Source organism: Schleiferilactobacillus perolens DSM 12744 (assembly GCF_001435585.1).
Classification (GTDB): Bacteria; Bacillota; Bacilli; order Lactobacillales; family Lactobacillaceae; genus Schleiferilactobacillus; species Schleiferilactobacillus perolens.
Window position 1 is genome coordinate 57,672 of record NZ_AZEC01000009.1, and the last position, 55,239, is coordinate 112,910.

Sequence of the window (55,239 nt, forward strand, 5' to 3'; positions counted from 1 at the left end):
CATCATTCAAGATAAAGACCGCTCGCGCTTCGCCGACTTATTGCAGTTGTCAGCGCGGGTGAATGAAGTGTTGTTTGCCATGCGTCAAGACGCCGGGATTCAGTTCCCAGTCAATGTAGAGGCGGTGCCCATAGATGAATAGTGCAGTGACGACATTATGGGAAGAAGCGGGATTTCCCGAGCAAACGGTGATTCAGCGGGCTGTGAGCGATCCGTTACTGGCGGGGCAATCAGTGGTTGGTATTGCCCCCACAGGTTCGGGCAAGACCTTGGCCTACGGTATACCTGTATTGACTCGGCTGGTCCCTAATCTTGGCCCGCAATTATTGATTATTGTGCCTGCCCAAGAGTTAGCAATCCAAATTCGGGATGTGTTGACCCCCTTGGCGCACCGTTTGAATCTCGGTGTATTGGGTTTGATCGGCAGCGCCAACCGCCAACGCCAGATTGATCGGTTAAAAGGCAAACCCGCCGTGATTGTCGCGACATTAGGCCGCCTAGCGGATTTGATCGACGAACGCAAGCTACGGTTAGTTGATATTAAGACAGTGATCGTGGATGAGTTTGATTCCTTCGAAACAGAGGACATCACCACGATTCGCCATATGCGGCAAGATGGTTTGCTGGCGGGGGCTAATTTAGGCCTTTTTTCTGCTACCCGCAACGATGACGACATCGCTGCGTTCCGAGAATTTTGGCCGGACCTGCAAGTCTTCGACGAAATAAAGACGGATGATACCCGTGGTCCAGTGACCCATTACCTGCTAGATCGGCAGTTTGAAGGAAAAGTGCAATTCTTAGAACGCTTGGGTCGAGAAAAGCACCAGCGGGTATTTGTGTTTTTTAATCATAAACACATTATGCAGAAAGTGGCCGGCAGCTTGCGCTTTACCCATGTGCCCTATAGTTTACTGGCGACAGATGGCCGGCAGGTACAACGGGCCGAAGCGTTGGGAGACTTTCGACGCGGCCGGACAAATTTATTGCTGACTACCGATGTGGCTGCCCGGGGCCTGGATGTCGCCGATGTCACCGCCGTGGTAAATTTTGAATTGCCAAACAATATCACCACGTATATTCATCGTACTGGGCGCACAGGACGAATGGGTGAGTCTGGTACCGTCTACAATATGGGCAATGACCATGATCTACGGGATTTGCGACATTTGTTGGGTGATTCGGTCACACTGGTGGCGGAGAAGCCTCTGGTCAAGAAGCGCGAGCAGGATGATGAAACCAATGATGAAAACACCCCAAGCACTGATTCGCACGACCGGGCCCGTACGCGACCCGCAAGTGACAAAATGCCCGCCCGTAAGCCAACGGCCGCAAAAAGTCACAACAAACGGAAACAGCGTTGGCGAAACAAGAAAAATGTCGGAAAACATTGGTGATTGACTCTTGCTGACACCGTGAAACCTTTATGAAAACATCGGGTTTTCCCAAAAGGAACATGTTACATTTTTAGAAATGGCGCGGTGTCAGGCATCTGGTCTAGACCAAAGTTGTTATTTTCAGAAACCCTGAATTCGTTCCCAAAAGCAGGGTAAATGCTGGTATTATTATTGATGGGCGTTTTTCCACTGTGTTATGCTTGATGAGTGGGAAAGGTTCAAACAAAATGGAGGTGCACACAATGGCTGACGAAAACGATAACATGGAAGCTGTTATGGGTCTGATTATCAACGGTGGTAACGCCAAGAGCAGTTCAATGGAAGCAATCATGGCTGCCAAGAAAGGCGACTTCACGACTGCTGATGCCAAGCTCAAAGAAGCAGATAACTTTTTGACGGACGCTCATAACGCCCAAACCGGGATGTTGACAGAAGAAGCCAAGGGTAATCATGTGAAGGTCACATTACTGATGGTACATTCACAAGACCATATTATGAATGCCATCACATTCCGTGATTTGGCTGGCGAAATTGTTGATTTATACAAACAACTCGACAAAAAAGCCGACAAATAATTATTCTAGAACAACGAACGTCACTGTTCGTTGATCGCGTGTGATGAACACTGGTCATTGGCTGAGTACTCCGGGGAGAGCAGACAATGGGTGTCCCAGTGCTGATCCACCATCAATTCGTCTGATCGCCTATCTTTATTATTTGGTAGGTTCAGAAACAACAGAATAAGGGCCACTAATGGGGGAGTGGTCTAAGCGGTGCGGTTAAATGTCGCGCATGCTGGACATTTTTAGCGCACTGCTTAGCCATGAACACATTAGTGGTCTTTGTTTTGCCAAAAATTGCGGCAATCGGGCAAATTTAGTCCGGTTGTTGAGGAGAAACAAGGAGGAAAAATCATGAATGGACTTATCCGCTGGCTAGAGAAATATGTCGTGCCAGTCGCAACGAAGATTGGCTCAATTCGCTGGTTAGTTGCCTTGCGTGACGCATTTATCGCGACGATGCCAGCTACCATGGCTGGTTCTGTTGCCCTGATCTTAAACACATTTGTGCGGGACATTCCTAATCAAATGGGCTGGACAGGAATTCCAAAAGCAATGGAATGGCTCATTGGCATTAACGGCCAAGTATAGGCTGGGACGATTGCCGTCATTGGACTTATTTTTGCCGGTACTCTGGGCTATCATTTAGCTAAACAATATGGGGTTGAGCCTTTATCTGGGCTCATTGTGACATTGGGTTCCTTCCTAATGGCATTAACTCAAGCAGCCACTGTTACGACCGCATTACCGCGGGCAATTACCGGGGCTGCCGCCAAAACGTTGACTGAAGCGGGGGCGGTGTTATCCACTGTCAAAGATCCAGCCACCGGTAAGATGGTGCACAACATGGCCACGACTGGTTGGGGGTTCTTCAACTTCAATGGTCACTTTGGTTCCCAAGGGCTCTTCACGGCCATGATCGTCGGTGGTGTCGCCGGGGCAATCTTCATCTTCTTAATGAAGAAAGACCTGACGATCAAGATGCCTGACGGTGTGCCGCCTGCAGTGACCCAAGCATTCGCGGCGATTATTCCCGCTACTGCTGCATTCTACGTCGTTGGTATCTTTACTTGGGCATTCACTAAACTGACCAGCATGGCATTCGTTGACTGGGTGGCTAAAGCCATTCAGGAACCATTGCTGCACGCTTCTCAGGGTTACGGCATGGTATTGTTGCTAACTTTACTGGTACAAATTTTCTGGTTCTTTGGTATTCATGGGACCAACGTATTGGGACCGATTTTGGATGCTATTTGGTTAACTGCGCAGTACCAAAATATCAACACTGCAGCAGCTAATCCAGGTGCTAAGCTGCCATACTTGTGGACTCGGACATCTTTCGACCTGTATGCATGGATGGGTGGCGCAGGCAGTACTTTAATCCTGTTGATTTGTATCTTTATCTTCTCCAAGCGGCCGGATGAACGTGCAGTGGCGAAATTAGCCATTGCGCCAGGCGTATTCAACATCAACGAACCAGTGATGTTTGGTTTGCCGATTGTCTTGAATGCGATTTACTTCATTCCATTCGTATTGGCTCCCGCAGTCATGGTTTCCATTGCATACTTTGCAGTGACCCACGGCTTAGTGGCACCAATTAAGAACCAAGTCGTTTGGAATATTCCGCCGTTGTTCAACTCATTCTTGGCCACTGCCGACTGGCGGGCACCAGTATTGCAGTTGGTGAACTTTGCCGTTGGCTTCCTGATTTGGGCGCCGTTCGTTATTGCTTCTAATCGAATTAAGCCGGATCAAGTGGACTAAATCGCTAACACTGCAAATGTTTTGATATAATGAGGGTTGGGACAGATGTCCCGACCCTTATTCTACTTATTGACTATATAGAAAGCAGGTAATTAAATGATTTTCTTAAATGCACCGATTCAACAGGACCAAATTATTGCGTTATTGGATGACCAAACCGTCAACGGGATTCACTACAAGCTGAAGTCCAAGAATGGTATGAAGCTGGTCTTCGACACAGACGCTGAAGATTTGGCCGCTGCGGCAGCAAATGCCAAGAAGGCCATTAAGGCTGAAAAGTGGGGTTCCGTGCTCTTCTTCCAAGCTGGCGTTGAAAAGTAATGCGGAAACGCAGCTTGTTCGTCATGAGCTTGGGCTTTTTGATGATTGTCTTTAGCCCGCTTTATGGCTCGGATACCCACCTGAATTATTGGTGGCTGGGCGGCGGCGCGTTTGTCGTGGCCATCGGGGTCTATGATCTCGTGGCCAGTCGACGCGAGGCCAAACAGAAGGAAGCACACGGAAAGGAGCACCACGACGATGGAGATCACTAAAACGCTGGCGGTGCCCGCACCGTACTTGTGGCACAAGATCTTGGAATCGGTTTTGTTTGATGCACGCAAGGCCACGGGTAAACCGTTACGGGAAAATCAATTGGCCGGGTTAACCTACACGAAAACATTTGCCAATCACCAGAAGGCGACGTTGCAGATTATGGACCTGGTTCCCAACGAACGGTATGAATACCAGACCCGGACGGACAAAAACACGTACACGGTCACCTATGCGCTCACAGCGGTAGACAATGAGCATACGAGTTTGACCTATACGGAAGATATGGGTTCTAAGGGGGGGCTGCAAGCGGCCAATGACATGCTGACCAGTCTTTTACTTGGCTGGGGACGCAAGCGCAATTTCAAAAAGATGCTGGCCAAGATGGAAGAAGAGTACCATGCGGACGATCAATCCGCCGCGCAGTAAGTCTTTACAAATTAGTTTTGCTTCTTTATAGTGGAGAAGCATGTGCTTGTAGCTCAGCTGGATAGAGCAACGGTTTCCTAAACCGTCGGTCGAGAGTTCGAACCTCTTCAAGCACAGTTATAAGCGTTTGGCACAATCGCAATCAGTCCTGGTAACCAGGGCTGGTTTTTTATTTTGTCACAATAACCAACTGAATTGTTTCGATTATTGTTATCAAAACGATAAGAAAGGGTGTTGACCATTTCCTCTCCACTATGCGAATATAAGTTTAATCAGTTTGGAAGGAGAGACCCACAATGAAATCAATTAAAGTTGGCGACAATGTTCACTGCCCTGCCACCGGTAATATGGAATATCCATTCCACGCCCGGGTGTTAAAACGGTACGAGAACAGCTATCTGGTACAAATCGTCGCATTCGACCCCCGCGACCGCTGGAATGTCCAGGAATTAGTGGGCCGCACGGTGATTTCTAAGCGCGCTTGTCAGCGCTTAAAGTACGAAGCTGCTGCCCCCAAAACATACATGGCTTATGGGTATTGATTCGATCCGTAAAAGGTGATATAACTTCTATTTGTGATTAGTAAAGAAGTGGTAAAGATCGTGTCACGTTTTGGGGACGCGTGCTTTACATGGTTGTACATAGGCAGAGTGTCTGCCTGTCATTTCACCATCTAGACGAGATGGATATTAATTAGGTTGACGAAGAGTCAATCGACTAGGAGGTAGCGTCATGTTGTTTGGTGGTCGCGTTCAGGATTATCAGGTCACTGGATTTTTCCAGGACAGTACTGGGCGTCCCGTTTCTGAAGAACGGATTTGTCACAATATGTCAAAGAAGGAAGCCAAGATGGATATGCAGATGTACATTTTACGAGCATATTCAAACACCATTAATCTCGATCGACCGATTAAGATTAATTGCTCCCCAGTGACCAAGTCCCGCGTGGCAGACTACTAATAAGCAGAGGGCATCCTCGCAGCAGTCAGAGATAAATAACAAGCAAACGGCACTAATCTCTCGCGGATCAGTACCGTTTTTTTAGTCTTTTCAAAGTGTGCTCGCTTTCTCCATTGCGGTGCATGATGTAGAATGAAGACATGGAGAAGGGAGATTAAGCCATGGCAGCAGAAAAAATCGGTGTGGGCGATAAAGTAACAGTACGTAAAAGTGTTGACGTCCCCATGAGCTTCAAAGGAACGGTCATGAAGGTTTACACCAATTCGGCGTTGATCAGTATTGATTCCTACCAACAGGCGGATCAAAATATTGTGACTGACTTGAAGGATAAGACGATCATCAATTTCAAACACATTCGGGTGACTAAAAGTGCCCCGAAAAAACCTGTTGAGGATGAAGAATCTGGAGACGGGGACACAGCAAAGAAGGATTCGAAGAGCACTAAGTGAACAGTGCGGGATTGTAAACCAAGCGCATTGGTTCAAGTTGATTTTCGCTTTATCAGTGGAAACGTACGCTGATAAAGCTTTTTTTGTGGTGAAAAATAGGATAAACTAGCCAACATGGAGTGAAAAGACGAGGTGTTGCCGAGTCGTTCCAATTCCCAGGACTGAAAGGAAGTTTGTTATGGTCAAGTTGGTGTTATTGCGTCATGGTGAAAGTGCAGCTAACCAGCAAAATACATATACCGGGTGGACGGATGTGCCGCTGACGGCTAAGGGCCGGCAACAGGCCGCTCTCGCGGGAAAGCAGTTAGCCACTTTGAATTATCAATACACCGCTGTCCACACGTCTATTTTGCAACGGGCGATTGTGACAGCCAATATTGTGATGGACGAAATTAACCAACTTTACCTGCCGATTCATAAGTCTTGGCGGCTTAACGAACGGCACTATGGCGCTTTGCGCGGATTGAACAAGGATTATACGCGGAAGCTGTTTGGTAAGGCCCAGGTGGCTAAATGGCGGCGGGGATTCACGGATATTCCGCCGTTGCTTGCCCACACGGAGCACAAGCCGATGTATGCCCGTTACCCGGTTTCTATCCTAACCCGGGGCGAATCACTGTCGATGGCTTGGGAACGCGTGGCGCCCTACTATTGGGACGAGATCGTGCCGCATTTGCGAGCGGGGGAGAATCAGTTGATTGTGGCGCATGGGAGTACTTTGCGGGCGTTGATTAAATATTTGGATCAGATCAATGACGAGGATATTAACAATGTGGAAGTGGGGAATGGTGTGCCGATTATTTACACGCTGGATGAGCATCTAGCTGTTGTGGATAAGGAGATCATGGACGACTGATGTTGGTTGGTGCCTACCCGCCGTGCCAACGCTCCACAAGCTGCGGTGGCAGGGGGCTGGAACGTGGTGACGGCGCTTTGAGCCCGCTGAGGGGCGCGGTCTCAAAGTCGCCTAACTGCATATAAACCTGGCCAAGTGCAGGCCAGGTTTATTGCAGTTCCCACCACTGAGCCCCCTGCCACCTTCGCTTGCTCCGCATTGGCACTAGATACGGCGTTATACCGTTCAATTTGCTTTCAAGCATAGAAAAACGCACGCTGAATCTCTTTTGGAGATTGGCGTGCGTTTTTCGTACGGGTAATCAACTAATTCTCTGTTTCGTCGTCCTCAATTTCTTCGTCGGGATTTGGTTTGTGCCGGCGGCTGAGTTTGAGCATGGCATACGAGATCTTGCCTAGGATCAACGGCACGTGTTCGGTGATGACATCGGCGTATTCTAGACCGAACCAAGTGGCCGGGGTAACGGTGAAGCGTTGAATGGCTAAGCGGGTTTGGATAATCATCCGTTCCCAGGTCGGAATCTGCGTTTCTGGTGATAGTTCTTCTTGGATTAACACGAAGGAGAAGTCACCGACGTTACGATCGGGGATCGTGGTGTACCGTTGCGGCTGGCGGGGAAGTTCGCCCCGGGCCATCATTTCATTAATGATTTGGCGGAGGAAAACATTGACCCGTTGGGACATTCGGAAGCCCAAATAGAGTTGGACATTAACCATAAAGTCGGTTCCGTATGTTTCCGTGGTGTACTCAGTTGTGTAGGGTTCATCGGTGACGTTGACGGTAACAAACCAGTACACTTGCGCTCGTTTTGGTCGTTTATCCAAAATGGAATACAAGATGTCTTTGTTGACCCGATTACCATCCTGCACCTTGGTCATATACACCAAGTTGGTCGTGAAAGTGGGGTAGTCCCCATCATCCCGCAGACTGGCCAGTTGATTTTTATATGCCAGTAACGAAACGGTGTCGGATCTGAATGTGTCTTGGTTTTTGAGTTGGTCGCCATAGTACCAGACAAACATGATCGTCAGTAAAATTGCTGCAATCAGAGCAGTGACATAACCACCATGGGCAAATTTCACGGCGCTGGAGATGAAGAAGATCACTTCAATACTGCCAAAGAACAGCAACATTAAACCGGCTAGGCCAGAGTTGACTTTCTTGCTGCGCAGCCAAGTGAAGAGCAGGATTGTGGTCATCAGCATGGTGATCGTGATGGCCAAGCCATAAGCGGCTTCCATATGGGCAGAAGTTTGAAAATAGAAGACAATGGCAATACACACGGCCCACAATACCCAATTGACCACCGGAATATATAATTGGCCCTTTTGGTTTGTGGGATAAGAAATGTTCAATCGAGGCAAAATCTTCAGCTTGATTGCTTCGGAAACTAGCGTGTAGCTGCCGGAAATTAGCGCTTGAGACGCAATGATAGCGGCCATGGTGGCAATTAAAATACCAAACAGGCGCAGCCAGTCCGGCATCATTTCAAAGAAGGGATTGAAGTCGGCCATCTTTTGATAGACTTGCGACGTATTATTCTGATGAATCCACACTGCTTGACCCATGTAATTGAGGACTAAACAGAGGTTGACATACGGCCAAGAACCATAGACATTGCGCCGACCGACATGGCCCATATCTGAATACAACGCCTCTGCCCCAGTAGTGGCTAGGAAAATACTCCCTAGAATGAAGATCCCGTTCTTGTTTTCAGGGGACACCAGCAGATGAATGGCGTAGTACGGATTCAATGCGCGCAGAATGCTTAGATCCTGCAGTGTGGCTAGTAAGCCCAATACGCCAATGAACGTGAACCAAATAAACATAATCGGCCCGAAGGCTTTCCCAATCAATTGCGTACCAAAACGTTGAATCACGAACAGCACAGTAAGGATAATGATCGTGGTGAAAATTACCTGGTGCTGGGACGTGATCCAAACGCTGGGTCCGACGGCGATCCCTTTCAACCCTTCAATGGCTGTGGTGACAGTCACGGCAGGTGTTAACATACCGTCAGCCAACAGGGTGGCGCCGCCGATCATAGCGGGAATGATTAGCCACTTGGCTCGTTTGCGGACCAAGGTATAAAGTGCAAAGATACCGCCTTCGCCGTTGTTATCAGCGCGCAGGGCAATAAAGACGTATTTGACAGTGGTGATTAAGAAAAGAGTCCAAAAGACCAGCGACACACTGCCCACCACAAAGTCATCGGAGACGTGGGTAATACCGCCGTTGCCTTCGATGATAGACTTCATTACGTAGAGTGGCGAAGTCCCAATATCACCGTAGACCACACCCAGTGTGACGAGCAGGCCGCCAATGGATAGTCGGCTCAGGGCCTTTTCCTTGTCCTTGAGACCGGCCGCTTTGTTTTTCACGATTACACACCCCAATATCTAAGAGTTATTGACGCTAGTGTACCATAGGCTAAGGCCAAGCGACAGCAATCCTGGGCTTGCCACAGCATGGTTTCACAGCGAAAAAAAGAGGCTGGGAAAATATATCCCAGCCCCACTAGAATTAGTTGCTTACAGTGCTAATGCACCCATTGGATCCCAAGGTGCTAAGACTTTGGGTTGATCAAATTCTGCTTCGAAGGCTTGCTTTAAGTCTGCGGATAAGAATTTTTTGTTGATGACAACTTGGTAGACAAATTGATCGAACCACTTGTCACTCATGACGAAGTAGCCCTTTTCACCGACTTTGTCGCCCCAAGAGTTTTCAACTTTCCACTTGGTGGGTTTGCCATTGACCAGATCGACACCAGTTAATACCATGGCGTGGGTCATCAATGATTCGCCGTAATCCAAGCGTTGGGCCTTAGTCATGGACAGATCCACATCGAAGAGGTCGTCGACATGATAGAAATCAGTATCCATGATCCCCTTTTGCCGTTCGGAACTCTTGCCGACATCAGAACCAAACCAGACTGTTTCGCCAGCTTGTAATTGTTTAACGGCTAATTCCTTGAATGTATCAATATCCAAGTTGAAGTGCCGAACCTGACGACCGCCAACCACGTTACCTAAGAATTCAACGGTGTAATCATGCTTGTATGGCTTGTCATCTGTCGGGGAGTTGATGATGGAGATGTAATCCGGTGTATTCCAGCCCACATACTTCCGGAAGAAAGTTTGGGGAGTCAATTCCGTATCCCGGGTATATTCGCCATCGTCGTTCTTGTATTCCCAGTCGAACTTAGTCGGGGGATTGCCCAGGCTGTAAACCAAGATACGATAAACTTCGCTCAGCATCTTATCTTTGGTATCTTGCACTTGGGTATCGTCGGCGCCTTCGTTGATAATCTTGCGTAATTCAACGGCGTCAGCACGTAACTTCAGGTTTAACGTAGCGTTGAGTTCGTTGGATTTGGAAGAGTTGTAAGTTTCAGGCATGACACTCTTAGGCACTACGCCGTATTTTTCAATCAAAGCCATCAACATATCCCATTGGCCGCCATCTTGTTGCGGTGTGGCTAATAAGAAGTCCACTTTCCGATCGCCTAAAGGTAAAGCGGCGGTTGTGATGATGTTTTCATAGAACCAGTTGGATTTTTCAAACTTGTCCCAGAAGTTGGTGTAGTTTTGTGAAAGCTCAAAACCCTTCAACTTATACTGACTTTGGATAGGGTGGCGCATTGTGTTTAATGCGGCAAACATCCAGCAACGGCCAGATTGTTTCTGGTTAGCAACCGAACCGGTGTCAATTTCAACTGAAAAGACGGGGTCCATTGCCACTTGACTGGCCATGTTTTCACTAGAAGCTAAAATACCGTTTTTCATCACAGTATTCTGTAAAGCACCGGATTTCGGTGTGTGTGCAACTACATCTTGGTACCCAGCAATATCCTGGGCGGTAATTTCTTTTGCCAAAAGAGTGACCTCCTTGAAAAAAATCTGATATGCGTCCGGCCTTTCTCACAAAATAAGAATGCCAATAGACATGATTCCATCTTACCCGCAAAGGGCAATGTTGACAACCGGTGGCCGGTTAGCTTAGAGCGTCCCAGGCGGGCAAAATGGTTGGTTGACCTTGCCATGCTTTGTTTTCTGCAGCATTCATGTATTTAGTGGGAATAACCGCTTCGTAGACGTAGGCATCGAACCAGGCGTCATCCATGGTAAAATAGCCTTTGTGACCGTTCTTATCGCCCCAGGAGTTCTCCACCTTCCATTTGGTGGGCTGGTCGTTGATGAGATCCACCCCCGTCAGTGTCATGGCGTGGGATACTGAACCCTGTCCAGTATCCAGACGCAGGGCTTTGTCCCGGTTGACGTGAATGCTGAATAGGTCGTCCGTATTGTAGAGATTGCCGGATAAAGCACCGGCGACGCGGTCCATATTTTCCAGCACATCACAGCCAAACCAAATCGGGGTATTGTCTTTGAGTAGTTGGATACACAACGCCTTCAACCGATCCGGCGCCACATTGAGCAGTCGCACAGGCGTCCCGCCGACAACATTGCCTTGGGTGTCCACGGTGTATAGCGTGTTTACCGCCTTGTCATTTTGGGGACTACTGGCAAAACAGGCGTAATCCGCTAGGTTTTGTTTGAATTCCTGCTGTAAAAACGCCTGGGGCGTGGTATGCATGGTGTGATACTGCTGATTATCGTCCCGGTATGTATAAGTGAATTCCTTAGGCGGTTCACCGAAGGCATAGGCCGTGATCCGATACACCGCAGTCATGAATTTTTGCTTTTGGGCATCAATGGCAGCAGTGCTGGCACCGTCTTGGATCATTTGACGCAACATGATCGCGTCTTTGCGCAACTTGGTGTTCAGAACACTCGAGTATTGGGCGGTGGCTTCTGAGCTGGTGGTTTCCGGCATCACGCTCTTTGGCACGACCCCGTATTTTTGGGTGATCGCCACTGCGTAAGACCATTGACCGCCATCATCATCCGGAGCAGCAAAGAGCTTAGCCACTTTCCGATCCGTGCGTGGAAGTTTCGCGCTCGAAATAATTTGCTCATAAAACCAATTGGCTTTTTCTAAGCGATCATAGAAGGAGTCGTAATTTTGGGACAACTCGAAGTCTTTGACCTGATGGGTCCGGGCAAACTCGTGGCGCAGCATGTTTAAAGCCGCAAACAGCCAGCAGCGGCCAGAGTGTTTCTGGTTGCTAACCGCCCCGGTGTTGATCTCGACAGAAAAAACGGGATCAAGGGCAGTCGCACTGGTGTGATTATAACTGGCAGCATAAATGCCATTTTTTTGGACCGCCCCGGCCAAGGCTGAGACAGCTGGCTGGGCCTGGGTTTGCTGAGCAAAATTGGCAATTTGCTCGGCGGTAATTGTTTTCGACATTTAATCAACTCCTAATGTGAATAAAACTAGCCTAATACAAACAAATCAACGGTGCAAGATACCGTGGTGAGAAAGAAGGATGGGATCGTGGCTACTTTAGGTGACGTGGCAGCAAAAGCCCATGTGTCCAAGATGACCGTATCCCGAGTGATCAATCACCCCGAGAAGGTGACCCGAGAGTTACGGGAACTGGTTTATGCCGCTATGAGCGAGCTGAATTATCAACCAAACATCGCCGCCAAAGCACTGGCCAATAATCGGACCCAGATCGTGAAACTCTTTATTTTAGAAAAGATGGACACGGTGGAGCCCTATTATATGAGTTTACTGGCCGGGTTAGCGGATGCTTTAGATGAGAAAAACTACGCACTGCAATTGGTCACCAAGAATAGCTTAGAGGTGGGGAATTGTGACGGGTATGTGGTGACTGGGATGCGAAATAAGGACTATGGGTGGTTGGAAACTGTTGAAAAGCCCATCGTATTATATGGCGAAAATCAAATGGGCTTTGATTATGTCGATACCGACAATCTCCTGGGACTGCGGACGAGTACGAATTATGCTTTTACTTGCGGGTACACGACAGTCGTTTTTGTGGGCATCAATTTGCCCGACTCCTTTGCCGAATCCAGAGAAAAAGGGTACACATTGGCGATGGCGGCCCACCATGCCCCGCCTATTATTTATCGAGTGGATAATCGCTCTCACATTTCGGATGATTTGATTACCAAGCATTTTACAAAATTTCCAAAGAATGTTTGCTTTGTGTGCGCCTCAGATCGCTTGGCGATTGGCGTGGAACGGGCCATTCAACGTCAGGGCGGCAAAATTCCGGAGGACTATGGGGTGATCGGATTTGATGGCGTCTTTTTGGATCGGATCGGTTCGCCGCAACTGACCACCATCCGTCAGCCTGTCCAGAAGATGGGTTACGAAACCGGCCGGATGGTGCTGCGTAAGATAGAGGAAAACGGTTCGCCCCAGGGACATGAAGTTTTTGTTTCCACCTTGGTCCCCCGAGGGACCACTCGGGCACCAAAATCTTTACCCGCCAAATAATGCCTTGTGTTACCGATAACATGGGTCTAACCAATTGCCTTTGCACACGCTTTCGCTTAAGGTGAATGCAGTGAGCAAGAGAGGGGCATGACGCATGGCAGCATGGTACGACCAAGCCATTATTTATCAGGTGTATCCCAAAAGTTTTAAAGACAGCAACGGTGATGGTATCGGTGATTTGACCGGTATTACTGAGAAGCTAGATTATTTTACACAACTCGGTGTGAACACCCTTTGGTTGAATCCAATTTTTCGATCTCCGCAAGTGGATAACGGGTATGACGTATCCGACTTTTATGCCATTGATCCGCAACTGGGGACTTTGGCCGATTTCAAAGCATTGATCGAGGCCGCTCATCGCCGCGGCTTGCGGATCGTGCTGGACATGGTGTTAAACCACACATCGGATCAGCACCCATGGTTTCAAGGCGCCCTGCAAGGGCCAAAGAATCCTTACTATAATTATTACATTTGGGCCCACGGTGCTGACGGTCAGTTGCCGAATAATTGGGGCTCGTTTTTTGGCGGCAGCGTGTGGGCTCAGCACCCCACCGTGGCGGATCGCTATTATTTTCATCTATTTGAAAGACGGATGCCGGATTTAAATTGGCACAATCCTCAAGTGCGGCAAGAGATGACTAAGGTGGCCAATTACTGGGCGGATCTGGGCATTGACGGGCTGCGGTTGGATGCATTCATTCATTTGGCGAAGGCTGATCTGCATCAAAATTATCCGAGTGATGGTGCAGATCCAGTCGTGGCAGAAGGTATGTTTGCTAACTTGCCAGCTGTTCAGCCGTATTTGGCCGAATTTGTCGCTGGGGTGAAAGCAAACCACCCGGATCTATTTATTTTGGGCGAAGCGGCCAGCGCCACGGTGAATTTGGCCGCAGACTATACGCGACCGGCCGCCAACATGGCGGATGCGGTTATTTCCTTCCGATACTTTCCCACGAAACCACGGGCCAAAAGAGATGCCGTGCCGGCGGATTATCAACCCCAAAGGCTGGATTGGCTGGCCTTTCGGCAAGTCATGACTGATTGGCAGCAAACACTATTGCCGCCGCGGCGGCTCACACTTTACTGGGGAAATCATGATATGGCTCGGGTGGCGACCCGCATGGGCAGTCACCGTTATCCCCAACAATCAGCAAAGTCCTTAGCCACTTTGATGTATCTCCAACGCGGTTTGCCAGTACTGTATTACGGCGATGAATTGGGCCTAAGCAATGGCACCTTGGCCAGCCTAGCCGCGTTTGGCGATCCCACAGTGACAGCCTTTGCCAATGCGGCGAAGGCCGCCGGGTGGTCATCAGAGCGGATTTTAGAAAATGTCAATGCCACCCATAAATTGACTGCCCGGGCGCCATTGCCGTGGTCAGACGACATTGGTCACGGCTTTTCGAAAGTGGCCCCGTGGTTGGCAGTGAGTCAGGATGGCACACCGGTCAGCAAGCAAATGGCGGACCCCGACAGTGTATGGCACCATTACCAGCAACTGTTTGCGTTGAAACAAACGCCGCTTTTTACCCGCGGTAATTGGCAATTGCAAAATTGGGCTCCGTGGTTGTATGCATATACGCGCACGCTGGGTGTGGAAACTGCTTTGGTCGTGGTCAATATTAGTGATACGCGGCACACCGTGACAGTACCCCGTGCCTGGGCCCAGGCACCTGTCCAGCAATTAACGGTAGGTGCCGTGCACCAAACGGCGGCGGAGTTGACGCTCGGCCCATGGAGTAGTGCGGTTTTAACAATTAAGAAGGGGAGTAAATAACCTATGGAAAAAGCAGCAATCTATCATCGCCCGGAAAGCGAGTACGCCAGTCTTTATACGACTGATGAATTGCGTTTACGTCTGCGGACCAAACGAAATGACATCGCCCAGGTGGACTGTTTATGGGGGGATCCCTACAGTCAAGTGAAGCGGGACGGTGAAAGTGAGTGGGGCTACGAACGGACTCCTATGCAGATTATTGCACGGACGGATGTGTATGATTATTGGGGCGTGGCAGTGAGCATTGCCACTCATCGGCTGCAATACGGGTTTGAATTAACGGATACGGCCAAGAAACCCGCGACGATTGGCTACGGTGACCAGGGATTTTTCCCAGGCACGCCAGAAGGGATTAAACACGCGTCCATGTTCCGGTTGCCATATTTTCACGACATCGATCGCATCAAAGCGCCTGAGTGGGTATCGAACACAGTATGGTATCAGATTTTTCCAGAGCGGTTTGCGAATGGTGATCCCACGAATGATCCGGCAGGGACGCTGCCTTGGGCCAGTAAGGAACATCCTGGCCGGACTGACTTTTACGGCGGCGATTTGCAAGGGGTCCTCGACCATCTCGATTATTTAAAGAAGCTAGGAATCAACGGTCTGTATTTCTGTCCCATCTTCAAGGCCTATTCCAATCATAAGTACGATACCATTGATTATTTGGAAGTTGACCCCGACTTTGGCGATAAGAATTTATTCCGTGAAGTGGTCGAAGCTGCCCACAAGCGGGGGATGAAAGTTATGCTGGACGCTGTCTTCAATCACATTGGCGATCAATCCTATCAGTGGCAAGATGTTTTGGCTAAAGGTCAGGATTCGCGGTTTGCGGATTGGTTCCATGTCCATTCTTTCCCTGCGCGTTATGAAAAGACGGATGACTTTGAAGAAGCCAAAAACATCACTTACGATACGTTTGCGAACACGCCCCACATGCCGAAGTTAAATACCGCCAACCCAGAGGTTCAGGAGTATTTGCTGACAGTAGCCAAGTATTGGATCGAGAACTTTGATATTGACGCATGGCGGCTGGATGTCGCCAACGAAGTGGATCACCATTTCTGGCGCAAATTTGCCGAGGTATGTCATGCAGCTAAACCGGAATTCTATATCCTAGGTGAAGTGTGGCATTCATCTCAGCCGTGGCTGCAAGGGGATCAATTTTCCGCTGTAATGAATTATGCCTACACCGATTTGATCAAAGAAGGAGTGGTCAAGAAGAACATTACTCCCACCCACATGGTGGATTCGCTGAATCAGCAACAGATGCTCTACGCGGATCAAACCACCGAAGTAATGTTTAATGTCTTGGATTCCCACGACACCCCGCGCTTGCTCACAGAATGTGCCGACGATGCGGATTTAATGCGTCAGGCTGAGGCCTTCACGTATTTGCAGAAGGGTTCGCCATGTGTCTATTATGGCGATGAAGTCGGCATTGACGGGCACGAAGACCCCGATTGCCGCAAATGTATGATTTGGGATCCCAAGAAACAAAATCAAGACATGCTGAAGTTCTTCCAGCAACTGATTGCACTGCGGAAGGAGTACGCTGCAGTCATCAGTAAAGGAACGACCGATTGGCGGACAGTGGCCGACATCACCGGACTGGTCCACTTAGTCCGCAAACATCGCGGCATTCATTTGCACGGCGTCTTTAATTTCGGCGAGAAACCGGTAGCAATAAAGCATGTGCACAAAACAGACATCTTGATGAAACAAGGAGTGGACGAAAAGAAATTGGCGCCCAATGGTTTTCTGATTTATGTGAAAAAATAATGTAAGCAATCTGCAAGCACCCGTTTCAGTTTTGATTGGTTGAACCGGGTGCTTTTGTCATATCAATAGATGGATTACCGACACGGCGGCCTTGATGACACTTTTTGAGTAAGCCATCTTGTTACCGGTATCATTGGTAAATCGCTTGCAAACCATCCTGTGGGTTGTGATAATGAATGCGTGTTCAAGAAATGATTCAGTGATTCATTGTTTCAGAACTTCTGCTTTGAGGGCATTGACACACGTGATCAGATTAACAAGCTGCTCAAATGTGCCGCTTTAAAAGCACAAGATATTTTGAGTTAACGACAACCCGTTCCGTCAATTCTCAATTATTGAACGGTATGTCGGACTCGCAGGAGGAATTATCAATGAAGTTATGGAAAAAAGTCGCAGTTGCCGGTACGACACTTTTGGCCGCAGTCGCGTTGGTGGCTTGTTCCGGTGGTTCAAGTTCATCAAGTACAGCTTCGAGTAAGTCAGGTAGTGTCTCAGGAAGCGTTAGTCTTTGGGTAGACACCACACAGGTGCCGTTTTACAAGACAATTGTTAAGAATTTCAATAAGAAATATCCCGATATCAAGGTTAAGCTGACTCAGAGTCCCAACGGCTCAGCCAATGCCAAGACCGATGTCGGTAAAGACCCCGCCAAAGCAGCTGATGTCTTTGAAGTCCCGAATGATCAATTGGGCCAATTAGCCGAATCAGGCTACATCAATCCATTATCTCCTGCTGCTGAAAAGACTGTAAAAGCCAACAACACGTCTGTGTCTGTAGACGGTGTCACTTGGAAAGGTAAAATGTATGCCTTCCCATTTGCCGAACAGGCCCAAACAATTTACTACAACAAATCGAAGTTAACTGCTGAAGATGTGAAGTCTTGGGACACATTAACCTCAAAGGGTGTGTTGGCCACGGACTTCTCTAACTCTTATAACTTCTATCCCGTCATGTTCTCCGCCGGCACCGAACTCTTTGGTAAAGATGGTGAAACGTTGAAGGGCACGACAGCCAACACTGAACAAGGTGTTAATGCGCTTAAGTGGTTAGCCGCACAAAAGAGCAACAAGGGGGTTATGCAAACCTCTAATGCTTTGAATCAACTCAAATCTGGTCATGCCCAAGCCATCATCGACGGTCCTTGGGATGCCGCGAACTTGAAGAAGATCTTAGGCGACAACTATGCTGTGGCCCCTTATCCAACGATCAATATCGGTGGTGAACAGAAGCAGATGCAAGCCTTCCTAGGGATTGAAGCCTTCGCTGTGAATTCACACACGGATGCCAAGAACCAAAAGGCGGCTGCTGCGCTAGCAGAATTCATCACGAACAAACAATCGCAATTGATTGTGTATGAAGAATCTGGTCAGATTCCGACAGACAAAGCCACGCAAGCCAGCGACAAGGTAGCCAGTGATCCAGTGGCCAAGGCCGTCATGGTCATGTCCAAGCCAGGGTACTCCACCTTAATGCCGAAGATGCCGCAAATGGCGACCTTCTGGGATGCCGCGACACCGTTGATCAATGGTGCTTATACAGGTTCTGTTAAGGAAGCACAATATACGACGAAGCTTGATGCCTTCGTAAAACGGATTTCTAAAGCAAACTAACTAGTTGTCAAAAGGGGTGGGCAAGTGCCTCACCCTTTTTGTTTCAGTGAAAAAGAAGGGGAAGCTTATGTTTAAGAGAAAAGATAAAAAACCGCCAAAAGCCACCTATAAAGAGGTTTGGTCCAAGGGCGGCTGGGCATCGAAGCTTTCGTTTTTCCTAATGGGTGTCAGTAGCCTCAAAAATCGCCAATGGGTGCGGGGGATTGCGTATCTTGCCATTGAAATTGCGTTCTTTGCTTGGTTTGTGATGAACGGCATTTCAGCCCTCAGTATGCTGAGTAATTTAGGGGCCATTAAGAAAAAGCAGCTGGTGTTTGATAAACAGGAGGGTGTGTACATCACTAAGCTCCCGGATAATTCAGTCACGATTCTGTTGTTCGGTGTGTTGGCCGTATTGCTCTTGTTGGGCATAATCTTCTTGTATGTGACCAACTTGCGCGCCACCAAGAAATTGTATATCGATAATCGCGACGGCGAACATGTGGAAACGAACATGGAACAATTGAAGTCCTTGTTTGACAGCCGGTTGCACACGACTTTGATGACGATTCCAATTATTGGGATTTTAGCCTTCACGGTGCTGCCCACGTTGTACATGATCTCCATGGCTTTCACCAATTATGATTCGAAACACTCCATCGGGTTTTCCTGGACGGGCTTTCAGGCGTTTGGTAATGTCCTGAGCGGTGACTTAGCCGGGACCTTCTTCCCAGTCTTGGGTTGGACATTGGTTTGGGCCGTGTGTGCCACCGCCACCACCTTCTTCTTTGGGGTGTTGCTGGCGATGCTGATTGAATCGAAGGGAATCAAGTTTAAGGGTGTTTGGCGGACACTATTCGTCATTGTCTACGCTGTCCCGCAATTCGTTTCCTTGCTGCTAATGGCCCAATTCCTGGATCCCCAGGGGCCCTTAAACAACATCCTGATGAACTGGGGCTTGATTGCCCACCCGATCAACTTTATTGGTGCATCTGCCAGCCCGTTGGTGGCGCGAATTACCGTTATCGTAGTCAACATGTGGATCGGTATCCCAGTATCGATGCTGGTTTCCACAGCGATTATTCAGAATTTACCACAGGATCAAATTGAAGCAGCACGGATGGATGGGGCCAATGCCTTGCAAGTATTCCGTTCAATCACTTTTCCGCAGATACTTTTCGTGATGGCACCTTCCTTGATTCAACAATTTATTGGAAATATTAATAACTTCAACGTCATTTATCTGTTGACGGGTGGTTACCCAATGAACAACAACTACGTCGGTGCCGGCGATACGGACTTGCTGGTCACCTGGTTGTATAACTTGGTCTTCGGACAAACTCAGCGATACAACGCTTCAGCCGTGTTAGGCATTTTAATCTTCATTCTGAGCGCGGTGTTCTCACTGGCGGCGTATCGTCGGACGAATGCATTTAAGGAGGGCTGATCATTATGAAATCATATAAAGTACAGCGGCGCCTGTCCTTAACGTTCCGGTACCTGCTGCTTGTCGTGTTGGCAGTGATCTGGCTGGTGCCAATTCTTTGGATTATCCTGGCCAGCTTCTCGTATAATGACACTGGCTTTGTGTCCACGTTTTGGCCAGAAAAATTCACGATTCAAAACTACGTGGGAATTTTAAATAGCAGCCAGTTCCCATTCTTGGACTGGATGCGCAACACCTTCATCGTGGCGGTCATTTCGATGGTGTTATCGACATTTGTGACGATCTCGGTGGCTTATGCTTTATCGCGGCTGCGTTTCCGCTTCCGCAAACCATTTTTACAGATTGCCCTAGTTCTGGGAATGTTCCCCGGTTTTATGTCCATGATTGCGTTGTATTACATTCTTAAGAGCTTCAATATGCTCAACTTAGGCGGCTTAGTGCTGGTTTATGTCGGTGGTGCGGGCCTTGGGTTCTACATTGCCAAAGGGTTCTTTGATACGATTCCTCGTTCTATGGATGAAGCGGCAATCATCGATGGTGCTACGCGCTGGCAAGTCTTTATCCATATTGGACTGCCCATGTCTCGGCCAATGATCGTCTACACTGCCTTGATGGCCTTTATCGGTCCATGGATCGACTTCATCTTTTCCGGGATCATCCTGTCATCTTCGGGCAATGCCCGCACCTACACGATCGCTTATGGGTTATACAATATGCTGCACAGTACGAAGGGCTCCTCGACGACTTATTTCACCCAGTTCATTGCCGGGTGTGTGGTGATTGCCATTCCAATCACGATCTTGTTCGTTATCATGCAGAAGTTCTATGTGAATGGGATTACTGCGGGAGCTGATAAGGGTTAATGTGATTTCGCTAACCGCGCTTTCTATTCAGTTTGGATTCTGGTAAAACCAAAAGCAGAGAGTGGTTAACGAGGAGGATTTTTCATGGATTTTGGCAGTGTTTTTCCATTTAATTATTTGACGGCTATTATTTCTCCAAAGAAGACATTCACACACCGGCATGATATGGGTTGGTGGAAAATGATGTTGATTTGGATTGTATTGCTGATGCTGATGATCGTTCCGATTCCAGCGTATTATGGCCGTCAGGAACAAGTGAACATGGATATTTTATTGCCAAAAACCGCCCAAGCGATTGATTCAACGGGGGCACAGCGGGGGCTGGCCACTGCTTTTCAAAGTAAAACCTCCCGCCGCGTGGTGCTTTATCGGGATCGCCAGGTTATTATTGGACAAAATCTGAGTAAGACGCAGGCAAAATCACGGCCGGTCAGTATCACTGTCCAGCCCAAGTATTTCGCGCTGCTGGAAGATAAAGCGGCGTTTCGCGTACCACGGCGCACTCATATTCCATATCGGTCGGTGACTCAGTATTTAAATCGCCAATGGTACGCGCAAAACAAAAGTTTGGTAACGATGTATTTTGTCACGTTGTTCGGTGGTATTAGTTTTGTCGTGATGTTGCTGTTGTGGTTGGGCCTGGCTTTCTTGCTCTGGCTATCTCGCTTCAACCATGCCAGCAGTGTGCGGCGGTTTAAAGAGAGTGCCAATCTGGTTTTGAACACGATGGGCGGCGGTGCCGTAGTGGCCTGTCTGGTGGGATTAGTTCACTTTCAATTTGGCTTTTCGTTGGTGATTTTGGTTCTCTGGACGATCATCATGATCAGCATTATGTTTTGGCAAACCCGTCTGAATGACGGCTATGTTGCCACGGGAAGGATGCAAACGTATGACTAAACGATTATTCGACATCGACCCTTGGCTGATTCGTACCCACACGCTGGCCAAGGACGATATCCGGCTTCAAGAAAGCCTGACAGCCATTGGCAACGGTTATATGGGATTACGGGGTAACTTCGAGGAAGGTTATTCCGGCGACAGCTTGCGGGGAACGTATTATGGCGGGATCTGGTTCCCAGACAAGACCCGCGTGGGCTGGTGGAAAAACGGTTATCCAGAATATTTTGGCAAAGCCATTAATGGTCCGGATTTCATTAGTATGCCGCTCACGATCAATAATGTGGCCATTGATTTAGCCAAAACACCGTTTCATGATTTTGATTTGCGCTTGGATATGCACAATGGGGTATTGCACCGAGAGTTTGTCGTGGATCTTCCTGAGTCTGTTCAGGTGAAGCTGAGTTTTGACCGGTTTATGAGCAACGCGGTGAAGCAGGCTGCTATGATCAAAATGACGGCCACCGTGCTCTCCGGTCAGGCGGACATTCGGGTGACTTCTCGCCTGGACAGCAATGTGCATAATGAAGACAGTAACTACGAAGAAATGTTTTGGCAGGAGTTGGGCCAGCATGCGGACAGCAACGGCGCCAGTACATTGAGCGTGACCACCAAGCCAAATCCATTCGGTGTGCCACAGTTCAGTCTGACGCTGGGAATGCAAAATGTGCTGAAGTCTCCAGCTCCGGAGACTCGGACAGCCGAAGAGAGCAGTCTGCTGGTGCAAGAGGATCTTGCTTGGCACCTGGCCACGGGTGAAAGCAGTACCCTGACAAAATATGTGACGGTAGTGTCCTCCCGGGATGTGCCGACTGAAAAACAGGTGTCAGCGATCAATGACTTGTTAAAGGAGGTCATGGATCAAGGGTATGATGCGTTGTTGGCAGCGCAAAATCGGATTTGGGCAGAACGCTGGCAAATGGCCGATGTGCTGATTGACGGTGATGACGCGGCTCAGCAAGGGATTCGCTACAATGTCTTCCAATTGTTCATGACTTATTACGGGGACGACGCCCGGCTAAACATTGGACCCAAGGGCTTCACTGGTGAAAAGTACGGGGGTGCCACTTATTGGGACACCGAAGCATACATTGTCCCGATGTACTTATCCGTGACGCCGTCGCGGGTTGTCCGGCAGTTGCTGGAATATCGTTACAATCAATTGGCGGGGGCGTACCACAATGCCCAGCAGTTAGATCTCAAGGGGGCACTATTCCCCATGGTCACTTTTGATGGCATTGAATCCCACAACGAATGGGAAATCACCTTCGAAGAAATTCACCGGAATGGAGCAATTGCCCACGCCATTGCCCAATATACGGACTACACCGGCGACCATAGCTATGTGGATGACCATGGTATGGCAGTGCTAGTCGGTATTTCCCGCTTCTGGGCGGACCGGGTATTCTTCTCCAAGCGTAAGGGCATGTACATGATTCATGGTGTGACTGGACCGAACGAATACGAGAATAACGTGAACAACAACTGGTACACCAATACGATGGCTACTTGGACCCTGCGGTATACTCTGAAGATGTTGCCGGAAGCCACTGCTGAACGGCTGGCTGAATTGGCAGTCACGGATGAAGAAAAAGCGCACTGGCAAGACATCATCGACCGGATGTATTATCCCCACGATGATGAATTGGGCATTTTTGTTCAAAACGATACCTTCCTGGATAAAGATATCCGATCGGCCAGTACGATTCCTGCCAACCAACGACCAATCAATCAGCACTGGTCCTGGGATCGAATTCTGCGCAGTCCGTTCATTAAGCAAGCCGATGTGTTGCAGGGCATTTATTTCTTGAATGATGAATATACGCAGGAACAAAAGGAACGCAACTTTGATTTCTATGAGCCGTTGACAGTTCATGAATCGTCCCTGTCCGCAAGTATTCACGCAATTTTGGCAGCCGAACTGGGAAAAGAAGAAAAAGCGGTTGACTTGTATCAACGGACTGCGCGGTTGGATCTGGACAACTACAACAACGATACTGATGACGGATTGCATATCACCTCCATGAGTGGCAGTTGGTTGGCCATTGTCCAAGGCTTTGCCGGAATGCGCCAACATGCAGACAAATTGTCCTTTAAACCATTTTTGCCGAAACAATGGACGAAGTATCAGTTCGCGGTCAATTATCGTGACCGAATTATCCAAATCACCGTGACTGCCGCTGGGACAGAATTACGCCTGCTCAAAGGGGCAGCACTGACCGTATGGTTATATGACCAACCGGTGGCGTTAGCGGCGGCTGATTAATGATGCAGTACAGTTGACATAGCGCAAGGGAGTGGATGAATTGTTAAAAGGATTTGTGTTTGATTTAGATGGAATTATTACGGATACGGCCAAATATCATTATGCGGCATGGAAACGGGTGGCCCAGGATGAACTTGGGATCACGATCAATCCGGCGGTGAACGAACATTTGAAGGGCGTTTCCCGGATGGATTCATTGAATGTGATTTTGAAGTTTGGGCACAAAGAAAATGCATACACCGATACGGAAAAAGCTGAATTTGCATCTGAGAAAAACGATTTATACAAATCACTTATTCAGCAGATGACACCAGATGATATTTTGCCTGGGATTGCGGATTTCTTGAAAGCCATCACGGCCAAAGGTTATCCAATGGCTCTGGCTTCCGCATCTCGAAATGCCCCGTTCATTATAGATCGGTTGCAGTTGGCCGAATACTTTTCCGCAATTGTCGATCCGGCGACGTTGACGAAGGGCAAGCCAGACCCAGAGATTTTTGAACGAGCGGCTGATTTGATTCATTTGCCCTATGCTGAAACCGTGGGAATCGAAGATGCAGTGGCCGGTATTGAAGGCATTCAAGCCGCGGGTATGTTCGCTGTGGGCGTCGGTTCACCCGATGTGTTGGGAAAAGCAGACCTACTTTTTCCGGATACGGCACATTTGAATTTGGCGCAGATTGAAACAGCATTTAACGCCGCCAGAAAGTAACCAAACAAATCCATTTTGAGATCGGGACAAAAGTCATTGTTCTGGTCTCTTTTTGTCACATTTCCCTCTAGTTATTACCGAACATTTGGAGTAAAGTAATGTAAATATTCTGTAAAATGGCGAAGGAGAAGTGGGAATGCATGATTTGACGCGGGGTCCAATCCTCAAACAAATTATTTGGTTTACAATACCGTTGCTTATTGGCAATATTTTCCAACAGATGTACACGGTGATCGATACGCTGATCGTAGGCCGGACGATTTCAGTACAAGCACTAGCCGCGGTGGGGTCCACGGGTAGCTTATTTATGTTGATCATTGGTTTTGCACAATCCACGACGGCTGGACTAGCAATTGTAACAGCGCAGCGTTATGGGTCTGGTGATTTGCGCGGGGTGAAAAAGTCGTTCGCCGCGTCAATCATCATTTCACTGGTGATTTCGGCAGTCTTGACGGCCCTCAGCCTGACTTTTACCATGCCGCTGTTGCGCTTGATGCAGACCCCTGCAGATATTATTCAGGATGCCGCCAGCTTCATTTCGGTTTTGTTCGGTGGTATCGTGATTGCTGTGTTCTACAATTTGTTTGCCAACATGCTGCGGGCGCTGGGTGATTCCAGAACACCGTTAATTTTCCTTATCATTGCGTGTATCGTGAACATTGCCCTGGATTTTTGGTTCATTCTGGGCTTTCACATGGGTGTGGCCGGTGCTGGGTATGCCTCTTTGACTGCGCAAGGTTTGTCCGCAGTGATGAGTGGTTGGTATATTTGGCATAAGGTACCCGAACTGGTTTTGCGGCGTAAAGACTTTCGTGATTTAGGAAAAGAAATTGTGCCGCACATCCGTATTGGTTTACCGATGGGCTTTCAAGCCTCAATTATTTCTGTGGGTTCATTGATTATCCAGATCATGCTGAATACGTTGGGGTCTCAAGCGGTGGCCGCGTATACCGCGTCTGCGCGAATTGACGGACTGGCCACGATGCCGGCGATGTCTTTTGGCATCACCATGGCCACCTTCGCCGCCCAAAACCTGGGGGCGCGGAAATATGATCGGATCCGGCAAGGAGTGACCAAAGCACTCATTACCTCGGTGTCCGTTTCCGTCGTCTTAGGTACGGGCATCATTTTATTGGGTAAACCGTTGGTGAATATGTTTGTCGGGACTCACCAACCGGCTGTGACCAACATGGCTCAGATCTATTTCCACTTCAATTCCAGCATGTACTTCTTACTCGCCATTTTGTTCATCGTCCGTTACACCTTACAGGGTCTGGGCCAAAGTATGGTACCGACGATGGCCGGGATTATGGAGTTGGTCATGCGGACTTTCGCTGGATTGATTCTGGTGCAAATGTTTGGTTTTGCCGGAGCCTCAGCGGCAAATCCGCTGGCTTGGTTGGGTTCATTGATGGTGTTGATTAGTTCATATGTCCGCACCATGCGCCGGTTGAAGAATTTAGCCGCGAATCCGCAACAGCTGGCAGAAGTCAAAGTGACTGGACAAGCGCCACAACGGTTGCGCTCAGAGCCGTAAATCGCGTAATTCGCTACACAAAATCCGCCAATTTTTGGATTGGTGGATTTTTTGTGTCCGATGCTTTCTTTTTTGCATACATATTAGGTGCAAGGAGGTGAGCGCGTGGAAGTGGCAAAGGACTTGATTGCACCGGCGATCAATGCTCGGGTGTCAGATATTTATATTCGACCAGTGACGCAGGGATATGCGGTGATATGGCGGCAAGCCGGGGATTTGGTGACGGCTTCGCGGCTGTCGCAGTACTCAGGGCAGCAAGTCATCAATGCGTTAAAATACCTGGCTGCCTTAGATGTCAGCGAAACCCGCCGCCCCCAAAGCGGCATGTGGCGCTATAACCCCCAAGTGAATATTCGGGTAGCGACGGTAGGGGATTATCTGGAGCGGGAAAGCGGGGTTTTGCGGATTCTTTATCCGCTGGCCAGTCAGCCAAACCTCTTCTTCCCAAGCCAATTCGATACGCTTTGTCGTTTAGCGCAGCAACGTGGATTAATTGCTTTTGCTGGGCCAATGGGTTCTGGCAAAACGACTTTGATGTACCACGTGGCTGCCCAGCTCGCCCGTCAAGGAATGGTGATGGCCATTGAAGACCCGGTAGAAATTGCCCATCCGGCCATCAAACAAATTCAAGTCAATGATACGGCGCAAATGAGTTATCCCGTATTACTCAAAGCCGCTTTGCGGGAACGGCCCGATTTATTGATTATTGGGGAAGTGCGGGACGCGGCCACAGCCCAACTCGCATTTGAAGCAGCACTCAGCGGCCATAGTGTGTTCACGACTATCCATGCTCGGACTACGGGCGGGATTGTCGGACGCTTGCGGCAAATGGGACTGCCAGAAGCCGTGCTGGCTAATAGCTTGAGCGCCTTGATTTATCAACGTCTGATTCCCCAGAGCACGGGGCCCCCGGCGTTGCTCTGCGATATTGGGGCACAGGACACATTGACTAAGCTGATCAGTACGCCGCAGCAATGCTTTGTGGCTTGGCAGCAATCATTGCGGTATTTATACGAACATGGCCGGATCACGGGGGAAACGGCGGCGAGGTTTCAATATGGTTAATTGGGGAAAACGCGGTAAAAGGATTAAGTATCAGCAAGAGACTTTTTTTATCATGCAAGTGGGCAAAATGCTGCGGCATGGATTGACCCTGCCGTTGGCAATTGATTACATTGCTCGCACTCAACCGGAGTTAAAACAAGCCGCTCGCCGCTTGGGCCATTTACTGGCGGCGGGGCAAAGTTTGGCAGCTGGTATGAAACGAACTGGTTTTTCTGCGCCTTTGTGTGATCAAGTGGCCATGGCCCAAGCCAATGGCCAGCTCAGTACGTTTCTGATCCGGTTAGGTCAATTCCAGCAAGGACAGCACAAACGTGTGCAAAAGCTACAACGGGCGTGTCTGTATCCCGTGTTCTTACTAGGCTTTGTGGGCATTATCTTGATCGTTGTGCGGCTGGTCATTCGTCCGCAATTTGCGGCGCTGGGTCTGTCTGGGGAGACCGATTACAGCCGGTGGCTGACAACGATCTTTGCGCTGGTCGTACTCAGCACAGCATTCATCGGCTGGCTCTTTTATCGCCGCTGGCACGCACCGATGAATGGTCCGCGGGTGCAGGCCCTAATGCGCTGGCCGGTGGTGGGTAAAATCTACCGCAGTCATGTGTATCACACGTTGCTTTATGATCTCAGCATGTTGCTGGGGAATGGCTGGACCATGAAGGAAATCGTTACCCTGCAACAATCTTTTGGCGTGGGATCACTCGTGGCAGCCATGCTCCATGATATGGAGAGCCAATTTGCTGAGGGCGCCGGCTTTGACGAAATTGTCACTGGGTTAGTTTATTTTCCACCGGAAGTGAGCGGTTTACTGGCTCAGGGGAGTGGGACGGAAGAACTTGCCCAGGAGCTGCAAGTGTTGGCAGATGCGTATTATGAAGCGATGCTGCAGCAGATCGACCGTTTGATCACGCGTGTCCAGCCAATTTGTTTCTTGCTGGTGGGACTGGCGGTGCTATGTATATACGGAGAATTGCTTATGCCGATTTATGGGCAGATGGATATTATTCAGTGAAAGAAATTGGAGGAATGAGTCATGATGACATTTGTTTTGAACCAATGGCGGAAACGGCGGAAAAAGAAAGCGTTTACACTTTTGGAAATGCTGCTCGTGCTGTTCATTATCGCCGCGCTGCTGTTACTCGTGTTGCCGAACTTAATTGCGCAGCAGGACCATGTGAATGCGAAGACGGATAAGGCTTTTCAGACGATGCTGCAGAATCAGGTTGTGTTGTATCAGTCAGATAATAACGGAAAGATTCCTACGAAATGGGATGAACTTGGTGACGGTAAAGGAAAAGATGATTATTTGTCCCAAGATCAAATCAATAAGGCAACAGAAAAATTTGAAATTGTTGGCGGAGAAGTTGTTCCGAGGAAAGCTGAAGCCGCGTCTTCAAGCAGCAATGCATAGGCCAGCCTTCACCCTACTGGAAGCGCTAATCGTGGTGGTTTGTATTTGTGGAGTGGCATTACTGGCAGTTCCCCGCGTCCAACAACTCGGTGAATCCATCACCATGCGCAGTTTCATCGATCGTTTCAAAACCACTTATGAACAATACGAGAATCGAGCGCGCCTATTGGATCGACGCTACCTGGCTAAGAACAACATTGGCGGCAAACAAATCAGTTTTGGTACGATTGGCGGTCATGAACAGACCATTCTACAAGTTCCATCAGAAATGTCGGTGACTGTTCCTGCGCAAGAATTAAACATTACAGCGAAGCGGATTGATCCAGCGACGTGGACTTTTAATCATCATCAATTGAATCAGAAAATCGTGGTGACAATTCAGTTCGGATGGGGGAGATTACGTGAAGAGAAAGCGACCAGCATTCCTGCTCGTTGAGGCAACGGTTGCCACCACTGTGTTAGTCACCCTGCTGCTCACGTATTTTGGCATAACGACCCAGTTGAACCACCAGCTGATAGCGGCCCAGGACACTGCCAGCGCCAATTTATTGTTATTGACGGCATTGCGCCAGCGAGGAAATAGCAGTCTGCAATTGGATGGTGATTGTTACTCGGCAAATTGGCAAGATCACAGGGTCACACTAATCAGCCCAAATGATGGGGTGTGTTGGCAATGGGAGTGAGCAGGCGAGCCTTTACTTTAGTCGAAACATTAGTGAGCTTGCTAGTGGTGTTGGTTTTTTGTCAGTTGGCTGCTGTGGTGATTCATCACTGTGTGGTCAGTCGGCAAAGCGGTGAGCTAGCGGCGGATCGATTTGAATGGTATCTAGCTAGCCAGCAACTACAAGAATATTTGCATAACAAGCGGATTGTCGGCATTCAAGCCGGGGCGTATGGTAATAATCTTGTATTCGATGACCATACCCAGTTCCAGAAACGACTTAATTTCTACCGCAATAAGAAGGTATCTAAACGCTGGATGCTTCGCAAAACCAATTCCGATGGTAGCGGCCACGAACCGATCATGACTGGCCTGATCAACTATGGCAACTTCATCATCATCAACTCCCGCCTGATCCGTCTGCAAGTGCGTTTACCAGCCAAAACAACAAGAGAGGGTGTATTGTATGAGTTGGATATTCCAGTGGCCAAAGCACCCGCGCCGGGCCATGATATTGCCCACGGCGATGATTCTCGGGACGCTCTTGATAAGCGTGCTGGGGTTGCTTACCATTCAGGGCGTCCAACGGGTCCAGACATGGCACGAGCTGCATCGCGAGCAGCACTTTCAAGCCGCTTTCCTGATCGCTAAACATGCAGTGGCAGATGGATCTGTCCGTGGTCGCGTGATATTTGGTCCAAACCAATCGGCCACATGGGAACTTAATAAAAGCGCTTCAGGTTTACTTGACGACCAGCGGCGCATCCTTGTCCGACTTGTCCCCACTGGTGAGGAAAAGAGCAAACCGATTGCCACGATTTTTTAATTAATCGTTTACATCCCCGCTGCTCTGCGTTTTTACTTGAAACAAAATATTGGTGAACGACAGGGATAATGTTACAATATCCCTGTCGTATTTTTCTATTTTTAAGGAGTGTTATTTTGGCTGAAGTCGATACGGTACAACAGATTTTTGCCCCATTGGACGACGCTGTGACCACCTTGAGTGCGGCGCTGAAGGTATCTTACTTGGATGCCCTGACAGAAGAATTGGACAACTTAAATAATCGGGACGTGCATGTGGAAAACGGTGCACCAAATCAAGAGGTTGTGCAGCATCTCACTGACCTGGCTGCCCAATATGAACAAGCGAAGACTCGCGGCGGTCTCACCCCCACCCAAACGGCTATTCAGTTGGCTATTGTGAAGGGAATGCGCGCCGACAAAACCGACGCTAACTTAATGATCACGCCGGAGGCTATCGGTACCTTGGTGGCGGCCGTCGCCGATGTTATTTTGCAGGGGGCACCCAGCACAACGATCTTGGATCCAAGCGTGGGGACGGGGAACCTGTTACTCACGGTGATGCGCCAGCTGCCGCAAAAGACGGCTCAAGAGCGCCACGGTTACGGTGTCGACAATAATGAAGAGTTGCTGGCGTTGGCCGATGGTTTTGCGCAGCAGCTCGGTGAACATGTGGAGTGGTTCCATCAAGATGGGATCGCCCCATTGGTGGTGCCGCCGGTCGATCTGGTGGTCAATGAGCCTCCGGTCGGATATTATCCGTTGGATGAAGTGGCCAAGGATTACGCCACCCATGCGGCCACTGGCCATTCCTTTGCCCATCACCTTTTTATTGAGCAGGGGATGCGGACAGTTGCTCCTGGTGGCTTCGGCTTTTTCATTGTTCCCACAGAAATCTTCAATACCCAAGAGGCATCTTCACTAACCGCCTGGATGGCGCAACAAACGTACATCCAAGCGTTGTTGGAATTGCCAGATACACTATTTCAGGACAGTAAATTGGGCAAATCCATTCTGGTTTTACAAAAACATGGTGGTGCTGCGCAGCAGGCAAAACAAATTTTGCTGGCAGGAATCCCGAATCCGTTGGCACATGCAGAACTGGCTGGTTTCATTCAAAATGTGAAAGACTGGCGGAAAGATAATATTCAAGTAAATAAATAATTGGCAACACATCAAAAATCTAGCGGCGTACCGCGAGTGAATGTTGGAGGGCTTGAAAATGAAGGTATTGGCTGTAAACACTGGTAGTTCCACCCTGAAGTGGAAATTATATGAGATGCCAGCAGAAAAAGTAATTGCAGAAGGGATGGTCGATCGGATGGGGTTGTCCGACTCGATCTTTACCGTGAAGTATAATGGTGAAAAGACTCAGCAGATTGGCGATATTCCCAATGCCAATATTGCTGTGGCTAAACTCATGAATACTTTAACCGAGCAAAAAATCATCCAAAGCTTTCATGAAATTGCGGGAATTGGTCACCGAATTGTCGCCGGGGGAGAAGTTTTCCGAGATTCCACATTGATGACCAAAGATAATATCGCCAAAGTCCGCCAATTATCGGATTTTGCGCCATTGCACAACCCGGTGGAGGCTGGCGGCATCGAAGCCTTTGCCCAAATCTTACCGGATACACCGCAAGTGGGCGTGTTTGATACGTCATTCCATGCGTCCATGCCCATGGAGAACTTCTTGTACAGTATTCCCATTGACTACTACCGGAAGTATGGTGCGCGAAAATACGGTGCCCACGGGACCAGTCATCGTTACGTATCTGCTCGGGCGGCGCAAATGTTGGGTGTACCGTTGTCCAGCCTCAAGATGATTACCCTGCATATGGGCAGTGGGGTGTCCCTCACGGCAATTAAGGGCGGTAAGTCTATTGATACATCCATGGGCTTCACACCGTTAGCGGGGGTTACCATGTCGACTCGGTCTGGGGATATTGATGCCTCGTTAGTCGCTTATTTGATGGACAAGATGAAGATCACGAATCCAGAAGACATGATTAACATATTGAACACGAAGTCTGGTATCCTGGGATTGTCTGAATTGTCACCGGATATGCGTGATTTAGAGAAGACGATCCACACCCGGCCAGAATCCAAGCTAGCCATTGACGTCTTTGTCAATCGTATTGTGAAATACATTGGTTCTTACATCGCCATCATGGGTGGTCTGGATGCCATGGTCTTCACCGCCGGAATTGGTGAGGGCGATATCGTGATGCGGGAACGGATCGCCAAGCATTTTGACTACTTGGGGTTGAAAGTGGATCCGGAACGAAATAACATTCGCAGTCAGGACCGAATCATTTCCACTGACGATTCCAAGGTGAAGGTGCTGCTAGTACCGACGAATGAAGAGTTGATGATTGCCCGGGATACTGTGCGGGTGGCTCATTTAGCAGAATAAATAAGGGGGCTCTGGGGTGTAAACCTTGGGGCTTTGTTATTACTGGAGGAAAATTTTGACAGTTTTATTTATCATTGTATTTGCTGCATTGCTGCTTGTGGTGGTATTGGAACGCCGCGCGTTGGTCATTAAAGCGCGGCGACGCTGGGGCTTCACAATCATTTTGTGGATAGTGGCCGCGGGTGTCGGGATTTTACCCTGGTGGCAGCGGGGCAGCACCGACTATCTGATCAGTGGGCTGTTCACCGCAGGCGTCTTGATTTTGCTCACGATTTGGCGACAAGGACTGGCTCCCTTTGCCGTGATCAATGGCATTTTGGCAACTCGGGCCTATTCTGCGTTAACCAGTTACACGCTGACGCCGGACAAGGATTTTGTGGTAATCACTTTTTATAGTGGGACGATGCGGGTCACGCGGTTGAATCTCTTGGCGGATGAAACTACCGTTCGCCAATTTCTCAATAAATATGCAGAAAACATCCATTCTTTGGCAGAGGCGCCCAGTGCCGAGTAAACAGTAAACTGGAAAAACCAGGTGGGGACAGTTAAAATAGAACTTATGTGCCCAAATGTATGAAGCGAGGTGATCGATTATGGCACGTCATCGACGTCATATCCAACATATCGGCCAACTGATCCCGGCTGATCGGATACGGCAATACATTGCCCATACTCAATTGGATGATTTGCAATTTCTACAACAATTAATCGACGAACGCACCCAAGAACTTTTAGCGGAAGAAGGGGCTAACGAATTTCCGGCATTTGCCCGGTTAGCGCAAACCCGCTTGGATCAATTAACCACTCTCAGAAAATTGATTGATCATGATCAGCACCACGGATATTTTGCCAAACATATGACGGAACCGGGCTTCTTTCATAATTATTTGCGAGATTATCCCACTGATCCAGTTTTTTCAGCCATTCATGAGTTATGGCACATTGAAGAACAGCTGCGTGTGATGCAGGCCGCGATTGGACCGATTATTCAGTGGCAGCGGCGCATTCGCCACGCAGGGTTCACGATTAATAAAACCCGTCATTCCCAGCGCAGTCTCAGTGTATACCTCTATATCCCAATTCGTGAGGCAGAGGCTTTCACGATTGTCTTTGGCCGCAATTTTGATATTCCGCGGTTTGAGGATATGATTAGTCATCGACCCAGTGATCCGGAATTTAGTGTGCGGCTATCCGATCATGTGACGGGAGTGTATTATAATCAAAAGGAACAGGCACAACGCCGTTACCGTGAGGCAGATATTGACATTTATGTGTGAAAATGTGGTTTTCATTTAGGAAGAGGTTGATTATGACGGAAGAACGGGCGCTATTTATCATCTTCGGCGGGTCGGGCGATTTGGCCCAGCGGAAGCTCTATCCGGCATTGTATGGTCTGTATTTTCAAGGCCGGTTGGCAAAACACTTTGCAGTAATTGGTACCGCACGCCGGCCATGGACCGACGATCATTATCATGAAGTGGTGAAACAGTCCCTGGTCGGCGCTCCCGGCAGTGCCCATCAAAAGACTGAATTTGCTGAACATTTCTACTATCAATCCCATGATGTCACTGACGCTGCCCATTACGTGACATTGCAAAAGCTGGCGAGCAAGCTTAACTTGCAATACCAGCTGGATGGCAACCGCATCTTCTATATGGCGATGGCGCCGCGGTTCTTTGCGACAATCGCAGAGCACGTGAAGTCAGAACAACTGCTTTCTCCGGATGGCTATAACCGGTTAATCGTGGAAAAGCCTTTTGGCCGTGATTATGCCAGTGCTAAGCAGTTGAACGACGATATTTCCCAAGCCTTCTCAGAAGAACAAATTTATCGGATTGATCACTACTTAGGCAAAGAAATGGTCCAAGATATCATGCCACTGCGCTTTACCAACCCATTCTTAGAAAACGTCTGGTCCAATCAGTTCATCGATAACATTCAGATCACGCTGGCTGAAGATATTGGGGTCGAAGAGCGGGCCGGATACTACGAAACTGCTGGCGCTTTACGGGACATGGTGCAAAATCATATTTTCCAAATCATTGCGATGTTGACGATGGAGAAACCGAGTCGGTATGATGCGACGGCCATTCATGAGGCTAAGCGGGCTGTTTTGGCTGCGATCAAACCATACACTCCCGCCCAAGTCCACACCAATTTTGTCCGCGGCCAATATGTGGGCGGCGATAATCTAGGCTTGTCATATCGGGAAGAGGACAATATTGCGGCAGATTCCACCGTGGAAACCTATGTGGCTGGTCGGGTGGATATTGATAACGATCGCTGGCGCGGGGTACCGATTTACTTACGGACGGGTAAAAAGATGCCCGCCAAGACCTCGCGGATCGACATCGTCTTTAAACCGACTAAAGATAATATTTTGCCGACGACCGGCAACGCACCGGTGCGCGCGAACGTGGTGACCCTCATTATTGAGCCGGATACTGGGATGCATATTACGCTGAACGGTAAAGAAATCGGCGTCAGTGATGCGGTGAGTCCGTTCACTCTGGATCATGCGCTGGATAAGGATGAACTCGCCAAGGCGCCAGAAGCGTATCAACGATTGCTCTTGAATATCTTAGAGGGCAACAAGTTGACGTTCACCCATTGGGATGAACTGGCCGCCAGTTGGCATTTCATTGATGCAGTCCGGAACGTCTGGGATAACGATAAGGCCGACGGATTGGCCTTTTATCCCAGTGAGACGATGGGACCGAAGCAAGCCGACGAACTGCTCAGTCGTGATTATCGGACTTGGATTTGGCAAGGAAAGTAATTGATGGGGTTAACGAGCGCGGAACGGCCTTAACGGCTGTCCCGCGTTTTCGCTAACCCAGACGGAAAGGAGGGGTTGTGGATGCTGGGCCGGTTACCACTGATCAATCATACGCAACGGCGAATCATCCATGTCGATATGGATGCGTTCTATGCCTCGGTGGAGGAACGGGAGCATCCGGAGTTTGTGGGTCGGCCCTTGGTGATTGCCCGCAATCCCCATCAGACACATGGCAAAGGCGTTGTGACCACTGCTAATTATGTGGCCCGGCAGTTCGGCGTCCATTCGGCGATGCCGGCCCAGACGGCCGCTCAATTATTGGCTGGGGAGCCGGTCATTTGGCAACCGCCTAACTTTCCACTATATCGGTCTGTCTCAGATCAAATTCACGAGATCATGCATCAAGTGACGCCATTCATTGAACCGTTGGCGTTGGATGAGGCTTATTTGGATGTCACAGCGCGCCACGGCGATTGGCCAGCGGCCGTGCAGGCGGCGGCGTATCTGCAGCGGACGATTCGCCAACAAACCCGGTTAACCTGTTCCGTCGGTATTTCATACAACAAATATTTAGCTAAATTGGCCTCGGATTATCGTAAGCCTTTTGGTCGTACGATTATCACACCCGAGGCGGCGAACCAATTTCTGGATCAATTGCCAATTCGTAAATTTCAGGGTGTGGGCGAAAAAACTGCGCCGCGGCTGGCTGCCATGGGGATTACCAACGGCGAGGGTCTGCGTGTACTGACGTTGACTCAATTGACGGATCAATTTGGTAAATTTGGCTATATGCTGTATCGCCGCGTCCGGGGTGTAGACGATCGCCCTGTCGCCTATGCCCGGGAGCGTAAATCAATTGGTAAAGAACGTACCTTTGCGCCGTTCCTCACCTCCGATGAGGCGTGCACGCGCCGCATTACCGCGCTGGCTAATGAAGTCGCTTCACTGTTACAAACGAAACAACGTAAGGGCAGTACCATCACGATTAAGATGCGCAACGGCGAGTTTGACACGGTAACTAAACGCACCACGCTGCTAGAACCAACCCAAGATGCCCAGTTGATCACCAGTACGGCCCTGCAGTTGTGGGAAAAATACGGGACGGGGATGCTGCCAGCAGGTATTCGGCTTTTGGGTGTGACTGTTTCCGGATTAGTGCCGGTCACGATGGAAAATATGATTTTGCCGATTTTCGATGACTAATCTTACTGCCGGTACAGTGCGTTTAGCCGGGCGTATCGCAGTCTATGGTATACTGATGGTCAGAATGGATGGGGTTGGACGTGGCGACAAAACACGAAAAAATAATTCAATACATCGCGGATACGGATATCGGGCAAAAAATATCGGTCCGGTCCGTCGCTCGGCAAATGGGCGTCTCTGAAGGGACGGCTTATCGGGCAATTAAGTCGGCTGAAGCGGACGGACTGGTGGCCACGGTTCCGCGGGTCGGTACGATTCGCGTGGAAAAAACAATCCGGGGGGATATCCAGAATCTGACTTTCGGTGATATTCAAAAGGTCATTGACGGCACCCTTTTTGGCGGAGAAGCCGGACTGAGCCATCGGCTCGACCGATTTGTCATCGGCGCCATGACCACCGAAGCGATGAAGGATTATGTGACCCCGGGCGCATTATTAATTGTCGGTAATCGGGAAGACGCGCAGCTGATGGCCCTGTCCACCGGCGCGGGGGTGCTCATTACCGGGGGCTTCAATGCCAGTCCCGCTGTGGTGGCCGCCGCAGACAAGGCGGCGCTGCCGTTGTTGGGGTCTAATTATGATAGTTTTACCGTGGCCACGATTATCAACCGGGCCATTTCTGACCAACAAATCAAGAAAGAGATCGTCACGGTGGGGGATGCCTATATCCCCATTGCAGAGACGGCTTATCTGCGTCAGGATGAAACGGTCAGCCGCTATCGGCAATTGGCTAAGGCAGTGAAACATTCTCGTTTTCCTATTGTGGCCCGGGATATGCGAGTCGTCGGGGTGATTAGTGCTAAGGATGTGCTGAGTGCATCTGGCGAGTCAACTCTTGAACGGGTCATGACCAAGAATCCGATCACCGTCCGGAAAGAAATGAGCGCCGCATCGGTGTCTCATATCATGGCTTGGAATAGTATTGAACTGATTCCGGTAGTGGATCCGGAATTTCATTTGATGGGAATTGTGACCCGTACCGACATCATGCGCAATCTTCCGGTTCCCGGCCATCAAAGCGAAGGAGCCAACACTTTCTTCGACGTCATTCACGCCAGTTTGCGGCCGGATAATGACGATCGCCGTTGGCAAACGGTGGTGTCCCCGCAGATGACCAATTCTTTAGGCACCATCGCTGTGGGTATTTTGTCGGAAATGATCACCGAGGTTGCCCAGGACTATCTCAAACTGAATTATCAAAAGCGTTCGCTGATTGAACAAGTGACTGTGAATTATTTGAAACTGATCCAACTCGAACACAAAGTCGTGATCGTGCCCCAACTACTGGATTTGGGCCGACGTTCGGCAAAATTAGAAATTACCGTGACCGCTGAGCATGTCCTTAGCGCTAAAGCATTTGTTGTTTGTCAAATTTTGGAGGAAGAATAACGTATGACAGTTAATGACACCACATTGCATCAGATTATTGCAGCAATCGAAGCACACGATACAATTATCATTCATCGACACGAGCATCCAGATCCAGATGCCTTGGGTTCTCAAGGTGGTTTAGCAGAAATGCTGAAACAATCATTTCCCACTAAGCATGTCTTTGTCGTTGGCCATGAAGTGGGTAATTTGGGCTGGTTGAATGAGATGGACACGGTGCTCGATGAGCAATACCAAGATGCTTTGGTGATCGTCACCGATACGGCGAATACACCGCGGATTGATGATACCCGGTTCAATAAGGGTAATGAATTGATCAAAATTGACCACCATCCCAATGATGATCCTTATGGGGACATCACCTATGTAGACACAGATGCTTCTAGTGCCTCAGAAATCATTGTGGATCTATTCCATGCGGGCGATAATGTTTTGCAACTTAATGGCGCCGCCGCCCGGCTGTTATACGCTGGTATCGTCGGCGATACGGGGCGCTTCCTTTATCCGGCTACCACGACCAAGACGTTTGCCGCCGCGGGGGAATTGATCGGCTATGACTTTTCTGCAGCGGCGGTTTCTCGGCGGATGAACGAGATCACGTTAGCCCAAGCCAAGCTGCAAAGTTACGTATTCAATCATCTGCAAGTGGACGACAACGGGGCGGCCTGGGTGACGATTCCTTTGGTCACCCTCAAAGAACTGGGTATTAACCAGGATTCCGCCTCTGCCGCAGTTTCCACGCCGGGCCGGTTAGGCGATGTCGTGGCCTGGCTGGAATTTATTGAGAACCCAGAAGGTCCTTACCGCGTCCATTTGCGTTCCAAGGGACCTGTCATTAACGAATTGGCCAAGTCTCACAATGGTGGCGGTCATCCCCTGGCCAGCGGGGCAAAAGCCGCCAACGAAGCTGAGATGGCCGCCATGGTAAAAGAACTGCAGGCAATTGTCGCCGCTTGGCAGCATTGATTATTGGCCGAGTACAGAGAGGAGTACTTTAATGCGTGATTTTAAACAGTATAATTTTCCAGACTTCCTGAATAAGGCCTTGGCTGCAATTCATTTCACCACTCCCACGGATGCCCAAACGGCGTTATTACCGCCGATCTTGGCCGGTAAAGATGTCATTGGGCAAGCAGAGACTGGCAGTGGTAAGACCCATGCGTTCTTACTGCCGATTTTAGCGGCTATTGATCCCACCAACTACACCACCCAAGCGGTCATTACGGCTCCCAGTCGAGAGCTGGCCGAACAGTTGCGGGATGCCGCGGAACAATTGGTCAGCGAACAAGATCCCCAGGTCCGCATCCTATTGGCCGTCGGCGGGACGGATAAAGAGCGATTGGTAGAGAAAATCGAACACCGTCAACCACAATTGATTATCGGGACTCCTGGCCGGTTGCTGGACATGATTCAAAACCATGTCCTTCAGGTGCAAAACAATCGCTTCTTTGTTGTGGATGAAGCTGATATGTCGTTGGACATGGGTTTCTTAAAAGATGTGGATGCCATTGCCTCAGCCATGCCGCCCAAGTTACAGATGATGGTCTTTTCGGCGACTTTACCTGAACGGCTGCAGCCATTTCTACGAAAATATATGCATCAGCCGGAGACGGTCACAGTATCTCAAAAATCCGTGATTGCTCCGAATATTAAGAATATTCTGCTGGCCACCAAGGGCCGTGACCATAACAAGATCGTTTTTGATCTGCTGCACATTGGCCAGCCATTCTTAGCTTTAGTCTTTGCCAATACTAAGGAACGGGTGGATGAACTCACCGCGTACTTGCAAAAGCAGGGAATGAAAGTGGCTAAAATCCACGGGGATTTGCCGCCCCGGGAACGGCGCCGGACGATGAAAGAAGTTCGCGACTTGCAGTATCAATATGTGGTCGCCACTGACTTAGCTGCCCGGGGGATCGATGTGCCCGGGGTGTCATTAGTCATCAACGATGATTTCCCCGTTGACCCGGAGTTCTTCATTCACCGGGTGGGCCGGACGGGGCGTAATGGTTTGCCAGGGACGGCCGTCTCTTTGTATGACCCCAATCAAGAACATGTGGTGGCGCAAATTGAAGGGATGGGTATTTCGTTCATTCCGCAGGACTTGGTTAATGGTCAACTCGTCGATTCCTATGACCGTAACCGCCGCCGCGATCGGCGGGCCACAGGTCCGGACATTGATCCCAGCATTAAGGGACTGGTGGCCAAAGAGAAGAAGAAACGGATGCCCGGCTATAAAAAGAAGATCCGGACGGCTATCGAAAAAGATCGCCGGCGGAAACGTAAAATTGCCCGTAGGGAGGCTCGTCGGTCATGATCAATCCGCAGCAGTTGAATCGGCCCAGCTGGAATCAATTGACTGGGAAAGAACAGCACTTACTGTTTACTCAAATATTGCGATATTTTGTGAATCCCTTGCTGCCCACGACCGATATTGCACCGGTACGATTCACTGTTCAAGGCCAAAGTTTTGCTTCGCAAACGGCCATTATCGCTGGCCAACGATACATCTTTGTACCCGGTCAAAGCCAGGTGCAATTAGGTTATCAGGTGACTGGCAAAGAAGTTTTGACACCGCGCCTGTGGGACGACAGCGAAGTTGTCCTGGAGCATCCTGATTTACCCACGATTCCACTGACTACGAATGCACAGCGGGAACGTTACTTAACCGATTTCACCACATCACCGCGGGTGGTCGACATTCCGCCACTCTTAGTCAGTCAACAGCCGTTGCCTGTCAGTCAGCGCAGCATCGGGTTGTACACCCCGGCCACAGGAGACTTTTCTGGCGATATGACCACCTTCAAGATGGTCCGTCAGGCAGCGGGGGATGACTTGAAGCGGGCTCCCCGGTCCATCGTGACACCAGATTTTTCAGTTTTCTTCGTACCGACAGCGGTGCTTGATCAGTATCAAGTCCGCATTGATCAGCAACTCACTCCGATGGCCTTGACCCGTCAGCTAGCGCGCCAAGGTTTCAGCGTGTTGGCACCGGATGAATACGAATACGTCGTGGGCGCTGGTGCGGCCACACTGTTTCCGTGGGGGAATGCCGGCTTAGCACAACTGCCTACTGCTTTACCCAATCGGTTTGGCATCCGTTTTTCCGCGCGCCAATACACGGCGGAAATGACCACTGACCCATTAGTCTGGCGGGGCGGTTGGCCAGTTTCTGGGGACCAAAAAATGGCCGCGGTCCAACTGCCATTTTCAGCCTTCTATGATAGCGGCAGACTCCCTGGATTGGGTGATTTGCCTGTTCCGCAACAGGTCTATCATCAGGTCGTCCGGGTCACCTTTGAGGATGAACGTTAACTTTTTTACCATTATTTGACAATAAGCCATCGTCCTTTTTACAGGAACGGTGTATCCTTAGCAATGGTAAAAAGTAGTCGGTTATTGATGGGCCGACGGACTAATCGGCCATTCCTCAAAGGAGTTATTTTTGATGGTGACAAAGATTTTTGGGCACCGCGGTTATCCTGCGCGCTTTGCAGAAAACAGTCTGGAAGGTTTTCGGTATGTTTCCAGCCACGGTATTGATGGGATCGAAACAGATGTACAGCGTACCGCTGATGGTCATTTGGTCATTATCCATGATGAAACCATTGATCGCACCACGGATGGAACGGGTTATGTGAAGGACATGAACCTAGCTGAACTGCAGTCTTTCCATCAAGCCAACGGCGAACCCATTCCCACGCTGCAACAATTCATGGATAGCTTGGGGCATTGGCATGGTGAGATTAACATCGAATTTAAGACGGGTAAAGTGCGTTACGCGGGCATTGAGCAAGCCACGCAAAAAGCTGTAGAAGAGGCTGGTCGGACAGATGAAGTGGTTTATTCCTCTTTTAATCCAGACAGCTTAGTGGCTTTGCACGCCGTCGCTCCCCACCAGCCGGTGGCCCTGTTGGCCAAAACAGCTGATCCTGAGCGGTTGGCCAACTTGGGTGATGTGTTATCCGCACTGCATTTGGAAGAATGCACAAAGAATGCAGTGTTGCCTGAGCGGATTTGGACGGTGAATGATCCCTGGCAGATGCGGGCATTGTTCCAAGAGCCCAAAGTCGTGGGTATCATCACCGACAAATTTGAAGAGGCCGTGGCCCTTCGTTCACGTCAAAACGTGCGCCAAACCGCATAGCATTGCGCGGTGATAAGCAGCGTGGTATACTTCTTTTGTTTGGGACATACAAGTGAGTGGCAGTACTGAAGAGAGTCTCTGGATGGTGAGAAGAGATGTGCTGCGCAACCTGTGCTACCCGATGCAGTGATTGAAGACAATTAAATTGATAAATAAGTGGTAAACGACAAAACATCGTTGCAATCAAGGTGGTACCGCGTGAAAGCGCCCTTGAACGCAATGATGTTTTTTTACCATCAGGAGGTTGGCTTAACGTGAAAGAAATGACAAGTGGGCAAGTACGGCAAACGTTTTTGGACTTTTGGCAGTCCAAGGGACATGATGTGGAGCCTTCTGCATCACTGATTCCAAAAGACGATCCGACCTTGTTATGGATCAACTCCGGTGTCGCTACACTGAAGAAGTATTTTGATGGCACCGTCATTCCCAAGAATCCGCGAATCACGAATGCACAGAAAAGTATCCGGACCAATGATATTGAGAATGTCGGTAAAACTGCCCGACATCAAACGTTTTTTGAAATGCTCGGCAACTTTTCTGTTGGCGATTATTTCAAAAAAGAAGTGATTCCTTGGGCTTGGGAATTATTAACCAGCCCAGAATGGTTTGGCTTTGATCCTGACCGTCTTTATATGACGGTTTATCCGAAGGACACGGATACGTACAAGTTGTGGCAGTCAGTCGGGGTTAAGAAAGATCATTTGGTCTTAGCAGAGGATAACTTCTGGGATATTGGTGAAGGTCCCAGCGGTCCCGACTCGGAGATATTTTACGATCGGGGTCAAGGTTACAATAACGTCGCCGAAGATGATCCAGAAAATTATCCTGGTGGCGAAAATGAACGATATCTGGAAATCTGGAATATTGTGTTCTCCGAATTTAACCACTTGCCAGATGGCCGTTACGTCGAACAACCGCATAAAAACATTGATACCGGTATGGGATTAGAACGGGTCGTATCGATCTTCCAGGATGCCAAAACCAATTTTGAAACTGACTTGTTCATGCCCATGATTCAAGAGGCTGAGAAACTGAGCGGCAAAAAATATGGCGCCAATGAGAAAGACGATGTCAGCTTCAAAATCATTTCTGACCACGCCCGGGCCGTCACCTTTGCCATTGGCGATGGTGCGATGCCCTCCAATGAAGGACGCGGTTATGTCTTACGCCGGTTGATTCGGCGCGCCGTTTTGAATGGTAAAAAGCTCGGTATCGACAAGCCCTTCTTATATCAATTAGTCCCAGTCGTGGGCGAAGTGATGAAGAGTTACTATCCCGAGCCATTGGACCAAAAGGACTTCATTGCCCACATCATTAAGGGTGAAGAGGAACGGTTCCAAGCCACATTAAATGATGGTTTGGATATTCTGGACGGCCGTATTGCGACGCTGAAAAAGAGCGGCAAAACAGTGTTCCCTGGCGAAGATGCCTTCAAACTTTTTGATACGTATGGCTTCCCTGTAGAATTGACGGTGGAATCGGCCGCTGATGAGGGCCTGCATGTGGATATGAAGGGCTTTAAGGCTGCCATGCAGGCCCAGAAGGAACGGGCCCGTAATGCTCGTAAAGACGTGAATTCCATGGGTTCCCAGAACAAGCTGCTGATGGACATCAAAGATGAAAGTCAATTTACCGGCTACGATGAATTGACCACTACGGGCGCCAATTTAACGCATCTCATCATTCAGACTACTCAGGGCGATCAGGAAGTGGACCAAGAAGTTGCCGCCGTGACCAGTGGTCAAGCTGAACTGCTCTTTGACAAAACCCCGTTTTATGCAGAGATGGGTGGTCAGGTAGCGGATAAGGGGACGATTGAAGACGATCAGGGTCATGTTGTGGCCAAGGTCACAGATGTACAACACGCCCCCAATGGGCAAAACTTGCATTTCGTGGATGTCGTTGGGAATATCCAGGCTCACCACGCATATACCTTGAAGGTAGATCGGCCGTTCCGGTTGGCAGTGCGGAAGAATCATACCGCCACTCATTTACTGGATCAAGCGTTGCGCGAAGTACTTGGCGCGCACACCCATCAAGCTGGTTCTTTAGTTGAACCAGACTACTTGCGCTTTGACTTTAACCACCAAGGGCAAGTGACACTTGCGGAATTGCAAAAATTGGAAGATATTGTCAATGCCAAGATTTTTGCTGAAATTCCGGTGAAGACAACCGAAACTGATTTAGAAACTGCTAAAAAAATGGGCGCCATTGCCCTGTTCACTGACAAGTACGTTGACCGGGTCCGGGTCGTCAACATCGGTGACTGGTCAATTGAGCTGTGTGGCGGGACTCACGTCAAGAACACGGCGGAGTTAGGACTCTTCAAAATCACTTCCGAATCTGCCATTGGTGCGGGGGTACGACGGATTGAAGCCGTGACTTCCCAGGCTGCGGTGCAATACTTCGATCAGCAGCTGCACCTACTGACCCAAACAGCCAAGATCGTGAAGGCCAACCAATTACAGGATACGCCGGATCGGGTTGCCCAATTGCAAAAGGATGCCCGGGAAACAGAGAAGGAATTGGCAGCGTTGCAGGCTAAATTGGCTGCTCAACAGGCTAATTCAGTCTTCGATCACCCTGTCGAAGTTGATGGATTGCAAGTCATTGCTGCTCAAGTCAACGTTGACGGCATGGGTGCGTTACGGCAAATGGTTGATCAATGGAAGAGCAAGCAAGCGTCGGATGTCTTAGTTTTGGCGACTGCCGCTAACGGTAAAGCGAACTTAATTGCTGCCGCCAGCGATGCTGCCCAACAGCAAGGTGTTAAGGCTGGTAACTTGATCAAAGCGATTGCCCCGATTATCGGTGGCGGTGGCGGCGGTCGGCCAGATATGGCCCAAGCTGGTGGTAAACAACCAGACAAGATTCAAGATGCCCTAGCCGCCGTCAAGGATGTTTTGGTGAAAGAAAAATAAATCCAGGGAACGCTTACGTTCTTTGACTTTTGCTTGACCATCACAGAAGCTTAGCGGCTTGGATAGTTGTCTTTTGCTGTGTGATTCGTTAGAATGGTTTGTGATTCACAACTGGGATGAGACCCGGTTGAGGTTTTCGAAAAGAGGGGTGCCTTATGAGTTCGCTCGATAAAACAATGCATTTTAGTTTCGCGGAAGATCAGAGTAAAAATGTCCGGGAAACTTTGCAAACTGTATACAAAGCCTTAGAAGAGAAGGGTTATAACCCAATCAATCAAATCGTGGGCTACTTACTGTCTGGGGATCCGGCGTATATTCCACGATATAATGATGCCCGAACGCTTATTGGAAAACATGAGCGGGACGAAATCATCGAAGAACTGGTACGCACGTATCTCCACCAAGAGTTGAAGTAATGCGATTACTTGGCTTAGATGTGGGGTCCAAAACTGTCGGTGTCGCGATTAGCGACGAATTGGGCTGGACTGCACAAGGGGTAGAGATTATTCCAATTGATGAAAAGCGCAATCAATTTGGTCTCAAACGAGTCGCAGAATTGGTCGAAGAGTTGCATGTGACCGGTTTTGTGCTGGGCTTTCCCAAGAATATGAATAATTCCATTGGTGAGCGGACAGAGAAGTCAAAGGCTTATGGTGATCGGCTGGCCGAGATGTTTCATTTGCCAGTGGATTACATTGACGAGCGTTTGACCACTGTCGAAGCGGAACGGATGCTCACTGAACAAGCGGATACTTCCCGAAAAAAAAGAAAAAAAGTAATTGATAAATTAGCCGCTGTTTTGATATTGCAAAACTATCTCGATGCAGGCGGCCGGTTGACTAAATCGGCAGAATAAAGGAGACAATTATGGCAGATAAAAACCAAATTCACGACGGTGATTCTTTTTCCGATGATCAACGTCAGATCACTCTGGTGGATGATCAAGGCAATGAAGAACTTTTCGAAATTCTCTTCACGTTTGACTCTGAAGATTATGGCAAGTCCTATGTATTGCTGTATCCAGCAGGTGCCAAGACGGATGAAGAAATCGAGATTCAAGCATTCTCCTTTACGCCAGACGAAGATGGCTTTGCCACTTCCGGTGACTTGTACCCCATCGAAGATGACGACGAGTGGGATATGGTCGAAGAAGTCCTAAATACTTTTATGGCGGACAATGAAGACTAATTAGCCAGTCAAAATGCGGCTGGGACAACAGTCTGAATCTTGATGCGGCAGGTGCCAATACACGGCCACGCCCATCAGCGATGACTTTTGCCCCAGCCCCTTTTTGAGATTATCAAAAGAAACTCGACCAGAGCTCTGAGTTGAATGGATGTAGTGCCAATGCGGAGCAATCGTAGGCTGAAATGGGCTCAGCTGTGGAAACGTCACAGCTTGCTACGCCTGCGGCTACGCACTTGCTGCGCTTCGCAGCCCATTTCAGCCGGAGATTGCGCAGCTTTGGCACGGGTCCGCCAGTTTCTTGCCACATAGTCTTGTGCTAAACTGTTTGTAAAATATCGTATTATGTTGAGAGGAGCAATTTTCCCTGTGGCTGAGGATAAGCGACGCTACAAAGCAACAATAGGCAATAAGACGTATACGATCGTTGGTCCCGGCAGCGATGAATTTATGGCGACAGTGACCGCCATACTGAATGAGCAGCTGACGACGATTCATTCGCTGGCCCCTCAATTGTCTGAAGCCGAGGCGGCCATTCTTTTGGCCTTCAACACCGTTTCGGATGACATCAAGTTGAAAGAACAGGTCAAGCAGTTACAAGACCAAAAAGACGACCACGATGCTGCTCAATCACCCAAAGATTCTGAAACGACAGATGATTAACAGTCAGCGACTATCGAAGGCTCAAGTGTCTACGTCGTAACTCGTTTGGAGTGGAAATTGTTCATGTTAAGTGTGCTGTTGTTTCTTCTTTTATTGTATGGCATATATGGTGGTGCGCGGCGCGGCGTCTATCTGCAGGCGTGCTATACAGTGGGCTATTTGTTAGCCGGCATTGTGGCCATGCTAGGATACCGTGCCTTGGGTCCGCATTTAGATCTGTGGATTCCGTATCCTTCTGCCAGTATGCAAAGCTTTTTTGCATTCTTTATCACCAAAGTGGGGCTGGATTTAGACCAGCCTTATTACAATGCGTGCGCATTCCTCATTATCTTCGCTGTGGGATGGCTGGTGGTGCGCTGTGTGATGTTGTGGTTTACGCCGCTTCAATTCATGCCAGTACCGAACACTTGGAACAGTGTGGGCGGGATGGTATTGGGCTTTTTGTCCCAGTACACTTTCCTGTTTATCGTGGTGTACTTCGTGGCGTTAATCCCCATTGACGGCATGCAGCATGCATTATCCCACTCACTGATGAGTCGGATGCTAATGGGCACTCCGGGTTTAAGTCAGCTGTTTACCCATCTGTGGGTCGGCCAAATTTAAAGAATGCACATGAGCAGGGGCGAAAAGCGCCTGCTTTTCGTATCTCGATAATTTAACAAGAGAGGCTGCGACGAAAATGCAGTCCCTGATGAAAATAGTGCCAATGCAAAGCGATCGGAGACTGAATGGGCTCAGCTGCGGAAACCACACAGCGGTCCCACCCATGCAACCGGAGATTGCGTCGCTTTGGCACGGCTCGTAGGAGGTAATTTTATGCATTCGCGTGTTTTAGCCACGCTGGATTATCCGGACGTTTTGCAACAGTTAGCCGGGTATACCGTATCCGCTCGCGGCAAGGCCTTAGCCTTAGCCCTCAAACCAGTGGATACTACCGGTGCCGTCCAGGAACTCATTGACCAAACTGTTGATGCAGCCAACATATTGCGGCTGCAAGGTGGGATGCCCATTGCCAAAACTGTGGACATTACTCCCCATATTAAGCGGCTTGAAATCGGTGCGACATTAAACGGTACAGAATTGGCCCAAATCGGGCGTGTCCTAGCTGTCGCCGCCGCAATGAAGTCTTTCTTTGCTGATTTTGCTGAGAACGCTGCGACGCCGTTACGCACATTAGGTGATGTGGTCGATCAATTGACCGACTTGCCAGCAGTGACGCGGGCGTTGAACCGGGCTTTGGATGAAGATGGTACGGTTTTAGATACTGCCAGCAGCCAGTTGCAGGGTATTCGCATCGCCATGCGGCAAACTGAAGGACAAGTCCGCAGCAAGTTGGAAAACTATACCCGCGGCAAGGATTCAAAGTACCTGACCGAACCAATTATTACGTTGCGCGACGATCGCTATGTGATTCCGGTAAAAGCTGAAGCGAAGAACCGTTTCGGCGGAATTGTCCATGATCAAAGTGCCAGTGGTCAGACATTCTATATTGAACCCCAGGCTGTTTTGGAATTGAACAATCGTCTGCGCCAGTTACAGATTGATGAAAAACGTGAAATTGAACGAATTTTAGCCGAGTTGGCGGAGATGATTGCACCATATAGCAAGCAGATTGCCACTAATGCCAATCTTTTAGCAGAGTTGGATTTGATTAATGCTAAAGCCCGTTATGCCCGAGAAATTAAAGCGACAGAACCAATCGTCGACGCGGACCGGCACGTGGATTTAATCCAAGCGCGGCACCCGTTGATTGATCCGCAGAAAGTGGTCCCTAATGATATCTATTTAGGGAAAGACTTCCATACCATCGTCGTTACCGGCCCCAACACGGGTGGTAAAACCATTACGTTGAAGACATTGGGCTTGTTAGAGCTGATGGCGCAATCGGGTCTGTTCATTCCAGCTCAGGAAGAAAGTCATATTGCGATTTATGATGAAATCTTGGCAGACATTGGCGATGAACAGTCCATTGAGCAGAGTCTCTCCACTTTCTCTGGCCACATGAAGAACATCATTAACATTCTGCAGGTCGCCACCAAGTCCAGCCTGGTGCTGTTTGATGAACTGGGTGCCGGGACAGACCCCCAAGAAGGGGCGAGCCTGGCCATTGCTGTGTTGGATTACTTGGGTGCGATGGGCCCAGATGTAGTCGCGACGACCCATTATCCAGAATTGAAAGTTTACGGATACAATACCCCGCAAACGATCAATGCGAGTATGGAATTTGACATTACGACGTTGCAACCAACCTATCATCTATTGATCGGGGTGCCTGGCCGATCTAACGCCTTTGATATTGCAGCTCGATTGGGTTTGAACGAAGAAATTGTTGATCGGGCCAAACAGTTGCTGGACGGTGAGAGCCAGAATCTCAATGAAATGATCGGCGATTTGGAAAATCAACGCAAAGCTGCTGAAACGGAGTACCACGAACTGCGGCGACAGTTAGACGAAGCCACCACGCTGCATAAACAGCTGAATGACGCGTTCGAAGAATTCCTACAGGAACGCGCCAGCCAACTGCAGAAGTCTCAGAAAAAAGCAGATGAGTTGGTTAGCCAAGCCCAGGACAAGGCGGACAAGATCATTGCGGACCTGCGCCAAGCCCAACTGACTGGCGGCACCACGGCGGTCAAGGAAGATAAACTCATTGCCGCCCGGACCGCTTTGAAGGATTTGCACAGTCACACGCCCAGCCCGAGCAACAATCGTATTTTGCGCCGGGAAAAGAAGAAGCAGGCACTCAAAGCCGGCGACGACGTCCAAGTTGCCAGTTACGGGACTACCGGGGTACTACTAAAAAAGTCGGATGACACGCATTGGGAAGTACAAATGGGTATCTTGAAAATGAAAGTCCCCCAAGATGAATTGACGAAGGTCAAGGCTCCGGAGGATACTGAACCTAAGCGGCACATTGTGAATGTGTCTAACCGCGGCCCAGCTATTTCACCCACGCTGGATTTGCGAGGCAAGCGTTACGAAGAAGCGATGCATGAATTAGATCAGTACATGGATGCGGCATTGTTGGCGAATTATCCAACGGTGACGATCATCCACGGTAAGGGCACTGGTGCAATTCGCAATGGTGTTCAGGAGTATCTCAAACGGCACCGCCAGATTAAGAGTTTCAAATACGCACCACCGGAAGCCGGCGGTGACGGGGCAACACTGGTTGTATTTAAGTAAATGAGTTTTCTGCTGACAAAAAGTAAGCAGAAGTGTTGAATGCGACCGTCAGGTTTGCTATACTATTGTAAGTAAATGAAAGGGAGTGACACCTTGGTAAAAGCGATTACAGATAAGACTTTTGCTCAAGAGACCGATCACGGCGTTGTCTTGACCGATTTCTGGGCCACCTGGTGTGGACCGTGCCGGATGCAGGGACCGGTGATTGAGAAGTTGGCTGATGAAAACGATCAGGTGAAATTCACGAAGATGGATGTGGATGAAAATCCTGATACACCGAAGGAATTCGGCATCATGGCGATTCCGACATTGATCGTCAAAAAGGATGGCAAGGTCGTTGAACAACTGGTCGGCTATCAATCCAAGGAACAACTGAGCGCAACGCTGGCAAAGTACACCGACTAATACTGCTCGGTTAATCCCAGTTAAAAACAAAATTTCTAGGCATCAGTCCTCTTGTGGGACTGGTGCCTTTTTTGTGGTTTTGATCGGTCTTTTTGCTACCCATCTTTTCGTGAAAAATGTTATGGTTAATATGAAAGCGTGGCGGCAGGCGTGCCCAAATTGCCTAACAGTTTTGTTAGCCTTAAGAAAGGGCCTCACGCTAGCAATTTATGAAACCCAACTTTATAATTGGTTGTGTTAATGAAAGGACGGAACGCACGATGAAGGCACGTTGGCTGGCATTATGGCACCGACCGGTATTTCAATTTGTGGTGAAAACCATTTTTTATTTTGTCATCATCTTGGTGCTGACTTACCTATACAACTATAGTGGGGTCAACAACAGTAAGTTCATTTACAACGAATTTTGACACAGGGGGAGGAAGAGGCACAACACGTGCTTCGTAAGCAATGATCGATAACATTATCAAACAAATCGACAGAATCGCTCAAGCCCACCCGGAACGGTTGAGCTATACCTATGAAGATCACACTTATACGTTTGGCGATTTGGCCCAGGCTTCAGATCGGGTGGCTCATTTTCTGCAAGCCCAGGATTTGCCAGCTAAGGCACCCGTCATCATCTATGGTGAACAGACTTTTGCAATGGTGGCGTCGTTTCTAGGGGCGGTCAAGGCTGGACATGGGTATATTCCGATTGATACCCATTCGCCCAATGAGCGAATCATTCAGATTCATGATGTGGCGAAACCGGCCGCAATTCTAGCAACGGATGATCTACCGGTGAACTTCCCCGATTTGCCCATCTACACACCGGACAAACTCTCTGCAATTCGGGAGAACGGTGATACTGATTATGACCACAGCCAATCGGTAAGTGGTGACGATACTTTTTACATCATTTTCACCTCCGGTACAACCGGTGTGCCTAAAGGGGTCCAGATCAGTCACACCAATTTACTCAGTTATGTAAACTGGGCGATCAGCGATTTTGATTTACCGGAAGGCATTCGCTGTTTGTCTCAGGCACCGTATTCATTTGATTTGTCGGTGATGGATCTTTATCCCAGCTGGGCTTTAGGTGGTAACTTAGTCGCGTTGCCTAAGCGCACCACGGACAACTTCATGCTGCTTTTCAAGGCCTTACCAGGTCTTAAATTGCAGGAATGGGTATCCACACCGTCATTTATCGAAATCTGTTTACTGGATCCAAACTTTTCCGCAAAGAACTATCCTGACTTACGTTATTTCCTGTTCTGCGGTGAAGAATTAACCGTCAAGACGGCCAATACATTAATGGCCCGGTTCCCCGAGGCCAAGATCTTTAACACATATGGACCCACAGAAACGACTGTGGCCGTCACTGCGGTTGAGATTACGCACGCAATTACGGCCGAATACGACCGGTTGCCAATCGGTTATGCCAAAGCGGACACCAAGATTTATGCGGTGGATCAAAAGGGTGCACGAGTGGCCCCGGGGACGCTGGGTGAATTGATCATTGAGGGCCCCAGTGTGTCTAAGGGTTACTTGAATAACCCGGAGAAAACCAAGAAGGCTTTCTTCCAAGATGGCCAGTATTCGGCATACCGTTCAGGCGATTTAGGTTTTGTGGATGCAAACGGCTTGATTTTCTATCGCGGGCGGACAGATTTCCAAGTGAAATTACATGGATTCCGGATTGAGCTGGAAGATGTGGATCACGCCTTGGACGCATTGAGCGGCGTGAAGCAGGCCAGTGTGGTGCCAAAGTACAACAATGTCCACAAGGTCAGTCAACTAGTGGCATTCGTGGTACCCACGAAGCAGCCGGATGATGCTGGCGCCTATGTGGCAGATTTGAAGGAGCAGCTGACAAAAACGGCCATGAGTTATATGATTCCGCAACGCATTGAAGTGAAGCAAAAATTGCCTTTGACGGTAAATGGTAAGATCGACCGTAAAGCATTGATTGCTGAGGTTAATCCAGCATGATCAATTTACAGCCTTATGAAAATCCTGGTTACTTCATTCTGTTGATGGTCGCCCTCTTACCGGCGATTATCATCCGCCTTTACGGTCACCGGTCCCATTGGTATGAGACGGTGGTGTCTTTCATCTTCCTGTTTTTGATGTTTGATGGGAAGGATTGGCATCAGGGGGTGGCGCTCATTGGCTACACGATTCTCCAATATGCCGTCATTTCGTTATACACCCGATACCGGACAAAGGAAAAATCACCGAATAAATTTGGCCCGTTTTGTTGGGCGGTGATTCTTTCAATAGCCCCCTTGGTGGTCGTTAAGTTTACGCCGCTGTTCAATAATGGCCAATCCAGTATCATTGGTTTCCTGGGAATTTCTTACCTGACCTTTAAATCCGTCGGGATGATTATGGAAACTCGGGATGGCGCCATTAAAGAGTTCCATCCGGTGAAGTTCTTGCAGTTCCTATTGTTCATGCCGACAATTTCTTCCGGGCCAATTGATCGCTATCGGCGTTTTGAAAAAGACTATGATCGCACATTGACTTCAGAACAATATACGGACCTGTTAGGCAAGGGAATTGAACGGTTGTTTCTGGGGTTCGCTTATAAGTTTATCATCGGCTATTTCTTTGGCACGATGTGGCTGCCCCAAGTGCAACGGATGGCGATGCAGTCCCGGGGCGGTTTCTTGGATTTGTCCTGGCCGCTGGTCGGGGTCATGTATTGTTACAGTGCCTATCTGTTCTTTGATTTTGCGGGATACAGTCTTTTCGCAATGGGTATTTCCAATGTGATGGGTGTGGAAACACCGCGTAACTTTAACTATCCGTGGATTTCCCGCAACATTAAGGATTTTTGGAATCGTTGGCATATGACGCTGTCATTTTGGTTCCGGGATTATATCTATATGCGCTTCGTATTCTTTATCATGAAGCACAGACTGATTAAGAATCGAGTCACGATTGCCAATTTGGGGTATTTACTTCTGTTCCTGATTATGGGCATCTGGCATGGCGAGACCTGGTACTATATTGTATATGGTATCTTCCATGCCACTGTGATGATTCTGACTGATGCATGGTTGCGATTTAAGAAGAAACACAAGGATTGGTTCCCGAGTAATGCGTTCACCCGGGTGATGGCAATTCTAATGACCGCAAACACGGTATGTTTCAGTTTCCTGATTTTCTCAGGCTTCTTAGACCGGCTTTGGTTCCATTAGAGACGGTAATGACAAGGCGTCGCAACTAGGCGGCTTTAAATAATTTTTGGAGGGATACAATTATGGCAGACGATAATACAAAAAATACAGTATTGGACATTTTGAGTGATTTAACTGGTTCCGATGAAGTGAAAGACAACTTGGACACCAATTTGTTTACCACGGGATTATTGGATTCCATGGGGACAGTCCAGTTGTTGTTGGAATTGCAATCTCAACTCGACGTGAACGTCCCAGTTTCAGAGTTTGACCGTACGCAATGGGATACGCCGAATAAGATCATTGCCAAGGTCGAACAGATGCAGCAATGAAACTCTTCAAACGGTTGTGGCTGATTTTTGGACCGATTCTCATCGCAATGCTCGGCGTCGTTGCGTTGCTGTTTTGGCCTGGAAATTACGGCTATGCGAACCAAGCGACAGTGGACAAGGCGGCGATTTCCTTATCACCGAATGTGTTCAAAGGCTCCTTGATGAAGCGCGAGGCATTCAAAGAGAATTACGTACCCTTCATCGGTTCTTCGGAGCTGTCCCGAATGGATCCTTTCCATCCCACTGTCTTAGCTGAAAAATACAATCGAAATTATCGTCCGTTCCTGTTGGGGTCTGCCGGCACCCAGTCGCTGACTCACTTCTTCTCCCTGCAAACAGTGGGCAAGGAATTAACTGGTAAGAAGGCTGTCGTGATCGTGTCTCCCCAATGGTTTGTCCAACGAGGGATTCAACGCAACATGTTCAGTTACTATTATTCCAACTTACAGACGAATAATTTTTTGGAACATGCTAATCCGAAGGACCCAATGGCGCAATACGCAGCCAGCCGATTGCTGGAATTACCTTCTGGATCGTCGAATACGACCCTCACTGAGGCAATTATCCGAATCAAAGCGGGCATTCCATTGACGGCATATCAAAAAGAGTATTTGAAGCTGTCGGAGCGCTTGTATGACCATGAGGACGGATTGTTCAGCCGATTGTTTTTGCGCAACAACGAACCGACGATTAATAAGGGTTTGGAAAGCTTGCCATCTCAGTATGATCCGCAGACCTTGGATGACCTAGCCACCCAGTTAGGGAAAGGGGAGACCACGAACAACCAGTTCGGGATCGAAAACCATTTCTATTCCACCCGAGTTAAACCGATGCTGGCTAAGCTGAAGAATTCTCAGACCCACTACAATTATGAATACGGTCCGGAATATTCTGACTTCGAGTTGTTATTGCAGTTTATGGCGCGACACAAGATGAAGCCGCTGTTTGTGATTCCGCCCGTCAATTCTAAGTGGGCGCAATACACGGGGCTTTCAGAGAACATGCTTGATAATTTTGACCGGAAGATCCAATATCAATTGCGGTCTCAAGGGTTTGACCAAATCGTGGACATGACTTATGTGGGTGATGAACCTTACTTCATGCAAGATACGATCCATTTAGGTTGGCGTGGTTGGTTGCAACTGGATTCTTCAGTCGCACCTTACTTATCCAAGAAGGTTAAGACACCGGAATACAAGATTAACAAGAGTTTCTATACGACCAAGTGGCAAAAAACCGATCCATCGAAGGTCCCTGACCTCCGGTAATATCGATTATTGCGACAAAAAGATCCGCTCTGTGAAGTGCAACAAAAAAGTTAGAC

General features: G+C 48.9%; 53 protein-coding genes, 1 tRNA gene and 1 pseudogene (1 of these 55 cut by a window edge). 52 read left to right on the forward strand and 3 right to left on the reverse strand.

Annotation, left to right across the window (positions count from 1 at the left end; genetic code table 11):
- The 12 genes and pseudogenes from FD09_RS10235 to FD09_RS10290 all read left to right on the forward strand — a co-directional run.
- Nucleotides 1-142, forward strand: partial view of a Gfo/Idh/MocA family protein gene (locus FD09_RS10235; protein WP_057821038.1) — the final stretch only. Its footprint begins 872 nt before the window's first position; the window shows 142 of its 1,014 coding nt (coding positions 873-1,014); its start codon lies beyond the left edge, outside the window; its stop codon occupies nucleotides 140-142.
- Nucleotides 135-1,394, forward strand: coding sequence for a DEAD/DEAH box helicase (locus FD09_RS10240; protein WP_057821040.1), 1,260 nt, complete (start codon nucleotides 135-137; stop codon nucleotides 1,392-1,394). The genes FD09_RS10235 and FD09_RS10240 overlap by 8 nt, the downstream gene beginning before the upstream one ends.
- Before the next feature lie 242 nt (nucleotides 1,395-1,636).
- A complete protein-coding gene (locus FD09_RS10245) occupies nucleotides 1,637-1,969 on the forward strand; it encodes a PTS sugar transporter subunit IIA (protein WP_057821042.1) in 333 nt (110 codons plus the stop codon).
- A gap of 339 nt (nucleotides 1,970-2,308) precedes the next feature.
- Nucleotides 2,309-3,718: pseudogene (locus FD09_RS10250) on the forward strand (PTS sugar transporter subunit IIC).
- A gap of 96 nt (nucleotides 3,719-3,814) precedes the next feature.
- Nucleotides 3,815-4,039 (forward strand): hypothetical protein, encoded by a 225-nt coding sequence (locus FD09_RS10255; protein WP_057821044.1) that lies wholly within the window; start codon nucleotides 3,815-3,817, stop codon nucleotides 4,037-4,039.
- On the forward strand, nucleotides 4,039-4,251 hold the full coding sequence (locus tag FD09_RS16320; RefSeq protein WP_057821046.1) for a hypothetical protein: 213 nt from the start codon (nucleotides 4,039-4,041) through the stop codon (nucleotides 4,249-4,251). Before FD09_RS10255 ends, FD09_RS16320 begins: the two co-directional genes overlap by 1 nt.
- A complete protein-coding gene (locus FD09_RS10265; protein ID WP_057821048.1) occupies nucleotides 4,238-4,678 on the forward strand; it encodes a DUF3284 domain-containing protein in 441 nt (146 codons plus the stop codon). Before FD09_RS16320 ends, FD09_RS10265 begins: the two co-directional genes overlap by 14 nt.
- A 42-nt stretch (nucleotides 4,679-4,720) precedes the next feature.
- Nucleotides 4,721-4,794: transfer RNA gene (locus tag FD09_RS10270), tRNA-Arg, on the forward strand.
- A gap of 180 nt (nucleotides 4,795-4,974) precedes the next feature.
- Nucleotides 4,975-5,220: a hypothetical protein gene (locus FD09_RS10275; protein ID WP_057821050.1), complete on the forward strand. Its 246-nt coding sequence runs from the start codon at nucleotides 4,975-4,977 to the stop codon at nucleotides 5,218-5,220.
- 190 nt (nucleotides 5,221-5,410) lie between these two features.
- On the forward strand, nucleotides 5,411-5,638 hold the full coding sequence (locus tag FD09_RS10280) for a hypothetical protein (RefSeq protein ID WP_057821052.1): 228 nt from the start codon (nucleotides 5,411-5,413) through the stop codon (nucleotides 5,636-5,638).
- 161 nt (nucleotides 5,639-5,799) lie between these two features.
- Nucleotides 5,800-6,087 (forward strand): hypothetical protein, encoded by a 288-nt coding sequence (locus FD09_RS10285; RefSeq protein ID WP_057821054.1) that lies wholly within the window; start codon nucleotides 5,800-5,802, stop codon nucleotides 6,085-6,087.
- Nucleotides 6,088-6,265: 178 nt separating this feature from the next.
- Complete coding sequence (locus FD09_RS10290) at nucleotides 6,266-6,943, forward strand: 2,3-bisphosphoglycerate-dependent phosphoglycerate mutase (protein WP_057821056.1); 678 nt, start codon at nucleotides 6,266-6,268, stop codon at nucleotides 6,941-6,943.
- Nucleotides 6,944-7,248: 305 nt separating this feature from the next.
- Here the strand turns inward: FD09_RS10290 and FD09_RS10295 are convergent, their stop codons facing one another.
- From FD09_RS10295 to FD09_RS10305, 3 genes are all read right to left on the reverse strand, one after another.
- Nucleotides 7,249-9,324 carry a KUP/HAK/KT family potassium transporter gene (locus tag FD09_RS10295; RefSeq protein WP_057821058.1) on the reverse strand — a complete coding sequence of 692 codons (2,076 nt, stop codon included), beginning with the start codon at nucleotides 9,322-9,324 and terminating at the stop codon, nucleotides 7,249-7,251.
- A 150-nt stretch (nucleotides 9,325-9,474) separates the two neighbouring features.
- On the reverse strand, nucleotides 9,475-10,818 hold the full coding sequence (locus tag FD09_RS10300; RefSeq protein WP_057821060.1) for a C1 family peptidase: 1,344 nt from the start codon (nucleotides 10,816-10,818) through the stop codon (nucleotides 9,475-9,477).
- Nucleotides 10,819-10,936: 118 nt separating this feature from the next.
- Nucleotides 10,937-12,256, reverse strand: coding sequence for a C1 family peptidase (locus tag FD09_RS10305; RefSeq protein ID WP_057821062.1), 1,320 nt, complete (start codon nucleotides 12,254-12,256; stop codon nucleotides 10,937-10,939).
- An 87-nt stretch (nucleotides 12,257-12,343) separates the two neighbouring features.
- Here FD09_RS10305 and FD09_RS10310 point away from each other — a divergent pair, with 87 nt between their 5' ends.
- The 40 genes from FD09_RS10310 to dltD all read left to right on the forward strand — a co-directional run bounded on the left by FD09_RS10310 (nucleotide 12,344) and on the right by dltD (nucleotide 55,183).
- Entirely contained in the window at nucleotides 12,344-13,315 is a 972-nt protein-coding gene (locus FD09_RS10310; RefSeq protein ID WP_057821064.1) for a LacI family DNA-binding transcriptional regulator, read from the forward strand.
- A 94-nt stretch (nucleotides 13,316-13,409) separates the two neighbouring features.
- Nucleotides 13,410-15,092: an alpha-glucosidase gene (locus FD09_RS10315; RefSeq protein ID WP_057821066.1), complete on the forward strand. Its 1,683-nt coding sequence runs from the start codon at nucleotides 13,410-13,412 to the stop codon at nucleotides 15,090-15,092.
- Nucleotides 15,093-15,095: 3 nt separating this feature from the next.
- Nucleotides 15,096-16,874, forward strand: a complete 1,779-nt coding sequence (locus FD09_RS10320) for a glycoside hydrolase family 13 protein (RefSeq protein ID WP_057821068.1) — start codon at nucleotides 15,096-15,098, stop codon at nucleotides 16,872-16,874.
- A gap of 371 nt (nucleotides 16,875-17,245) precedes the next feature.
- Complete coding sequence (locus FD09_RS10325; RefSeq protein ID WP_057821070.1) at nucleotides 17,246-18,484, forward strand: extracellular solute-binding protein; 1,239 nt, start codon at nucleotides 17,246-17,248, stop codon at nucleotides 18,482-18,484.
- A gap of 67 nt (nucleotides 18,485-18,551) precedes the next feature.
- Nucleotides 18,552-19,910 (forward strand): carbohydrate ABC transporter permease, encoded by a 1,359-nt coding sequence (locus tag FD09_RS10330; RefSeq protein ID WP_057821072.1) that lies wholly within the window; start codon nucleotides 18,552-18,554, stop codon nucleotides 19,908-19,910.
- Nucleotides 19,911-19,915: 5 nt separating this feature from the next.
- Nucleotides 19,916-20,773: a sugar ABC transporter permease gene (locus FD09_RS10335; RefSeq protein ID WP_057821074.1), complete on the forward strand. Its 858-nt coding sequence runs from the start codon at nucleotides 19,916-19,918 to the stop codon at nucleotides 20,771-20,773.
- An 84-nt stretch (nucleotides 20,774-20,857) separates the two neighbouring features.
- Nucleotides 20,858-21,670: a hypothetical protein gene (locus FD09_RS10340; RefSeq protein WP_057821076.1), complete on the forward strand. Its 813-nt coding sequence runs from the start codon at nucleotides 20,858-20,860 to the stop codon at nucleotides 21,668-21,670.
- Nucleotides 21,663-23,936 (forward strand): glycoside hydrolase family 65 protein, encoded by a 2,274-nt coding sequence (locus FD09_RS10345; protein WP_057821078.1) that lies wholly within the window; start codon nucleotides 21,663-21,665, stop codon nucleotides 23,934-23,936. Before FD09_RS10340 ends, FD09_RS10345 begins: the two co-directional genes overlap by 8 nt.
- Nucleotides 23,937-23,976: 40 nt before the next feature.
- On the forward strand, nucleotides 23,977-24,648 hold the full coding sequence (gene pgmB / locus FD09_RS10350) for a beta-phosphoglucomutase (protein WP_057821080.1): 672 nt from the start codon (nucleotides 23,977-23,979) through the stop codon (nucleotides 24,646-24,648).
- Nucleotides 24,649-24,784: 136 nt separating this feature from the next.
- Entirely contained in the window at nucleotides 24,785-26,185 is a 1,401-nt protein-coding gene (locus tag FD09_RS10355) for an MATE family efflux transporter (protein ID WP_083487778.1), read from the forward strand.
- A 105-nt stretch (nucleotides 26,186-26,290) separates the two neighbouring features.
- Nucleotides 26,291-27,250, forward strand: a complete 960-nt coding sequence (locus FD09_RS10360) for an ATPase, T2SS/T4P/T4SS family (RefSeq protein ID WP_057821081.1) — start codon at nucleotides 26,291-26,293, stop codon at nucleotides 27,248-27,250.
- On the forward strand, nucleotides 27,243-28,259 hold the full coding sequence (locus FD09_RS10365; protein WP_057821083.1) for a type II secretion system F family protein: 1,017 nt from the start codon (nucleotides 27,243-27,245) through the stop codon (nucleotides 28,257-28,259). Before FD09_RS10360 ends, FD09_RS10365 begins: the two co-directional genes overlap by 8 nt.
- Before the next feature lie 21 nt (nucleotides 28,260-28,280).
- Entirely contained in the window at nucleotides 28,281-28,658 is a 378-nt protein-coding gene (locus tag FD09_RS10370; protein ID WP_057821085.1) for a prepilin-type N-terminal cleavage/methylation domain-containing protein, read from the forward strand.
- Entirely contained in the window at nucleotides 28,651-29,094 is a 444-nt protein-coding gene (locus FD09_RS10375) for a type II secretion system protein (RefSeq protein WP_157053768.1), read from the forward strand. The genes FD09_RS10370 and FD09_RS10375 overlap by 8 nt, the downstream gene beginning before the upstream one ends.
- The gene (locus tag FD09_RS10380) at nucleotides 29,060-29,341 is read left to right on the forward strand and encodes a hypothetical protein (RefSeq protein ID WP_057821089.1); all 282 of its coding nucleotides are present in this window, start codon (nucleotides 29,060-29,062) and stop codon (nucleotides 29,339-29,341) included. Before FD09_RS10375 ends, FD09_RS10380 begins: the two co-directional genes overlap by 35 nt.
- The gene (locus FD09_RS10385; protein WP_057821091.1) at nucleotides 29,332-29,970 is read left to right on the forward strand and encodes a hypothetical protein; all 639 of its coding nucleotides are present in this window, start codon (nucleotides 29,332-29,334) and stop codon (nucleotides 29,968-29,970) included. Before FD09_RS10380 ends, FD09_RS10385 begins: the two co-directional genes overlap by 10 nt.
- A 291-nt stretch (nucleotides 29,971-30,261) precedes the next feature.
- Complete coding sequence (locus FD09_RS10390) at nucleotides 30,262-31,287, forward strand: class I SAM-dependent methyltransferase (protein WP_057821093.1); 1,026 nt, start codon at nucleotides 30,262-30,264, stop codon at nucleotides 31,285-31,287.
- Nucleotides 31,288-31,345: 58 nt separating this feature from the next.
- Nucleotides 31,346-32,539 carry an acetate/propionate family kinase gene (locus FD09_RS10395; protein ID WP_057821095.1) on the forward strand — a complete coding sequence of 398 codons (1,194 nt, stop codon included), beginning with the start codon at nucleotides 31,346-31,348 and terminating at the stop codon, nucleotides 32,537-32,539.
- 55 nt (nucleotides 32,540-32,594) lie between these two features.
- Nucleotides 32,595-33,053: a hypothetical protein gene (locus FD09_RS10400; RefSeq protein WP_057821098.1), complete on the forward strand. Its 459-nt coding sequence runs from the start codon at nucleotides 32,595-32,597 to the stop codon at nucleotides 33,051-33,053.
- Nucleotides 33,054-33,132: 79 nt separating this feature from the next.
- Nucleotides 33,133-33,816 carry a hypothetical protein gene (locus FD09_RS10405; RefSeq protein WP_057821099.1) on the forward strand — a complete coding sequence of 228 codons (684 nt, stop codon included), beginning with the start codon at nucleotides 33,133-33,135 and terminating at the stop codon, nucleotides 33,814-33,816.
- Nucleotides 33,817-33,845: 29 nt separating this feature from the next.
- Nucleotides 33,846-35,318 carry a glucose-6-phosphate dehydrogenase gene (gene zwf / locus FD09_RS10410; protein WP_157053772.1) on the forward strand — a complete coding sequence of 491 codons (1,473 nt, stop codon included), beginning with the start codon at nucleotides 33,846-33,848 and terminating at the stop codon, nucleotides 35,316-35,318.
- Between the two features lie 81 nt (nucleotides 35,319-35,399).
- Nucleotides 35,400-36,521 (forward strand): DNA polymerase IV, encoded by a 1,122-nt coding sequence (gene dinB / locus FD09_RS10415; protein ID WP_057821103.1) that lies wholly within the window; start codon nucleotides 35,400-35,402, stop codon nucleotides 36,519-36,521.
- 80 nt (nucleotides 36,522-36,601) lie between these two features.
- A complete protein-coding gene (locus FD09_RS10420; RefSeq protein ID WP_057821143.1) occupies nucleotides 36,602-37,909 on the forward strand; it encodes a DRTGG domain-containing protein in 1,308 nt (435 codons plus the stop codon).
- Nucleotides 37,910-37,912: 3 nt separating this feature from the next.
- On the forward strand, nucleotides 37,913-38,875 hold the full coding sequence (locus tag FD09_RS10425; protein ID WP_057821106.1) for a DHH family phosphoesterase: 963 nt from the start codon (nucleotides 37,913-37,915) through the stop codon (nucleotides 38,873-38,875).
- Between the two features lie 31 nt (nucleotides 38,876-38,906).
- Nucleotides 38,907-40,226: a DEAD/DEAH box helicase gene (locus FD09_RS10430; protein WP_057821108.1), complete on the forward strand. Its 1,320-nt coding sequence runs from the start codon at nucleotides 38,907-38,909 to the stop codon at nucleotides 40,224-40,226.
- Nucleotides 40,223-41,224 carry a hypothetical protein gene (locus tag FD09_RS10435; RefSeq protein WP_057821110.1) on the forward strand — a complete coding sequence of 334 codons (1,002 nt, stop codon included), beginning with the start codon at nucleotides 40,223-40,225 and terminating at the stop codon, nucleotides 41,222-41,224. Before FD09_RS10430 ends, FD09_RS10435 begins: the two co-directional genes overlap by 4 nt.
- A gap of 133 nt (nucleotides 41,225-41,357) precedes the next feature.
- Entirely contained in the window at nucleotides 41,358-42,056 is a 699-nt protein-coding gene (locus FD09_RS10440; protein WP_057821111.1) for a glycerophosphodiester phosphodiesterase, read from the forward strand.
- 254 nt (nucleotides 42,057-42,310) lie between these two features.
- Nucleotides 42,311-44,977, forward strand: coding sequence for an alanine--tRNA ligase (gene alaS, locus FD09_RS10445; protein WP_057821112.1), 2,667 nt, complete (start codon nucleotides 42,311-42,313; stop codon nucleotides 44,975-44,977).
- 155 nt (nucleotides 44,978-45,132) lie between these two features.
- On the forward strand, nucleotides 45,133-45,393 hold the full coding sequence (locus tag FD09_RS10450; RefSeq protein ID WP_027828187.1) for an IreB family regulatory phosphoprotein: 261 nt from the start codon (nucleotides 45,133-45,135) through the stop codon (nucleotides 45,391-45,393).
- Entirely contained in the window at nucleotides 45,393-45,833 is a 441-nt protein-coding gene (ruvX, locus tag FD09_RS10455; RefSeq protein ID WP_057821113.1) for a Holliday junction resolvase RuvX, read from the forward strand. Before FD09_RS10450 ends, ruvX begins: the two co-directional genes overlap by 1 nt.
- 11 nt (nucleotides 45,834-45,844) lie before the next feature.
- Nucleotides 45,845-46,165 (forward strand): DUF1292 domain-containing protein, encoded by a 321-nt coding sequence (locus tag FD09_RS10460; protein ID WP_057821114.1) that lies wholly within the window; start codon nucleotides 45,845-45,847, stop codon nucleotides 46,163-46,165.
- Nucleotides 46,166-46,531: 366 nt separating this feature from the next.
- A complete protein-coding gene (locus FD09_RS10465; RefSeq protein ID WP_057821116.1) occupies nucleotides 46,532-46,825 on the forward strand; it encodes a cell division protein ZapA in 294 nt (97 codons plus the stop codon).
- A gap of 63 nt (nucleotides 46,826-46,888) precedes the next feature.
- A complete protein-coding gene (locus tag FD09_RS10470) occupies nucleotides 46,889-47,428 on the forward strand; it encodes a CvpA family protein (RefSeq protein ID WP_057821118.1) in 540 nt (179 codons plus the stop codon).
- Nucleotides 47,429-47,641: 213 nt separating this feature from the next.
- Nucleotides 47,642-50,011, forward strand: a complete 2,370-nt coding sequence (locus tag FD09_RS10475) for an endonuclease MutS2 (protein ID WP_057821120.1) — start codon at nucleotides 47,642-47,644, stop codon at nucleotides 50,009-50,011.
- 93 nt (nucleotides 50,012-50,104) lie between these two features.
- Nucleotides 50,105-50,416, forward strand: a complete 312-nt coding sequence (gene trxA, locus FD09_RS10480) for a thioredoxin (RefSeq protein WP_057821121.1) — start codon at nucleotides 50,105-50,107, stop codon at nucleotides 50,414-50,416.
- 260 nt (nucleotides 50,417-50,676) lie between these two features.
- On the forward strand, nucleotides 50,677-50,826 hold the full coding sequence (locus tag FD09_RS15955; protein ID WP_083487788.1) for a teichoic acid D-Ala incorporation-associated protein DltX: 150 nt from the start codon (nucleotides 50,677-50,679) through the stop codon (nucleotides 50,824-50,826).
- Nucleotides 50,827-50,866: 40 nt separating this feature from the next.
- Nucleotides 50,867-52,390: a D-alanine--poly(phosphoribitol) ligase subunit DltA gene (dltA, locus tag FD09_RS10485; protein ID WP_057821123.1), complete on the forward strand. Its 1,524-nt coding sequence runs from the start codon at nucleotides 50,867-50,869 to the stop codon at nucleotides 52,388-52,390.
- The gene (dltB, locus tag FD09_RS10490) at nucleotides 52,387-53,604 is read left to right on the forward strand and encodes a D-alanyl-lipoteichoic acid biosynthesis protein DltB (RefSeq protein WP_057821125.1); all 1,218 of its coding nucleotides are present in this window, start codon (nucleotides 52,387-52,389) and stop codon (nucleotides 53,602-53,604) included. The genes dltA and dltB overlap by 4 nt, the downstream gene beginning before the upstream one ends.
- A gap of 62 nt (nucleotides 53,605-53,666) precedes the next feature.
- On the forward strand, nucleotides 53,667-53,915 hold the full coding sequence (dltC, locus tag FD09_RS10495; protein ID WP_057821127.1) for a D-alanine--poly(phosphoribitol) ligase subunit 2: 249 nt from the start codon (nucleotides 53,667-53,669) through the stop codon (nucleotides 53,913-53,915).
- Nucleotides 53,912-55,183, forward strand: coding sequence for a D-alanyl-lipoteichoic acid biosynthesis protein DltD (dltD, locus tag FD09_RS10500; RefSeq protein WP_057821129.1), 1,272 nt, complete (start codon nucleotides 53,912-53,914; stop codon nucleotides 55,181-55,183). Before dltC ends, dltD begins: the two co-directional genes overlap by 4 nt.
- Nucleotides 55,184-55,239 lie beyond the last annotated feature (56 nt).

Excerpts from the sequence above, each read along its gene's own strand:
- FD09_RS10240 (WP_057821040.1), top strand. The coding sequence starts at position 135 with ATGAATAGTGCAGTGACGACATTATGGGAAGAAGCGGGATTTCCCGAG.
- FD09_RS10245 (WP_057821042.1), top strand. The coding sequence starts at position 1,637 with ATGGCTGACGAAAACGATAACATGGAAGCTGTTATGGGTCTGATTATC.
- FD09_RS10255 (WP_057821044.1), top strand. The coding sequence starts at position 3,815 with ATGATTTTCTTAAATGCACCGATTCAACAGGACCAAATTATTGCGTTA.
- FD09_RS16320 (WP_057821046.1), top strand. The coding sequence starts at position 4,039 with ATGCGGAAACGCAGCTTGTTCGTCATGAGCTTGGGCTTTTTGATGATT.
- FD09_RS10265 (WP_057821048.1), top strand. The coding sequence starts at position 4,238 with ATGGAGATCACTAAAACGCTGGCGGTGCCCGCACCGTACTTGTGGCAC.
- FD09_RS10275 (WP_057821050.1), top strand. The coding sequence starts at position 4,975 with ATGAAATCAATTAAAGTTGGCGACAATGTTCACTGCCCTGCCACCGGT.
- FD09_RS10280 (WP_057821052.1), top strand. The coding sequence starts at position 5,411 with ATGTTGTTTGGTGGTCGCGTTCAGGATTATCAGGTCACTGGATTTTTC.
- FD09_RS10285 (WP_057821054.1), top strand. The coding sequence starts at position 5,800 with ATGGCAGCAGAAAAAATCGGTGTGGGCGATAAAGTAACAGTACGTAAA.
- FD09_RS10290 (WP_057821056.1), top strand. The coding sequence starts at position 6,266 with ATGGTCAAGTTGGTGTTATTGCGTCATGGTGAAAGTGCAGCTAACCAG.
- FD09_RS10305 (WP_057821062.1), bottom strand. The coding sequence starts at position 12,256 with ATGTCGAAAACAATTACCGCCGAGCAAATTGCCAATTTTGCTCAGCAA.
- FD09_RS10315 (WP_057821066.1), top strand. The coding sequence starts at position 13,410 with ATGGCAGCATGGTACGACCAAGCCATTATTTATCAGGTGTATCCCAAA.
- FD09_RS10320 (WP_057821068.1), top strand. The coding sequence starts at position 15,096 with ATGGAAAAAGCAGCAATCTATCATCGCCCGGAAAGCGAGTACGCCAGT.
- FD09_RS10325 (WP_057821070.1), top strand. The coding sequence starts at position 17,246 with ATGAAGTTATGGAAAAAAGTCGCAGTTGCCGGTACGACACTTTTGGCC.
- FD09_RS10330 (WP_057821072.1), top strand. The coding sequence starts at position 18,552 with ATGTTTAAGAGAAAAGATAAAAAACCGCCAAAAGCCACCTATAAAGAG.
- FD09_RS10335 (WP_057821074.1), top strand. The coding sequence starts at position 19,916 with ATGAAATCATATAAAGTACAGCGGCGCCTGTCCTTAACGTTCCGGTAC.
- FD09_RS10340 (WP_057821076.1), top strand. The coding sequence starts at position 20,858 with ATGGATTTTGGCAGTGTTTTTCCATTTAATTATTTGACGGCTATTATT.
- FD09_RS10345 (WP_057821078.1), top strand. The coding sequence starts at position 21,663 with ATGACTAAACGATTATTCGACATCGACCCTTGGCTGATTCGTACCCAC.
- FD09_RS10355 (WP_083487778.1), top strand. The coding sequence starts at position 24,785 with ATGCATGATTTGACGCGGGGTCCAATCCTCAAACAAATTATTTGGTTT.
- FD09_RS10365 (WP_057821083.1), top strand. The coding sequence starts at position 27,243 with ATGGTTAATTGGGGAAAACGCGGTAAAAGGATTAAGTATCAGCAAGAG.
- FD09_RS10370 (WP_057821085.1), top strand. The coding sequence starts at position 28,281 with ATGATGACATTTGTTTTGAACCAATGGCGGAAACGGCGGAAAAAGAAA.
- FD09_RS10375 (WP_157053768.1), top strand. The coding sequence starts at position 28,651 with ATGCATAGGCCAGCCTTCACCCTACTGGAAGCGCTAATCGTGGTGGTT.
- FD09_RS10385 (WP_057821091.1), top strand. The coding sequence starts at position 29,332 with ATGGGAGTGAGCAGGCGAGCCTTTACTTTAGTCGAAACATTAGTGAGC.
- FD09_RS10395 (WP_057821095.1), top strand. The coding sequence starts at position 31,346 with ATGAAGGTATTGGCTGTAAACACTGGTAGTTCCACCCTGAAGTGGAAA.
- FD09_RS10405 (WP_057821099.1), top strand. The coding sequence starts at position 33,133 with ATGGCACGTCATCGACGTCATATCCAACATATCGGCCAACTGATCCCG.
- dinB (WP_057821103.1), top strand. The coding sequence starts at position 35,400 with ATGCTGGGCCGGTTACCACTGATCAATCATACGCAACGGCGAATCATC.
- FD09_RS10425 (WP_057821106.1), top strand. The coding sequence starts at position 37,913 with ATGACAGTTAATGACACCACATTGCATCAGATTATTGCAGCAATCGAA.
- FD09_RS10430 (WP_057821108.1), top strand. The coding sequence starts at position 38,907 with ATGCGTGATTTTAAACAGTATAATTTTCCAGACTTCCTGAATAAGGCC.
- FD09_RS10435 (WP_057821110.1), top strand. The coding sequence starts at position 40,223 with ATGATCAATCCGCAGCAGTTGAATCGGCCCAGCTGGAATCAATTGACT.
- FD09_RS10440 (WP_057821111.1), top strand. The coding sequence starts at position 41,358 with ATGGTGACAAAGATTTTTGGGCACCGCGGTTATCCTGCGCGCTTTGCA.
- FD09_RS10450 (WP_027828187.1), top strand. The coding sequence starts at position 45,133 with ATGAGTTCGCTCGATAAAACAATGCATTTTAGTTTCGCGGAAGATCAG.
- ruvX (WP_057821113.1), top strand. The coding sequence starts at position 45,393 with ATGCGATTACTTGGCTTAGATGTGGGGTCCAAAACTGTCGGTGTCGCG.
- FD09_RS10460 (WP_057821114.1), top strand. The coding sequence starts at position 45,845 with ATGGCAGATAAAAACCAAATTCACGACGGTGATTCTTTTTCCGATGAT.
- FD09_RS10470 (WP_057821118.1), top strand. The coding sequence starts at position 46,889 with ATGTTAAGTGTGCTGTTGTTTCTTCTTTTATTGTATGGCATATATGGT.
- FD09_RS10475 (WP_057821120.1), top strand. The coding sequence starts at position 47,642 with ATGCATTCGCGTGTTTTAGCCACGCTGGATTATCCGGACGTTTTGCAA.
- FD09_RS15955 (WP_083487788.1), top strand. The coding sequence starts at position 50,677 with ATGAAGGCACGTTGGCTGGCATTATGGCACCGACCGGTATTTCAATTT.
- dltA (WP_057821123.1), top strand. The coding sequence starts at position 50,867 with ATGATCGATAACATTATCAAACAAATCGACAGAATCGCTCAAGCCCAC.
- dltB (WP_057821125.1), top strand. The coding sequence starts at position 52,387 with ATGATCAATTTACAGCCTTATGAAAATCCTGGTTACTTCATTCTGTTG.
- dltC (WP_057821127.1), top strand. The coding sequence starts at position 53,667 with ATGGCAGACGATAATACAAAAAATACAGTATTGGACATTTTGAGTGAT.
- dltD (WP_057821129.1), top strand. The coding sequence starts at position 53,912 with ATGAAACTCTTCAAACGGTTGTGGCTGATTTTTGGACCGATTCTCATC.